Below are 57,671 nucleotides of genomic sequence, written 5' to 3' on the forward strand. Positions count from 1 at the left end.
GAAGCAAGGTCTTTGCAAAAACACTTATGAGAAAACACGGCATCCCTACCGCAGATTTTAAGGTCTTTGAAGATGTAAAACAGGCAAAAAAACATCTGTCGACGTGCGAATTCCCTTTGGTTATTAAAGCCGATGGTTTGGCTAAGGGAAAAGGTGTGTTTATCTGTAAGACATTGGAAGAGGCCAGCAAACACATAGATGATATCATGAAGGAAAAAATCTTTGGACGCGCGGGTGACAAGGTCGTCATCGAAGAGTTTCTTTCAGGAGAAGAGGTCTCCATGCTTGCAATTACCGATGGAAATACCATTTTACCCCTTCCATCTGTGCAAGATCACAAAGCCATTTATGATGGCGACAAGGGACCCAATACCGGCGGTATGGGAGCATACACACCTGTGCCATCGATTACAGAAGATATGCAGCTTTCCATAGAGGAAAATATCTTGGTGCCCATCATTCATGCCATGAAGAGAGAAAACCGACCTTATAGTGGCGTCATTTATGCAGGATTGATAATCACAAGCACCGGCCCAAAAGTGCTTGAATTTAATGCCCGATTTGGTGATCCGGAGACTCAGGTACTTCTCATGAGAATGAAGAGTGATTTGGTTCCACTCCTTTTATCAACAGGAAAGAATACTTTAGAGGATACTGAAATTGAATGGGATAACGGCGCCTCCCTATGCGTAGTTATGGCCTCCAAGGGCTATCCCGATAAATATGAAAAGGGGTTTCCCATTTCAGGACTGGAAACCATAAGAGGACTGGATAATATCCAGGTCTTTCATGCCGGGACCTCCATGAAAGATGGCAAAGTTGTAACTAATGGCGGGCGGGTGCTGGCGGTCACCGCATTGGGGAAAAATGCACCAGAGGCGCAGAAGGCCGTTTACGGTGCAATTCAAAAATTATCTTTCGAGGGAGCGCATTATCGGAGAGATATTGGTGCAAAGGCTATTTATCGAAAGACTTCGTAAAATGAAAATAATTATGAAAAAATCTATTCCTTCTTCCCCTGTTTTTTTGTATATAATAACAGTTTTCTGCATTCTTATCAGTAGCATTTTACCATCGTTGTTTGCAAATAATCAGGATAAACAGTTTTGGGATAAGAAATACGAAACGGAGGCCTATATCTTTGGTAAAGAACCGGTTGAATTCCTGAAGGAACATATTGATATACTGCCCAGGGGAAAGGCTCTGGATATTGCCATGGGTGAGGGACGTAATGCCGTGTTCCTGGCAGAAAACGGGTTTGCGGTGGATGGTTGTGATATCTCAGAAATAGCTGTTAAAAAAGCAAAAGAACTGGCAAAGGAACATAATGTTGCGATCCATGCCTTCGTTGCTGATTTAGAGACTTCCAAACTGCCCAAAGATACCTACGATGTGATAGCATGTTTTTATTATCTGCAACGCGACCTTATTCCTCAGATGAAAGAGGCGTTAAAACCGGGAGGGATGATTATTTACGAGACCTATACCATAGAAAACCGTGAACGCGGGTTCGAAGGACCTAAAAACAAGGATTATTTATTAAAACCGAATGAACTTTTAGACCTTTTCAAAGATCTGAAAATTATTTATTACCGGGAACTGGTTTTAAACAACAAAAAGGCCATTGCGAGCCTGATTGCAAAGAAATGAGGAAATAGTTCACCACGGATTTCACGGAATTCTCCGAGAGAATAAATAGACCGCTCCTAAGGAGCTAATTATCCGTGCGAGATATAATCTATTTACTACAAACAGTATACTCCTGACGGAGCTGAAAGGATAATTCTTTTGTAAAAGTTCCGTAGGAACGACCTGTTTGTAGAAATGGAATGTAATGAATCAAATAAAGCTCCCTAGGAGCGACATGCTGGTAGTAGAATTAGTTTTTAACAAAGGAATGTCAATAATATTATGTCGTTATTACAGGACGTTACAGACAAGCAACGCGAAGCTATTACCCACATCGAAGGCCCTCTTTTAGTGGTAGCAGGCGCCGGCAGCGGAAAAACACGTGTAATTACACGCCGCATCGGTTATCTGATGTCGCAGGGCGTAAAGCCTTACAACATTCTCGCCATTACCTTTACCAACAAGGCTTCGGACGAAATGTGTGAACGGGTAAAACAATTTTCAACACACAAAGGACTCTGGGTCTCCACATTTCATAAAATGTGTTCACGGATCCTGAGAAGCAACATCGACCGGCTTGGATATTCAAGGGACTTTAGCATTTATGACACAACCGATCAACTGAGCCGGGTGAAGTCCATTATGGCCGAGCTTCAGCTAGATACCGCACAGTGGAAACCTCGCACTATTGTAAGCTCCATTAGCAATGCCAAAAATAAACTCATTGACCCCGAAACCTTTGCCACAACTACTTCAGGCTATTATAATCGCAACGTTGCCCAGATTTATAAAAAATACCAGGCCCTTCTGAAAGCCAACAATGCCCTGGATTTTGATGATCTCCTGATAAAAACCATAGAACTATTTAAGACACATCCCGATATTTTAGAGATGTATCAGGACAAATTCAGGTTTATCCTCATCGATGAATATCAGGACACCAATTACTCCCAGTATACCATTACACGACTCCTGGCAAACAGATACAGAAACATCTGTGTGACGGGGGATCCGGATCAGTCTATCTATGGCTGGCGAGGGGCGGATATCCGAAACATTATGGATTTTGAGAAGGATTATCCTGATGCCAGGGTAGTGCTGTTGGAACAAAACTACCGTTCTACAAAACATATCCTCCATGCAGCTTCCAGCATAATTCAACAAAACAAATACCGAAAACAGAAGAGCCTGTGGACGGAAAATGTCCTGGGAGAAAAGATCAGGGTTGTTTCCTGTGAAAATGAGCACGGTGAAGCAGATGAAATCGCAAGGTTAATCAAAGGACTGAACGTCCAGGGTACTCAATATTCTGATATTGCATTATTTTACCGTACCAATGCTCAATCTCGTGTGCTGGAAATCTCTTTAAGAAATGCCGGAATTCCTTACACCATTGTTGGGGGTGTTGAATTTTATCAAAGGAAGGAAATAAAAGATATCCTCTCCTATTTGAGATTGTGTGTCAATCCGCATGACGAAGTTGCGCTGGAACGTGCCATCAATACCCCCACACGGGGTATAGGAAATACCACCGTTAAAAAACTGGAAGGCTGGGCAACTGCACATGGCACAACTCTTTTTGATGCCATACAACAGGTTGACTTAATATCCGAAATTACCGGCAAATCAGCCTTGTCAATAAAAAGGTTTTCTGAACTCATCTTGAATTTACAGCAATTGCCAAGATCGCCTGTAGAAAACACTATCAAACAAGTAATTGAAAAAACAAACTATTTCGCATTTCTCCGGGAATCCGGAGAAATGGAATCGAATGATCGCGTTGCCAACGTGGAAGAATTGGTCAATGCTGCTCATGAATATGACATAAACTATGGAGAGGGTACCTTACAGGGATTTTTAGAGGAAGTGGCGCTTGTCTCTGCCGTGGATGAATTGGAAGATACTGCTGAAGCTGTAACCCTCATGACACTCCACACGGCCAAGGGATTGGAATTCCCCGTTGTCTTTCTTACTGGCATGGAAGATGGGTTATTGCCCCACTCAGAATCAAACGACTCGGACGAAGAGATCGAAGAGGAAAGAAGGCTTTGTTACGTGGGCATCACACGGGCAATGAAGGAACTCTTCCTTACCCATGCCAAACGCAGGATGCGGTACGGGCAGATGGACCTCTGCAGACCATCCAGGTTTTTGGATGAGATACCAGATGAAATTTTAGATAAAATCGACAGAACAAATCGTGATTATTCTTATAACACGTATCGCGCAAAAAACCTGCCACAATCAATGAACAACAGGGCGCAGACATCTTTTCAAACACCTTCCAATTTTGATTTCTATAGTGATGCCACTGATTCTGCAAGTATTGCCGCCGGAGAAAATCCCTTTTCGTTTTCAAGTGGAGAAGTGGTCAGACACCCCCTTTTTGGCATTGGAAGGATACTGGAAGTCTCTGGCAGCAATGAAAAGGCAAGCGTCAAGGTGAGTTTTAATGTTGGTGGGACAAAGCATCTCATGCTGGCATATGCAAAATTAGAGCGGGTAAAATAAAAACCAATGATAAAATTTCGTCAAGTGGGCATTGCTATATATAAGGCCTGATGCTGAAATAAATTCAGTAGTTACCTGCAATCACCGGCAGCTTTTCAGTTCTTCATAGCACCACCAAAAACTCCCTACACTCCTAATTTAAATCTTAATCTGATTCCGACGATCCTTTCTTCCTTTGAAGTTCTTCCCAGTGTTGTAAGGGGGATATGCAAATATAAGATTGATAGAGCCGTCAGGAACGTACTGCGAAGAGACTCTAACGCATCGTCCCATATCACTATATGACCTTCTTTTTCAAAAACTTTCATAGGTGTATGATCATGAAATTACGAAAAAATTCTCCATCACACAATAATTTATAACCTGAATCTTACACAAATACACGATAGAAAAGGATGAAATCATGAGGATTACCTCATTATAACAGGGAAGTGATCGATAACCATGCCTACTTTCAAATCGTAATGCTTTCCTACAATATCTGGAAGTCGTTTAAGATGCTTGCGGGACATAGCCAGTTGGAGCCGGAGCGACAAGAAGGAAGTAAAGCGAAGCCAAAATGTGCAGCAAGAGAAGTGTTTGACAATACCATACGGATTGCCTGTTTAAAGCTTTTGTTCATAGCAGCCAAGATTGCCGGGCAGCGAATACCCAAGAAGTGAAATATTCACAGTATGATAGCAGGGCGCGGGTCTCTTTTAGTTCATGAGGTATCTTGATGAACATATCCAGCAGATAAGACCCCTGGCTTGACGGTAGGAGATGGCTTTCAAGACACCTTTCAATGCGGGGAATACAGCAAATTGTTTTCCATTAAGGGACAGTAAGGCGTTTGCCTTGAAAGCTGCCACGAAACTCTTTGATAACTGGCGCATCGCCTGGATCTGCCACGTTCACATCAGGGACGTAACACTTGCCGGATACCGTTAAATTGATTTCTTGAAAATTGTTAGAAAATGTTATTAGATGATCGGCGATACAGTTACTCACCACTTCTCCGGGGGATGATTCCGTTGGAGGTAAAACTGATATAGAGAATGTTTTCGCTAAAATCTCATTTTTACCAGTTTTTTTCCATGTGCCTACATCGTTAGTAAATACAACTCCGGCTAACGTAGTATTCTGTATTCCAGACACCGTAGTATACGTACCATCTTTCCCGATTTGAACAATCACTGGGGTAGGTATTCCGTCTTCATCACCTATCGTAAAGTATGTACCAACAAATCTGTCTTTCCCTGCTTCCGACTGGCCCGACATACCCGTCAGAATTATTGCCATGCTAAAAAACATAAATAACAATGATAACCTTCTCCCCGTCATAACAAATCTCCTTTTTTTATTTTTCTGCTTTCAGATTGGGAGGAGCTTCACGATTCTCTTCCTCTAAAATTACCGTACATAAAGAGGGCTTATTGGGCGGCCATTACCCCTTCTTCTTAAAACGTATTGCAGTTGCTTTGGGAAAACGCCTGAAAGTTAGCATTGCTTAATGAAATCCAATGGCTGTTTGTTCGATCACCCCTTTATTATAAAACAGCAAATAGCAAGATTTGATCCCGATCGATTTTTCAACGTTTGGTTAAGCGACGTCATTCTACACGGCCGAATAGGTATAAGCGTGGATCGTTAATGTTTAGATCAGGATCAATAACGCTAAAAAGGAAGAATTTTTCAATTATTTCAATCTGTTTTTGACTAAATGTATCAAATACGCTTGATGCCATGACAAAGTTTTCACATTTCTTGAGGATTAACTTTGACAGGGAATTTGGTAACATTTTTAAATCAAAAAAATTGTTTTTCTTTAAGTATTTTACAATTTCATTTCTGTGGGTTTTTAAGCACGAAAAAATAACTCGAGTTTTTTGATTAAGAGGGAAGACATTTAAGATTATATACGCCAATCCATTAGTTTTTGTTGAAAACATGTCAGTTGAAAATACTGAGCTAACTGCCAAGGTGGGGCTCTCAATATTAATTTCAAAAAGATAATGAACTATATTGCCCCATGACTTCATTAAAAATATTTGGTCGAATTTAATTTTATATAAATGAAATTGATATGCTGCAATTATTTAATTTCACTGTCGTCGATTGGCTTGAAAAGTTGATTGTCGTGCTCCCCGCATAAGCCAGTAAAAGTAGTAGCCTTATTTCTCCCTACATCTTTAAATTCTGCCTTTGGGCCTTCATCAAAATTGATTTTAGGCTGTAGCATTACCACATGGCCATTTTGTTCAATAGCCTGTAATACCCTGCTATTTTGAATCGAATGTGCACGGATTGCTTCTTTTTTGCACTCTTCAAAGGGCCAAAAGCACCGACAAAATTTTTTGTTGATTTGCTTTGCAATAAACCCTTTAAATTCACTGTCGATAGTCATTTTTTAATTCTTTGTCGCTTGACGCAAAGCTGAGTGGCGAGTGCCACTGAATGATAACAACATGCTTGAAACTAATTTGCTCGCCTTAAACCAATACAACCTAAAAAAGCTCATTGTGGCACTCGTTCAACTCCAGCGACTCGTTAAATGGCATTTCCCGTTAATTGATAATTCATAAAATCTACTGTGTTTTTGTACTTGCCTTGTATGTTAACTGGTAATTTCTCGAAAGAACCGAAAAGTCTTTCAAATGGAGCGTAAAAATCTTCTTTAGATACAGGAAGAGCTACAGTAGGTTTAACTGAAGCTGGCCAGTTCAAAACAGACTTGATTTCTTTTTTTGTAACACTTTAGTTCTTTGAAAAATTAACAAGCGATTTTATAGGCCAACCCAGAAGGCGTTTTTACCGTAAGAGCGTTAAAACGCAAAAAAACGCTGGCGTCAGTTTGCCATTTGTGGTATAAAGGGCTTCAGAGAAAAGGAATCTGATTATGAAGCCTATCCTATTCCACTACCGTTCACGAGAACTGCATGCAGACGATATAGCCTTTATCAAGGCTCTCACTGAGCGTCATTTTCTCAGAGGGCGAAGTTATATTTCCCGTGAACTCTGCAAGAGCTGGAACTGGATGCAGCCCAATGGCAAGTTGAAAGAATACGCAGCACGAGACCTCCTTCTGAGATTGGAAGAGCAGGGATTGGTTTCGCTTCCGCCACGCATACGGCCAAAAAACAATCTCAAACCTAAGGTCTTTGATCAGATACCCCTTTTCGTCAAAAGAACACTGGAAGGTGCCATCACCGAGTATGAAACCCCGACGATCCAGGTGGTAAGAGATCATCAAGAGAGGTACCTCTGGGGTTATCTCCTTTATCACTACCACTACCTCGGATGTCCCCGGCTTGTTGGCGAACACATCAGGCACATCGTACATATCGGCAACCAGGTCGTTGCCTGTCTTGGATGGGCAAGTGCCGCATGGAAGGTCAAAGACCGTGATCGTTTCATCGGATGGGATGAGTCTACCAAACGGACACACTTGCATTTGATTGCAAGTAACGTGCGATTTCTCATTCCACCCTGGGTTATGATCAAACACCTTGCATCCAAGGTATTATCCCTCGCCCTGAGGCGTTTGTCACATGACTGGAAATCCGTCTATGGCCATCCCGTGTATTTGGCTGAAACCTTTGTTGATACCGCACGGTTTCAAGGCACCTGCTACCAGGCAGCCAATTGGATTCGTGTTGGGAAAACCCAAGGGAATGCAAAACGGGGCAATCGCTATCAGTATCATGGACAGCCTAAGGAACTCTACCTCTATCCTCTTGAGAGAAACTTCCGGAGGTTTCTTGCTCATGACCAGGGATGAAGCCATAGCCATTTTAGAGATGGACAGAGAGGATGCGATTCAGGCCATCCTGATACTGGCCGAGAAAGCAGAGAACTATGACAGACTCTGCGATAAACCGAGTCCAACCACCCCGTCCGGCATGACACCCCCTTATCTCAAGCCCGCAGGCAAAAGGAAAAGACGGCCTTGTGGCAGGAAACACGGACATAAGGGGATTTCCCGGAAACGGCCGGAAAAAATAACTGCCTATCAGACACATACCCTCAAGAGTTGTCCTGATTGCCACCAGCCACTGCAAAATCCGGTAAGAACGTATAAGCGATACATCGAAGATATCCCACAGATTGATCCGGTCGTGACTGAACATACGGTTCATGGTTCCTGGTGTTCTTGTTGTAGAAAGATTGTCCAGCCTACGGTCACAGACGCGTTGCCAAATGCCCGACTCGGATTGCGCCTCGTTGTCTTTACCGCCTGGCTTCATTACTTAGTCGGCATAAGTATAAACAATATCGTAAAGATGGTTTCCGTATTTTTCAACTTTCACATAAGCGCCGGTGGTTTAACCCAGGCTTGGAAGTCCCTTGCAACACTCCTGGAATCACGGTATAACGATATTGGACAAAAAGTCTCCGCAAGTGCCGTTTTACACGCAGATGAAACAGGGTGGCGGTTGAACGGGAAAACCCATTGGTTGTGGTGTTTTACCACCAAAACCCTCTGCTACTACCTCATAACACGCAATCGGGGATCGCCTGTCATAAAAAAGTTCTTAGGCAGACTATTCAAGGGCATCCTGATTTGTGACTTCTGGGGCGCTTATAACAAGATAAACGCACTGGCAAAGCAGCGGTGTTTCTATCATCTGTTCACGGAACTGGTAAAAGTCGACACATACAATCGGTCAATTCCATGGAAAGCTTTCCGGAAAAAACTCTCTCGTGTGCTCAAAGACGCATTGCGGTTATCGGAGGAAAAGAACCATTTGAGTCCAGAATGCTTTCTTCGGTTGAAAAAGAGATTACATTATCGGCTTGAACAGTTTTTGATAACACCCTATCAGGATAAAGACGCACAAAGACTGATCAAACGTCTGAATCGCCATAAAGAGGAACTCTTTACGTTCCTGGAACATGAGGGCGTGAGTCCCTATAATAACCATGCTGAGCAACAGATGCGAAAGCCGGTATTGACTCGAAAGATCTCACAACAAAATCGTTCTGCTCAAGGTGCGAATACCCAGGCTATCCTTATGACATTGCTTCGCTCTGCGGAATTACAAGGTGCTAATCCCGTTGAAAACCTTCTGGCAATTGCCAAAAACGCCCTGACGGTAAAAACGCCTTCTGGGTTGGCCTATAAAATCGCTTGTTAATTTTTCAAAGAACTAAAGTGTTACCTTTTTTTATTTCTTTATCGCTCTTTATTGGTAAATCCCATTTGACCACGAAGGGTTGATTTTGATGGTCAGGAATTAGATTACGTTTCTGATATATTGCATCATCAATTACAACACCTAACCATTGTGCTGTTTCCCCTAAATCGTGAGCATCTATCAAAGCTTTCCCGAGGAACATATCTAAATCAAAATTTATAAAGAACTCTCCATATGCAATACCACCTCTCAATGGAACACATTTTTTTAGTGACTCGCAAAACAACAAAGCTGATTTGAACAGAATCGCGTATAAATCTTCAATTTGGTCATCAAGGGTGAAAAGAATTATAGTGTCAGAAAATCTCTTATAGTATGCACGATTGTCTACAAATGTATCTGAATTAGGCAACTTTATTCTGTATCTGTTGACTACATTCTTTTCAGATTGGCGCAAGTCACTTAGTGCACCCCAAGCCTCATCTGTATTTCTTTGGATAGCAGAGGTCATTCCAAGCATATCAAAATGTGCAACATACCTATTGCTCTTTTTCATTGACGCCATTAACATTAAGTATACAGAAACAATTCCTCAATAATTGTGGAATTACGAAAAAATTCTATATCTCACAATAATTTATTCCTGCACTTTACTGAAATTTTTTGCATTGTATCAAATGCAATCTTGGAAGCAATGGTAAAAGATGAATTAAAAACCTTCGGAAACTTTTCGGTCTAATAAATCGCTTGACACTTTTATTCCAGATTCGTTATGATAATGTTATATGAATTTCATTGAATTTTATAGTTAAGGAAGAAGGTTTTGAGTTCTAACGTTAAAGTTCGTTTTGCGCCGAGCCCTACGGGTTATCTCCATATCGGCGGGGCACGGACGGCGCTTTTTAACTGGCTTTTTGCACGGCATAATAAGGGTGTTTTTTTATTACGCATAGAAGATACCGATCAGCAGCGTTCTACCGAAGAGGCCACACAGGCCATCCTCGATAGCATGAAATGGCTGGGGTTAGATTGGGATGAGGGTCCATACTTCCAAAGCCAACGATTACCCGTTTATAAGCAACATGCAGAGAAACTGGTAGAACAAGGGAAGGCATTTTACGATACTGATGCCGAGGGACGTAAGGCGATACGTTTTACGATGCAGGATGGGGTGACAGAAATCAACGACCTTATCCACGGCACCATCACCTTTGATACATCCCTTATTGAGGATTTCGTCATACTGAAGGCCGACGGCTTCCCCACCTATAATTTTGCCTGTGTTGTTGATGATGCTGAAATGGGGATTACCCATATTATCCGTGGAGATGACCACATATCGAACACCCCAAAACAGATCGCCCTTTACAAGGCCTTTGGATTTAAAATGCCTGAATTTGCCCATATCCCGATGATCCTTGGGGAAGATGGGTCGAGGTTGAGCAAGCGTCATGGGGCAACCTCTGTCACTGAATATCGGGACAAGGGCTATTTGCCTCACGCCCTGGTAAATTTTCTCGCCCTGCTGGGATGGTCGCCTGGGAACGACCAGGAGATCATATCGATCCCGGAAATGATTGAGAAGTTTACCTTAAAACGCGCAAACAAAACGAGCGCCCAATTCAACAACGTAAAACTGGACTGGATGAACGGTCAATATATCAAAAATACCCCCGTTGAACAATTAATCCCAGAAGTGAAGGAATTTTTTGAGAAATCGGGCGTTGATATGACAAAGATCGCTGAAAGGTGGTTGTTCAATTTGGTGGAATTGCATCACGAACGGTTCAGGACCTTTCAGGATTTGCTTAACCAGACGCGGTTCTTCTTTGCCGATACGATTGAGTACGATCAAACAGCTGTAGGCAAATTCCTCAAAAAGGAAGGGGTTGGTGAATTGTTGAAAGAGGTGCACTCGGCTATTTCACAGGTAGACAATTTTGACAAGAAAAATCTGGAAGACTCCCTGCGGGCCTTGACCGAAAAGCTGGGCATTGGATTTTCCAAGCTTGCACAGCCGATGCGTGTGGCCATTACGGGCAGGAGTGTAAGCGCCGGTATTTTTGAAACGATGGAGCTATTGGGAAAGGAAAAAACCATAAAAAGGCTCAACTACGCCATAAAAAATCAGTGTGAAACACCAGAAGCAATGAGGTTTTGATTTTAAAAGCAACCACAGATTATGCAGATCCACAGATTTTTTATATACTATTCTCTGTGTTGTCTGTGCAATCTGTGGTTTTATTTTTTTAAGTTACCAGGGTTGTTTATCGTATGAACGTAAGGCTTTTTGTTGCAATTGAAATTACCGGGGAAATCAGAAAAAAATTAGCGGAATTTCAGGATGAGCTGAAAAGGGTGGATGCGGACGTCGGTTGGGTAGCCCCGGAAAATATCCATATTACGTTGAAGTTTATTGGCGCTATGGACGAAGAAAAAATTGAGGCAGTTGTTACGATAATAAAAGATTCTGTGATCCATATAAAGCCATTTGATCTTGATTATAGAGGAGTAGGTGCTCTTCCAACGGAGAAGAATCCACGGGTTGTTTTTGCCCATGTGATAGATACGGGCGGAGTCTTAACAAGGATCCATGAAAGACTGGATAATCAATTGGTAGCGCTGGGTGTGGAACATGAGGATCGTAAATTCGCAGCCCACCTGACGGTGGGACGTATAAAAACGCGCAGGAATGTAAGAAAGCTTATCGAGAATCTGAATTCGTACAATGGGTTTGATTTTGGTTCAGAACATGTGGCGCAGGTGGTTTTAATGAAGAGCGACCTTTCGCCGGAGGGACCCATATATACGAAGTTACATAGTGTTGATTTAATTTAATAGGTGTGACTTTTCGTATGGGTGAATTATGATATCGAAACCAGAGGATGCAGAAAAGGAAAAACGACAGCAAGCTTTAGAAAGAGCGATTTCACAGATCGAGAAACAGTACGGGAGAGGAACGATCATGAAGCTGGGGGGCGAGACGAGGGTGGACGTCCCTACCATCTCAACCGGGGCACTATCTCTCGACATTGCGCTCGGTGTGGGAGGAATCCCGCGCGGAAGGATCGTTGAAATATTTGGTCCGGAATCTTCGGGGAAAACCACCCTGACCCTTCACATTATCGCTAACGCCCAGAAGGGGGGTGGCGCTGCAGCCTTTATTGACGCCGAACATGCGCTTGACCCCGACTATGCCAGGAAATTGGGGGTAGATTTAAACAATCTCATGGTTAATCAGCCAGATACCGGGGAGCAGGCACTGGAGATTGCGGAATTGCTGGTGAGGAGCAATGCGGTAGATATCGTCGCGATTGATTCTGTGGCGGCCCTTGTTCCCCGCGCAGAGATTGAAGGGGAAATGGGTGATGCACACGTGGGGTTGCAAGCCAGGTTGATGTCGCAGGCATTGCGCAAGTTGACGGGTTGTATTTCAAAATCTCAGACCTGTGTTATTTTCATTAACCAGATTCGGGAGAAGATCGGCGTTATGTACGGGGGAAACCCGGAGACAACCCCGGGCGGCAGGGCGTTGAAGTTTTACTCCTCCGTGCGTATCGATATCCGGAGAATCGGGAGCATAAAAGACGGTGAAGTGACCATCGGGAATAGGGTTCGTGCCACTATCGCTAAAAATAAGGTCGCGGCACCATTTAAGAAGGCGGAGTTTGATATCCTGTATAATACGGGCATATCACGTGCTGGTGATATTATTGACCTTGGGGTCGAACATCAAATCATTGACAAGTCTGGCACCTGGTTTTCCTATGGTGAAATTCGGTTGGGACAGGGCAGGGAAAATTCCAGGCAGTTTGTCGAAGGAAAGCCCGAATTGATGAAGGAAATAGAACAATCTATCCTGAAAAAGATAAAACCGGAATTGGTTACAGAAAAAGCCCCTGAGAAAGCTTCCGAAAAGACAAAGGCAGAATCGGCCTCAAAAAAGGGTGAAAAATAATTGTTTTATGAAGACAAATGATATCCGCAGTAAATTTCTGAAATTTTTTGAAAAAAAGTCTCACGTAATCTGGCCCAGCGACTCATTGGTTCCGCAGAATGACCCCACCCTTCTCTTTACCGGTGCGGGAATGAATCAGTTTAAAGACATGTTTCTGGGCAAAGGGAATTTAGCCTTTAAAAAGGCAACCACCTGCCAGAAATGCCTCCGTACGGGTGATATTGATAATGTGGGCAAGACGGCCTCCCATCATACATTTTTCGAAATGCTGGGGAATTTTTCCTTCGGGGATTATTTTAAGAAAGAGACGATTGGATGGGCATGGGAATTCCTGGTTCAGGAGTTGAAAATCCCGGAGGGTCGTTTGAGTGTAAGTGTTTATAGAGACGATCACGAGTCATACGAAATCTGGGAAAAACACGTTGGTGTTCCCAGGTCAAAGATTTATCGGTATGGTGAAAAGGACAACTTTTGGCCCGCGGACGCGCCGCTATTGGGTCCTAATGGCCCCTGCGGACCTTGTTCTGAGATATTTTTCGATCAGGGAGAAAAAGTTGGCTGCGGGCGAAAGGAATGTGAGCCTGCTTGTGATTGCGACCGGTTTGTAGAAATATGGAATCTCGTATTCACACAATACAACCGCACAGAAGGAGGCAAGCTGGTACCGTTACCAAATAGAAACGTAGATACGGGGATGGGGCTGGAAAGAATGGCACGTGTCATGCAAGGGGTGCAAACTAACTTTGACATTGATATCTTCAGTCCTATTATTAAATCCCTGGAAGAAATTGCGCAGTTGAAATATAGCGGACAAGGAGAGCATGCCGTACTCATGCGCCGGATTGCAGATCATGTGAAGGCGTGTGTGTTTTGTATTTCTGACGGCGTCTTACCCAGCAACGAAGGGCGTGGATATGTCGAAAGGCGGTTGTTGCGGCGCGCTATACGGGATGGTACACAACTGGGTATAAAAGATTGCTTTTTATACAAACTGGTACCAGTTGTAAGCAATGTGATGCAGGAATATTATCCCGATATTAAGCAGCGCAGAGAGAATATTGCCCGGATTGTGAAAAGTGAAGAGGAGAAATTTCACGAGACCCTGGAACTGGGAACGACCAAACTGAAAGAACTCATGGACACTTTGCAAAGGAACAACCAAAAAATTCTTTCTGGTCAGGAAGCCTTTAAATTGTACGACACGTATGGTTTCCCTTTAGATATGACTGAATCGATTCTCAGTGAGAAAGGATTCACAGTGGATAAGGATGGCTTTGAGAACGAACTCAAAAGGCAGCGGTTGCAGGCAAGGACATCGTCTCAAATGACCGGCCAGGTCTTCGATACAGGCCCTCTGAGTAAAATTAAAGACATTTCGAAAGGTACAGAATTTCTTGGCTATGAGAAGTATGAATGTGAAGGAAGGGTAGTTGCCATTATCCGGGGCGACCAGCTTGTTGGTGTGGCTACGGCGGGAAATGAAGTTACAGTGATATTAGACCGAACACCTTTTTACGGTGAATCGGGTGGACAAATTGGTGATACGGGTGTTTTGGAAGGAGAAGGGAATCATGTCCGTATTGCCGATACGAAAAAGAATAATGATTTTATTTTGCACATAGGAAAGGTGGCAAAGGGGGAGCTGAGGACGGGTAGTTTGGTTCATGCCAGAATTGACGTCCAGCGAAGGAACTCCATTCGGAGGAACCACTCGGCAACGCATATACTCCATTATGTCTTGCGAAAAGTGATCGGCCAGCATGCAGAACAGTCTGGTTCCCTGGTAACCCCTGACCGCTTGCGCTTTGATTTTCATCATTTTTCCGGGTTGACAAAAGAAGAAATAGCGCGGATTGAAGATATGGTTAATGAGAAAATTTTAGAAAATGTACTTGTATCGGTAAAAGAATTACCTATCCAGGAGGCAAGGAATGCTGGTGCTATGGCCCTGTTTGGGGAAAAATATGGAGAACTTGTCAGGATGGCTTCTGTTGGCGATTTCAGCAAAGAGTTGTGTGGTGGAACACATGTTGATTACTCGGGGGAAATCGGATTGTTTCGAATTGTTGGTGAATCCTCCGTTGCGGCAGGAATCAGGCGTATTGAAGCAATGACAGGCATGGCGGCATTACACAGGGGTAGAGAAAAAGAAAGAGTTATCCTGGAAATGTGTAACGTCCTGAATGCCAACGAAGATAAGTTGATTACAAAAACTCAGGAATTATTACACGAATTAAAGAATCTCCAAAAAGAGGCACACAAGGTCAAACAAAAAGAAATACATGGTAAGGTTGATTCTTTTTTCGAAAACGCCAAAGAAGTTTCTGGGGTAAAGATTATTACAAGGAAAATAGAGGATGCGGCTGCAGACGATTTGAGAAAAACGGTAGATGTATTAATGAAATCTGCCAAAGAGATGGCTATCGTATTGGGTACCGCACAAAATGGACGTGTTACGATAGTTGCCGCTGTGAGTCCTCATTTGGTCAGGTGCGGTTTACATGCAGGGAACATCTCGAAGGAGGTGGCAAAGATAGTTGGCGGTGGAGGCGGAGGCAGGCCCGATATGGCTCAGGCAGGAGGGCAATATGTGGAAAAATTAGATGAAGCGCTGAGCTTCGCTGCAGAGTTGTTAAGCAAAAAAATACTCGAAGACGTTGACGCGTAGGTGTGTAAGAGCACAAAAGGTATTGACGGGATAAGTATGAATGCTTATACGCTTCACCTCTAAGTTTTCGCTTGACAATAAAAGTGTCTGTGTATAAAATTTTCGGTTTGAAAGTGATGTGTATATAACATATTATAGAGTATTTAAGGAAGCAAAATGCTATATTCACATCAGAGAGAAGAAGAAGCTTATGCATAGAATACCGAGATGCCAGTCTTGAAAAATGCCTCTGATGTTTTGTATTTTCGGTACGCCTTTTTGTGAAATTTATATGGAATTTTTATAGAGGTGATAAATGCCTAATCCAAAGAGAAGGTTTTCGAATTCAAGAACTCGCAAAAGACGAACGCACGACAAATTAACCCCCCCTGTTATTCCACTTGCTGAAAACATGGGGAAAGGTACAGGTGCGCGCTCAAAGCGTTATATTTGCTCACATTGTAAACAGGTAAATCAACCGCACACGGTTTGTCACAACTGCGGGTATTACCGGGGTAAACAGGTTATTTCTGTTGGAAAGTAGGTCTATGAGAGTTGTGGTTGATGCAATGGGTGGGGATAAAGCTCCACGCGAAGTTGTTATGGGATCTGTCAGGGCGGCGCAGCAATTTCCGGATGACGGGATTTTGCTGGTTGGTGATGAAAAAGTAATAGAACGTGAACTGGCCGCTTGCGGAACAACCCCGAGAAATATTACCATTTATCATGCATCTCAGGTAGTCGGTATGGACGACCCTGCGACGTTTTCCATACGTCAGAAAACTAATTCATCAATCACACGAAGTGTCGAGCTTGTGGCAAGTGGTGAGGCTGTCGCCGTAGTGAGCGCAGGACATACAGGTGCAACGGTCGCTGCATCAACATTGCATTTGCGAACCCTTAAGGGGGTACGTCGTCCAGGTATTGCGGCTCCCATTCCGACCCGGCTCGGTACCTGTCTGGTTATTGACGTAGGAGCAAACATCGCCTGCAAACCGCTACATCTTCTCCAATATGGTGTGATGGCAACAATATACAGCAAATATATCTTCGGTATCAAAAATCCGCGGGTAGGACTTCTGAATATTGGTGAAGAGGATGCTAAGGGAAATGATCTTGCGAAAGAAACGTTTTCTCTTCTCTCCAATTCATCTTTAAATTTTGTGGGAAATGTAGAAGGTCGTGAAATATTTGATAGTAAAGCCGACATTGTTGTTTGCGAAGGTTTTGTGGGAAATGTCCTGTTGAAATTCGGGGAAGGGCTTTCCATGAGCCTTCTATCAACGATTAAAGCAGAAGCAATGAAGAGCTTCTGGACGAAGCTGGGTCTGTTTTTGTGCAAATCAGCCTTTGGTCCACTAAGGGCTAAAATGGACTTTACTGAATACGGCGGTGTTCCTTTGTTAGGTGTTAATGGCGTTTGTATTATATGTCATGGCAGGTCTGATTCCAAGGCTATACAAAATGCCGTAAGAGTTGCATTGCAGTTATCAAAAAACAAAGTCAACGAGCATATTGTTTCCGAACTGGAAAAGGCCAATGTACCTGCGGCAAATGTTACGTAACCAATTGGCCTCCAATTAATCTCCTCTGGGTAATTAAGAATTCACATGCAACAGAATCAAAGGGCATCTATTACAGGTATAGGATCCTATGTGCCGGGTAAGGTGTTGACAAATTATGATTTAGAAAAGATGGTTGATACCAGCGATGACTGGATTATCCAACGAACAGGTATTAGAGAACGCCGTATCGTTGAAAATGGTCAAATAACGTCTGACCTTGCTACCCAGGCATCCCTGCGGGCAATGGAAGATGCCGGAGTTTCCCCCAAAGATTTAGACATGATTATTACATCGACAATTACCCCCGACCATATCTTTCCTTCGACATCGTGTTATATACAGCAGAAAATAGGGGCAAGCAGGGCGAGCGCTTTTGATATATTGGCGGCATGCGCTGGATTTATTTATGCAATGTCTATTGGACAAAGCTTTGTAAATTCAGGGGCAATGGAAACCGTCCTCGTGGTAGGAGCGGAGTGCTTGTCAAAGATTACAGACTATACTGATCGTTCAACGTGCGTGTTGTTTGGAGATGGCGCTGGTGCCGTTATTATACAAAAAAGCAGCACAAAACACGAAATTCTTTCTACGAGCTTAGCTGCAGACGGATCGCAGGCAGACATACTGATCATGCCCGGAGGAGGGGCAAAAAATCCTGCATCTTTAGCATCGGTTCAACAAAGGAACCATTATATTCAATTTAAAGGTAAAGAAGTATTCAAACTGGCAATTAATAATATAACGAACCTGATTATAGAAACGGTAACCAAGAATGGGCTCGGCCTTGAGGATATCGACTTAATTATTCCCCATCAGAGCAATCTGAGAATCATTGAAGCGACTATGGAAAAACTCGGGTTGCCCATGGAAAAGGCGTTTGTAAACATTGATAAATACGGAAACACATCCTCGGCCTCCATTCCCATTGCAATTGATGAGGCCAGAAAGGAAGGCCGCCTCTCCAAAGGCGATATTGTTATGCTGGTGGCTTTTGGGGGAGGGTTAACGTGGGGATCTTCGGTCATTCGGTGGTAGAAAGCATGCGAAAGATAGTATTACTTTTCCCTGGCCAGGGCACTCAATATGTGGGAATGGGTAAGGATTTTTATACACAGTTCAAAGAGGCGCAAGAGATATTCAATCAGGCGAATGAGATTCTGGGTTTCGATATAGCAGAACTTTGTTTCCACGGAAAACAAGAGGAGTTAAACAAGACCTCTGCTTGTCAGCCGGCCATACTGGTGAATAGCCTGGCAATACTGGAAGTCTTGAAAAGAAATTCAGCAATTCAGGGAAACACCTATCTTGCAGCGGCTGGGCTGAGCCTGGGAGAATATACAGCCCATGTGTCCGCTGGTTCTATGGCCTTCAGGGATGCTGTGAGACTGGTGTATAAACGGGGTATGTTTATGCAAGAAGCGTGTAATGCAAATCCTGGTGGAATGGTTTCTATAATTGGACTGGAGGATGAAAAAGTCGAGCAGATATGTGCGGAGGTGAGGCCGTTGGGAGTTATCTGTGCTGCAAATTATAATAGTCCTGGACAGGTTGTTATTTCGGGTGAAAAGCCTTTGTTAGAAAAGGCATCTGTTCTTGCCAGGGAACGAGGTGCAAGGATGGTTGTGCCTTTGAAGGTCGATGGGGCGTTTCACTCGGATTTAATGAGTCCGGCAAGTGATAAACTTGCAAAGGAGCTGGAAGCAACTCCAATCTCGAAGCCAAACGTCCCTGTTGTGGCAAATATCCATGCACAGTATGTAAGGGAGCCTGACGAGATAAAAGCATCTCTGGCGAAACAGTTAAATAGCCCGGTTCGGTGGCATCAGTCGATCTCTATGCTGATACAAAACGGATGTAATCAGTTTTATGAGATTGGTCCTGGGAAAACTTTATCGGGACTTATGAAGAGGATTGACTCTACTCAGGAAATCAAAAACATTGACACCGTAGAGGCCTTTGAAAATATGATAAAATTGAACTAATTTTAGGACAAGGAGGTAAAACCGTGTCAGCAGTTGAAGATAAGGTGAAAGAAATTATTACAAAACAGATGGGTGTAAAAGCCGAACAGATCACAAAAGAGACGTCATTTATCAATGATCTGGGAGCTGATTCTTTGGATACCGTAGAATTGATCATGGAATTTGAAGACGCATTTGATATGAATATCCCTGATGAAGATGCAGAGAAGATACGGACGGTGGGAGATGCTATTAAATACATCGAGGAACACAAATAAATGCAGAAACGACGAAGGGTCGTTATTACCGGTGTTGGAGCAATTACATCCCTGGGGCAGGAAAAAGACCAAATCTGGTCGGCATTGTGCAATGGGAAAAGTGGGATAAAGCCTATCACCTCTTTTGATACCTCTGCTTTTGATGTCCATTTCGGGGGAGAAGTCAGCGATTTTGATCCTGTTCAGTGGTTTGATGTCAAAGAGGCACGGCGGCTCGACCGGTTCTCTCAGTTTGCTATAGTTGCTTCTATCCAGGCTGTGAAAGATGCCGAACTAAATACGGAAAGCTTCGACAAAACAAGGGTGGGAGTTGTAGTTGGTTCAGGTATGGGTGGTTTGATAGAACTTGAATCGCAGCATGAAATTCTTTTAAAAAAGGGACCTTCAAGGATATCCCCTTTTCTGATTCCTAAACTAATGGTCAACGCTGCCTCCGCACAGGTTGCAATACGATTTGGACTCAAGGGCCCCAATTATGCCCTGGTAACAGCATGCACTACGGGCGTTAATGCCATAGGAGAGGCTGTCGGTATCATCCAAAGAGGGGATGCGGATGTTATGCTTGCAGGAAGCTCAGAGGCTGTAATTACCCCTTTGGCCCTTGGTGGTTTTAGCTCCATGAAAGCGCTCTCTACCCGCAATAAGGAACCACAAAAGGCCAGCCGTCCTTTTGATAAAGACCGGGACGGTTTCGTCCTTTCCGAAGGGGCGGGTGTCGTTGTGCTTGAAGAGTTTGAGACAGCAAGAAAACGAGGCGCCAATATCTATGCAGAAGTGCTCGGTTACGGCCTTAATTCAGATGCGTACCATATCGCAGCGCCTGAACCCAACGGCGAGGGAGCAATGCGATGTATGACAAGCGCCCTGAAAGACGCGCAGTGCAATCCCGAAGAGATTGGTTATATCAACGCTCACGCTACGTCAACCCCTATTGGCGACAACATCGAAATGAAGGCCGTAAAGAAGGTTTTTGGGCTCAATGCACCCAAAATCCCCATCAGTTCTACAAAGTCTATGCTGGGGCATCAACTCGGAGCTTCGGGAAGTGTCGAAGTTATCATCTGCGCCTTGGTAATTGAGAAAGGGGTTCTTCCCCCAACGATCAATTATGAGACGCCGGATCCTGAATGCTCCGGATTGGATTTCATCCCCAACGTGGCCAGAGAAAGGAAGGTCAGGAAGACCCTTTCCAATTCATTCGGTTTTGGCGGACACAATGCCAGCGTCATCCTTGGGCAGGTGTAAGTATAAAAAATTAAACTCAAGTATATTGCAACAACAACTGTTTTTCACCATTCTGCAACTCCTTTTTCTGTCTCTCCCCTTTAAATTGAAGATTTACAGAACATGAAATTTACGCTCAATGAAATTCAATCTATTATTGGTGGAAAAGTCGTTGGCAATGGAGATATCTGCATCACGGGTATTGCCAGCGTTGAAGTTGCGAAAGAGGGGGATATAACATTCATTAAGAATGATACGCTAGCTCCACAGGCCCTGGCATCTCAGGCTTCCGCAATAATTTTACATCGTGAAATGCAAACACTTAAAAAACCACAAATCGTCATTGAAAATCCTTATCTTGCTTTCACGAAATTTATGGAAGTCGTGGCAAAAGAACGATATATGCGCCCCACCGGTATTCACCCTACGGCTGTTATCGGTAAGGCTGCTGTCATTGGGAACGGTGTTTCCATTGGCGCACATGTTACCATTGAGGATAACGTAAGGATAGGAAATTCTGTTACGATTTATCCAAACACGTTTATTGGCAAGGAGAGTCGCCTTGGAGATAACACCATCATCTACGCCAATGTCTCCATAAGAGAAAATAGTATCATTGGTAAGCGGGTTATTATCCATTGCAACAGCGTTATCGGAGACGATGGATTCGGCTATCTTCAAATAGAGAAAAGGCACGTTAAGATACCGCAGATTGGAATCGTTGAAATAGGAGATGATGTAGAAATTGGTGCCATGGTAACGGTCTGCCGCGCTGCACTCGATAAAACAATTATTGGAAACGGAGTAAAGATAGACAACCATTCCCATATTGCCCACAACGTTACCATAGGGGACAACTCCATGCTCATTGCATATGCCAAGATTGCAGGAAGCACTAAAATTGGAAAGCATGTCCTGATTGCAGAAGATGTCGGAGTTACCGATCATGCAGCTATAGGTGATAACTGTATTATTGGGGGAGGTTCCAACGTTTACAAGAGCCTGGAGGCCGGTTCTGTTGTGTGGGGTTCACCAGCCAAGCCCATTACTGAAGAAAAACGTATCCAGATATTGATCAAAAAATTACCGGAAATATATAATACAATGAAAAGACTTGCGAAAATATCACAATAATTTTGAGAGATAAACGTATGTGTGGAATTGTAGGATATATTGGACATAACAAGGCTGTCGGGGTGCTATTAGACGGTATCAAAAGACTTGAATACCGTGGGTATGATTCCTCCGGGATTGCATTCATTGAGAACGATATTCTGAAGTGCGAAAAGGCCGTAGGCAAGATCGCCGAACTAGAGAAGAAACTTGATGGGAACAATTTCAATACACATGCAGGGATCGTCCATACACGATGGGCAACGCATGGAGCCCCAACCATGGAGAATGCCCATCCTCATGTTGATTGTCATAATGAGATTGCCGTGGTACATAATGGAATTATCGAAAATTATGATTATTTAAAATCAAGGTTAGAACGGGAAGGACACATCTTCCGGAGTGAGACAGATACGGAAGTCCTTGCACATCTCATCGAGAAATATTTTCAGAATAACCTCGAAATAGCCGTTATGGAGGCACTAAAAGAGGTAGAGGGGACCTATGGCATTGCAGTAATCTCCACGAAAGACCCACAAAAGATTGTAGCGGCGAGGAAGGGATCTCCTCTCGTAATAGGGATTGGGACTCAGGAGTATTTTATTACCTCTGATGTTTCCGCCTCACTGGAGCATACGAGGGACGTGGTGTATCTGGATGATAATGAGGTGGCCATTCTTACCTTGAACCATTACGAAACCAAGACTATGCAAAACATCCCCACCTACAAAAAGGTAGAGGAGGTACTGTGGAATATCGATATGATCGAGAAGGGTGGCTATGAGCATTTTATGCTCAAAGAAATCCACGAACAACCCCAGGCGTTGCGAAACGTCATGCGCGGAAGAATTGAAAGTAATAGCAGTTTAATAAAACTGGGTGGATTAATGAGCTCTGAAAAGGAACTCCGGGAGGCGAAACGCATCGTTATCGTTGCTTGTGGTACTTCCTGGCATGCGGGGCTTGTGGGAGAATACATGCTGGAAGAACTGGCGCGTATACCTGTTGAGGTGGAATACGCCTCAGAATTTCGATACCGAAATCCCGTGATTGAAGAAGGCACGGTAGTGATTGCCATAAGCCAGTCCGGTGAAACGGCAGACACCCTGGCGGCAATGCGAGAAGCCAGGCACAAAGGAGCCAAGTTGCTTTCTATCTGTAATGTTGTAGGTAGCACCATAGCCAGGGAGGCTGATTGCGGGATTTATTTGCACATCGGCCCTGAGATAGGAGTTGCATCCACCAAGGCGTTTACCGCACAGATTACTGTTTTATATCTGTTTACTCTTTATATGATGAATCTGAAATATCCCCATACACCAACACATTCTGACATGATTAAGGTCATCCAATCAATACCCGATAAGGTACAGATCATTCTCAACATGGAAGAGAAGATTGTGGAACTTGCAAGGATATATAAAGACAGTGAAAACGCCCTCTATTTGGGGAGAGGATACAACTATCCGGTAGCGCTTGAAGGTGCATTAAAACTCAAGGAAATATCCTATATTCATGCCGAAGGCTATCCAGCGGCCGAGATGAAGCATGGCCCCATTGCCCTCATTAATAAGGATATGCCAGTGGTCTTTATTGCCACAAGAGATAGTGTCTACGGAAAGATCTTAAGTAATATTGCAGAGGTCAGATCCAGGGGTGGGAGGTTGATTGCAATTGCAACTGAGGGAGATGAACAGATCATAGAAAAGGTCGATCATGTCTTTTACATACCCAAGACCTCCGATTGCCTGACACCAATCCTTTCCGTGATACCACTTCAATTAATGGCCTATCATATGGCAGTCATGAGAGGATGCGATGTAGACAAACCCAGGAACCTTGCAAAGAGTGTAACGGTTGAATGAAATCATATTTCAATGATTAGAAATTCAATATAAAAGGGTGGCACGGACAAACTTTGTTTGTCCGTGTTTAATATAAATTGTGCCAAAGCTTAAAAATCGTGTTTTCCCCTAATTGCGTATAATTTGTTTTTAAAAGATGGATTCCTATGGAAATTCATTGGTTAATTATTGCAATGGTAACCGGGGTTTTTGTGGGAACCGCTGTCACCTGGCTGCTCTGCAGGGTACGCATCACAACGCTCAACGAACAATATATCGCAACTCAGCAGGATCTGGCAAATACACGGGCTGATCTTGACCTGAAGAGCGAAACAGTTTCCCAACTTAATCAGGTAATCGTGCGGCTGGAGACTACACTCGAACACGAACGTAAGACGACTTATGAAAAACTGAACATTCTTAACGATGCTACTCTGAAGCTGGGCGATGCCTTTAAGGCACTTTCATCAGAAGCACTGAAAAGTAACAACCAATCCTTCCTGGAGTTGGCAAAAATTACCCTGGAAAAATACCAAACCGAGGCGAAGGGAGACCTTGAACAGAGGCAGAAGGCTGTAGAGCATCTCGTCACACCCATCAAACAGTCCCTGGAAAAAGTAGACACCCAGATCCAGGAATTAGAAAAAGCACGACAGCAGGCATATGGGAGCCTGACCGAGCAGGTCAAGTCCCTCATATACACACAGGAGAAGCTACAGTCTGAAACTGGCAATCTGGTCAAGGCCCTCCGGACACCGACGGTACGAGGCCACTGGGGAGAGATACAGCTTAAGCGGGTGGTCGAGATTGCCGGCATGCTGGAATACTGCGATTTTGACCGGCAGCAAACGGTAACAACAGAAGACGGCCGATTGCGGCCCGATATGCTCGTGAGGCTACCGGGAGGGAAGAATATTGTTGTTGACGCGAAGACGCCTCTCTTGGCGTATCTTGATGCCTTAGAATCCACAAACGACGACCAGCGCTTATCAAAGCTCAGGAGCCATGCGCAACAGATTCGGTCTCACATGACAAAACTGAGCGCAAAATCTTACTGGGAACAGTTTCAACCCACACCGGAATTTGTAGTTCTTTTTCTGCCCGGTGAAATGTTTTTCAGTGCCGCCCTCGAGTTGGATCCCGCACTGATTGAAGAGGGCGCAAAACAGCATGTCATCCTGGCCACACCGACAACCCTGATCGCACTCCTGCGTGCCGTGTACTATGGCTGGCGGCAGGAACAGGTATCAGAGAACACCAGAAAAATTAGTGAACTCGGACAGGAGCTTCACGAACGTATTGCAACGATGGTTGAACATCTCACGAAACTCGGCGGATCCCTTGGAAAGGCTGTGGAAGCGTTTAATGCCGCAGTTGCATCCTTTGAAGGTCGTGTGCTCCCGTCCGTACGAAAGTTCGAGGCACTTGGCGCAGGAAGCAAAAAGGAGATCGAGGAACTTACTCCAATTGACAAAAACCCCAGGGTGCTTATGGAAATCCAAGGTGAACATGACACAAGAATTTGCTAAAAACACCAATTCTCGGACAACCTGGAACGATTTGACCCCGTTCGTTCCCCGGAAAATACGAAAAAAGCTTGACATTGAAAAACGACAAATGATAATCTCTGATCGTCTTCGCCAAAGACGTCAGCACAACGATGATCTACACCCATGTCTTGAGCAAAGGAGGCCACGGCGTCCGAAGCCATTTTACTGGGTTGTGGGCCGGATTATACAGAAAGTTAATCATTCTTAGAATTTGTCGAATCAAAACATCAGAGATTCGTTGGAAGACCTTGTCGGGAAACATTATTCAACAAGAAGACAGGAACTAAGAGACGGGAAAGAAATGTAAAAATAGTAGAAAGGTGCTTATAAAAGGAAAGGAAGGAGCTATGAATACAGCAAAGGACGACGTTAAATCATTACTTAAAAAGCTTCCGGATAAACTGCACGATAGAGGATATTCAGTATCATCTATATGTCATTGAAAAGATCCAGAAGGGCATTGAAAGGGCAGAAGAAGAGGGAACTGTTTCACAAGAAGACGTGGAAAAGCGGTTTAGCAGATGGACTACAAAATAATCTGGTCTCCTGTTTGTTTATCAAATAAAAAAGCAGCAGATTCTTATTGTGGCAGTGATTCATGGAAGGCGATTGTTTGAGACTATAACAGAACGATTTGAAGAATAAGCACATAACTATCGCATACCTCAGACCGTCGCTCTTTGCAGGTTCAAATATCGTAATAAAGGTTGGGTTGAGGAACGAAACCCAACAACCTAATATACCGAGAAAATAATGCAATATCGCAGACCTGCCTGTGCGATGCACGCAGACAGGTCACAAGCGCAAGGTGCAACGGTCTTCTTTACCGTAATAACATACAATAGAAAGAGGATATTATGTCAAAAGGCAAATGTGTCGCTGATAAAAGAGGCCTTCCAGTATATTGTCAGGCAACGCCTCTTTAGAATTCGGGCTTTTGTCTTACTTCCTGATCATATCCATTGTATGTGGACATTACCAGAAAATGGCAATGCTTTCTCAATGCGATGGCGATTGATCAAGAGTTATTTCAGCAGACGATGCAAGAGTGAGTACAAAAAATTTTTTGATGAAAATATGGGACATGAATAATCTCCGTTGTTGGGTTTCGCTTTGCCCAACCCAACCCTAACACAACCGACAGAATAGACCGGTTACAGGCTGGATCGCGTATGTGGGGCATAGACCTCAGAAAGGAGAAGTGATTATGAAGAACCTTGCTACTGTGTTGTGCCTGGTAGTAGCAGTGCTCCTTGGCGCAAGCTTGCCATCGCTTGCGGAACCGCCAGGATTAGAGAAAAAGGCTGACACGCCACCCGACTTCACTCATGGAGAAAAAACAGGATGGAAGGACAACTATCCTCCCGTCTGGGATCATAAAAGCGAAAAAGAAAAAGAGAAATGGAAAAAGGACATTCAAAAAGGCAGGGAAGCAGTCTCAAAAACTCTAGAAGGAAAAGGCTTGAGCAAAGAAGAAATAGCCCAGATTGCCCGTCAAATTTCTAGAGGGTATTTTTCAATCCTGTGGGTTGAAAAATACCCTCTGAGTGATCGTTTGGCAACAAGTTGACAATGCAAGTGCCATGAAAAGCGAAATGACTGAAAAACACGATCGACTCTTCTTCATCCTATTGGGTGACTGGACGTGGTGGGCCTGGACACTGACTGCCATTCTTTTGGCGATTGGTCTGCGTGGGCATCCCGTGACTTTCGTGGCGGCAATGGGGATCACTGGGTTTCAGGTAATTGTGATGCTGATCCGCGAGAAAAGTGTGTCCGCCTTTCCGGTGCAACTCCGTATCGCTTACCTGATGCTCCTGGGAATTTGCTTCGTTCCTCAAATGCGATGGCTTTACTGGCTTCCGACGGTTGGAACCTTTGCGCTGGTGATCTTTGGCTATTGTCTGATGGCTCGAATGCTTTCCCTCCTTCCATGGAACCGCCAGGAGGCCCTTTCGGCGGACCTCCTCCTCCGCACTTTCGTATCACGCCCTGACCTGTCCAGGCTTGCCGGAAATCGACAGACTGCGGGGTGCGCTGGGGGGCTCTGCACTATCGACGTTCAGGTGGGCCGAAGAAAGCACAATGCCAAATCAGGCGCTGCACCGAATAGTGGTCCCGCGACGCCTGTTAACCCTTCGGGAGTCAAGGAATGGCCTCCATCGGTGAACTGATCGTTATACTGGAAATATCTACTTATCTCGAAACCTTCTCATGCATACGTGCGTTATTGATAAAATAACACTGTTTCTTGTAACAGTGTTGTAGACATTCTATGTCTACACAACTAGCCATGAAAAATAATTAACAAAACCACAGGTATGATATAAGTAATACTGGAGTTGTTTATGGGCAAAATAAAGATTGCGATCACATTGGATGAACAATACATTGATCAGTTGGATAGATTCGTTCATGAACATATTTTTCAGAATCGCAGCCAGGCTATTCAGGAAGCTGTAAAGGAAAAGCTTGCGCGAATGAAACGCACCCGTTTGGCAAAAGAATGCGCGAAACTTGACCAGGCCTTTGAAAAGGCAATGGCAGAAGAAGGATAACAAATCACTTGCTATGGACAGACTATTGCCAGCAGCGCCGTTCAGACGTTATATTGAGAAAATTACAAACCTATTTCAATAAAAAACAAAGTACATAATACAATAACGGCTTTCCCATCAACTTCTTTCTGTCAAAAATACTATTATACTATTTTACTGAACCTTTACCGTTACCGATTTCTTGAGGCATCCTGCCTTAAATTTGACCTTTGCATCCTCGCCTTCCACCGGGTAATCGTATTCGCCTGTTACGGTAACTGTTACTTCACTACTTTCCTCTCGATTCAGGGACAGTTTATCAGGAGTCGCCGTCATCTCCCCCCAGGCATTTTCGAATCCCGGAACTGTGAGACGGTCAATTTGACCTTTGTTATTGAGCGCGCGTTATCGGCACCATCCGTACCGGTAACAAGTCCCAAATAATGAAAGCGACGGCAAAAGAAAAACTGGTGCAACGCCAAAAGGCAACCGATGGCTTCGCAGAACCCTGAATCAATCTGCCTGGGCTGCCAGCCATACCAAAAAGACTTATCTCTCTGCCCAGTACCGAAGGCTTGCATCCCGACGTGGGAAGAAACGAGCAATTGTTGCCGTTGGTCACACGATCCTTAAGATAGTTTACCATATGCTGAAACACAGAATCTCATACCATGATTTAGGAAACGATTACTTCGATCGTCTTAATTCTGAAAGTTTGAAGCGACATCTTGTTAAACGCCTCGAAAAGCTTGGACATAAGGTTACTTTAGAGCCATTAAAGGAGGTTGCTTAACAAGAGTTCCATCTTGCTTTCATATGAATAGTTATACAAATATTAATAATTAAATTTTCGAGTCAGGAAGTACGAGAATGATATTCTTACCCCCCTACATCGTATCTCACACCTCATCTTTGCACCTCTGCGGCTATTCTGACAAACTTGGCTCATTTGTGAAGATAAACTGTCAATAATGATTTTCAATTAAGTGCTTCAGACTTGACAACTTATTTTCGTTGTGTTAGTATGCTATCGTATGTTACTGGCTTAAAAAGGGAGAGTTTGTATATCTGTGAACCTGAACAATTTACTCATATCAATTCCAGCGATACTGTATGCATTAACCATTCACGAATATTTCCATGGCTGGACGGCTAATAAGTTTGGCGACCCAACGGCAAGGCTGCAGGGCCGACTGACATTAAACCCACTGGCACACATCGATATCCTTGGGGCGTTATGTTTTGTCTTTGCCCATTTTGGGTGGGGCAAACCCGTCCCGGTAAATCCTTACAATTTTCGAAACCCTCGCCGGGATAATATGATTGTATCCTTTGCGGGACCTGCCTCTAATTTTGTTTCCGCATTTCTCTTCGGCGTAATCTTTCAACTATTGCGGAACACGCCATTCATCCCAATGAATGTATCCGCCATTTTCTATAACCTTTTGATATCGGGGATTATAATTAATCTCTCGCTGGCATTCTTTAATATGATACCTTTATTCCCTTTGGACGGCTCTCACATCCTGGAAGGATTGCTACCCTATCCAATGGCGCAAAAATACAAAGAGATCGAGCGTTACAGCCCGTTTATCCTGTTGGGGCTAATCATTCTGGGAAATTATGCAGGCATCCCGATTTTAGGGATAATACTCGGCCCACCCATACAATATTTTCTCAGGTTATTTACGGGCTTATAATGTATCAGGAAATCAGTTTTTCATCTTTTCTGGCATTGCAAAAGGAATGACAAGCGAATATAAAGTAGATCTGGATATTTATAACGGCCCCCTTGATTTGCTTCTCTATTTGATCCGAAGGGAAGAGGTTAATGTCTACGATATTCCCATTGCACGAATCACAGATCAGTACCTGCAGTATATAGAAGCAATACAAGCCCTGGACATGAACATTGTGGGAGACTTTCTGGTAATGGCGGCTACCCTTATGTATATTAAGTCATACATGCTCCTTCCTCGCACGGAAATAAAAGATGATGAAGAAGAGATAGAAGATCCGAGGTCATCGCTGGTAAAGCAATTACTGGAATATAAACGGTATAAGGAAAGCACCTTTATTTTAGCCGCAAGGGCTGCTGAGTGGGAAAAAAAATGTATGAGAATACACACGGAGTTTCCAACAGAAACAATAGACAAGAAAGATGAAGAATTACCGGTAGTGGATGTAAGCGTGTGGGATCTTTTACAAAGGTTTTCCCAAATCATGAAACAGACATTGTTTGATGTATCCACTAAAGTAATCTACGATGACACGCCGATCCAGGAATACATGAACGAGGTCTTGGAAAGGGTACATCTCAACGACTCTCTGTCTTTTACAAATCTTTTCATGGGAATACACGAAAGGAGACGGGTTATTGGATTTTTCCTGGCGCTATTGGAACTGGTACGTCTCCACAGGATAAAGATAGAGCAACCAGCAAACTATGCAGACATCCAGATATCCTTATATTCTCAAACGATGCCATGTTAAACACAATTTACAATGAATCGTACTTTTAATTTGAAATTATTGGACTGGTTTGTTAGCATTCTGAGTTTATAGTAATTTCCCGTGAACGTTCAACACGGATGTCATATAATGCGGGTCTTTGATCACCAATTGTAATCAACAGGGCTGTCAGACAATCAAAGGCTATCAAATGGTCTGTAAATTCTATGAAATATCCATTTTCTGACAAAGGGTGATTCTCTAATGATTACCAAGGAATTGCTGGACATTCTTGCCTGCCCGCTCTGTAAGGCAGATGTCAGGCTGGAAGGCGAAAGAATTATATGCGCAAAGTGCGGACGACGGTATCCGATAAGAGACGATATTCCAATTATGCTTATTGACGAGGCAGAATTACCGGAGGAACAAAAAAAGATTAATGGATAAAAAGGCGCTTATTGCTATGATTATTTGCGGGATAATTATGTTGTTGTATTATCCCTTTATACTACCCCTGTTCTCTCCAAAAAAGGCCAAGGTTACCGAGGAAACAAAAGAAGAGGCTGTTTTGGGAAAACCACGTGAGATAAAGACTGTCGAAGCCCCCAAGCCTTTGCCAGCACTACCTGCCAAATCTCAAACGGACATTCCAGCCAAGGAAGTCGTTATTGAAAACGCATTTGTGAGAATGATATGGACGAATGAAGGGGCAGCGCTCAAATCCGTTAAGCTGAAACAATTTAAAGATGCCGAGGCAAAAAATATCCTGGATTTATTAAAAGATGTTAACACAGAATATCATCCGCTTGCGATAGAGAGTACCCTTCAAAAAACAAACCTTCAGAGGCAGCGATATACCATCTCCGAACAAAGCGGGAATAAGGTTGTATTTACTACCACACTGGAGGAGGGAATAAACCTTATCAAAGCAATCACTTTACCTCCGGACAAATACCATGTAGACGTGGACATTACCTTAGAAAACAACACGGATACTGAGGTTTCAACATCATACAGTATTATTGCATCTTCTATGATTACCCACGAAGGTGAACCTTCAACTGATATGGCAGCGGTAGCAGGCGTAGATTTGGGAAATAAAAGGACCAAACTCGTACGTATGGCGCCAAAGGAATTGCCTTCCAAGAATGAATCGGTAGGCATTGTCTGGGCCGGGTCAACGAATAAATATTTCTCCACGATCCTGAAACCTGCGCCAAGTGATTTGGTGGCATCTATTCATGCACAGGCATTTGACGCCCAAGGAATGATCTCACAGGAAAAGGCAGAGCATGGCGACTTTATGGTCACTTTACAAACAAACAAGTTTCGTATACTACCACATGAAGCAGTTAAACATGGTTACATCTATTTTGTTGGGCCGAAAAAAGAGCAAGTCCTGGAACAATACGAGACACTAGCTGTCCTTCTCAGCTATGGCTGGCTTACCGTAATAAGCAAAGTGCTTTTGACTTTTTTGAACGCCGTCCATCGTGTAATTCCCAACTATGGTATCTCAATCATAGTATTAACCATCATCATCAAGGCAATTCTTTTCCCGCTCACAAGAAAAAGCCAGGTCTCCATGTTCAGAATGCAACAACTACAACCCATGATAAACCAGCTCAAGGAAAAGTATAAACACGATAAACAAAAGATGGGAAGAGAACAGATGATGTTGTTTAAAAAATACGGAGTCAATCCCATGAGTGGCTGCTTGCCTATGGTATTGCAACTCCCTGTTTTTTTTGCACTCTTCCGCACCTTGCAGCTTTCTTTTGAAATGAGGCAGGCACCCTTCATGTTTTGGATCAGCGACCTTTCAAGACCGGATACCTTGTTGCTGCTTCCCTTCAGCATACCTTTTCTCGGAAATGCCCTCAATATACTGCCGTTAATTATGACAGGCGCTTCCTTTGCCCAGATGAAGGTCACACCCAAAGCACCGGCAGCAGATCCACAGGCACAGGCACAACAAAAGATGATGTCATTTATGCCTATCATGTTTGCATTCATATTATATCACATGCCTTCGGGGCTTACAGTCTACTGGACAACGAGTACTATATTTAGCATTATTGAGGGCATAGTAATCCGGAAAACTATCAAGAAGATAAAATAAACAATCCCTTATTTATGTGCCCCGAAATCCAGGATACGATTGTTGCTGTTTCCACGCCGTCGGGGAGGTCGCTGCACGCAATTATCAAGATCAGCGGCCAAGAAGCCATTCATTGTATCAAAGATTTTTTCGTTTCGGCCTCTCATCTTGATTTAGAGACTGCTCCTTCCTATTCCTCTGTACAGGGACACCTTTATATCCCTGAGGAATATATTAATATTCCTGTCGTTTTATATATCATGAAAAAACCCTATTCGTATACAAAGGAAGACGTGGTGGAAATCCATACCATCGGTTCCCCACCCCTCCTGGATATGCTTTTGAATGCTTTTTTATCAAAGGGAATTCAAACAAAAAGGGGTATCCGGCTTTCACAACCGGGCGAATTTACAAAACGAGCCTTCTTGCATGGTCGGATAGACCTTGCACAGGCCGAGGCTACCATGCGTATCATCCGCGCACAAACAGACCTCGAATTGAAGGCAGCAATTGCGCACCTGACCGGAGACGTTTCACAGGAGATCAGGCGTATACAAGATGATTCGATTTCCCTTTGCTCACATATAGAGGCATCTATTGATTTCTCAGACCAGGATATTGACCTGATATCAGCAACGGAAATCATGAAGCGGTTGGAGGCAATCAAAACAACAATTTCCCACTTTTTAAACCAACCGGAAACTAGCAGAGTTCCTCCGGAAGGGATTGATACCGTTTTGTACGGTAAGCCCAATGTGGGAAAGTCGAGTCTGATCAATGCCCTCTTGGGAAAGAGAAGGGCTATTGTTAGCGAGATACCAGGAACGACACGGGACGTGGTTACCGATATTTTAGAAATAGATGGAATTCGTTTTAAATTGACGGATACGGCGGGAGCAGATGATACAAAAGGCGCTGTTATCTCCAGAGCGATGGAAAAGACGCAATCCATGTTAACAAGGGCACAGGTATTGTTGCTTGTTTTTGATGGCAGCGCCAATTTGGGCGAACAATTCCTGGAAATAAATTTAGACGATTTGACGAATAATGTGATTGTTATAATGAACAAATGTGATCTCCTCCAAGAAATTCCTCATTACGAATTGCCGGAGAAGTTGAAAGAATATCCCATAATACTTACTTCCACACTGACCGGTGTTGGTTTGGAAAGATTGAGAGAGATGCTGGCAGAGACAGTCCTGGAAGGCAGGATAAACACATCAATAGCGCCACCGCTATTGAATATGCGCCAAAGAGAGGCACTCCAGCGGTCCCTTCAATCAATTCAACAAGCCATTGAATCGGCAAGAAATAATGAAAGCTACGAATTCATAGCATTGGACCTGCATACGGCAATAGATACCCTTGGTGAGATTATGGGAAAGGTTACCACAGAAGATATTTTAGATCACATATTTTCTGAATTTTGCATTGGGAAATAAGATGTCCAGGAGACCCTCGTGGGATGAATATTTTTTGCGAATTACCCGGGAGGTAGCACAACGCTCCACCTGCTTGAGAAGACAGGTGGGGGCGCTGCTGGTGATGGATAAACATATCCTGACGACGGGTTATAACGGCGCGCCGAGTGGACTCCAACATTGTTTAGAGATTGGCTGTTTACGGGAACAGCTCAAGGTGCCACCTGGAGAACGACACGAACTCTGCCGTGGCCTCCATGCCGAGATGAATGCCCTGCTCCAGGCGGCGCATTATGGCATAAAAATTTCTGGTGCGACATTATACAGCACCACGTACCCTTGTTCCCTATGTGCCAAGATGCTGGTGAATGCAGGCATCAAACGCATTGTCACCCTCACAGATTATCCCGACGCCCTTGCCAAAGAGATGCTTTCCATGGCAAATATTACCGTGGAATTTGTTAAACTGGACAACAACACAAAGGAATAGCCTTTGGAAAAAAGATTAAAAAGCAAAGTCAAAACCCGATAATGTCTAATTCCAAGAATCCTCTTGACATCATATATATTGTATGTTATATATTCTGACTATATCATATATAGGTATTCCTGATTGGCCATGCAACCTTATAAATATTTCGTCCGAGAGGCACTTCCCAGTAAAATTTTATGCAGTGTTTGTTTTGCAAAGTAGACAATGACAAAGTTATTAATTCCCGCACATCGGTTGACGGTTTGAGCATCAAACGCAGGCGGGAGTGTCTGAGTTGCGGCCGTCGATATACGACGTATGAGCGGATAGAAGAAAGTCCTCTCCGTGTGGTAAAGAAAGACGGGACGCGCGAGGCGTTTGATCGCAGGAAAATATTAAGTGGGTTGTTGAAGGCGTGCGAAAAAAGGCCAGTTTCGACTGATACGTTGGAAAATATTGTAAATGAAATTGAACGGGAAATTTACAACCAATTTGATCGGGAAGTAACCACAAATTTCATAGGGTCACTGGTGATGCAAAAATTGAAGATTCTTGACGCAGTGGCCTATGTTCGATTCGCATCAGTGTATAGAGAATTCAAGGATATCTCCGAATTTATTGATGAACTGAAGCCGTTGATGACGGGTGAAAAGAAGAAAAAAAAGGATGGGAGTAATGACTCCCGCAGTATATCTCTTCAACATTAGACCATAGGGGAAGGGAAATGAACACAGCAACAGCATTGGAGTATGTAGTAAAACGGGATGGAAGATTAGTGCCTTTTAACGAGAAAAAGATCGCAGATGCCATCTTCAAGGCTGCGCAGTCGGTAGGGGGTGAGGATCGCGCCCTGGCAGATGAACTGGCGGTTGTTGTTACCATGTTTCTGGAAAAAAAATATGCCGGGCAGATGCCGGGTATAGAGGACATACAAGATATCGTAGAGAAGGTGCTTATTGAGACAGGACATGCCAAAACGGCAAAGGCTTACATACTCTATCGTGACAAGAGGGCGAGGATTCGGGAATCACTTCGTGTCCGAAAGCACACAAAGAAACGGGCAGACACAACCGATGTCTCCCTTTTGGTCAATACAGAGACAAAAGACGAAACATTTCCCTGGGATAAAAGAAAGATTGCAGATGCCTTGATAAAGGAAGCTGATTTTTCAGAAGAGGTTGCGTCTGAAATCGCCGGCGCTGTAGAACAAAGGGTTTTTTCATCCGGATTAAACCGTATTTCTACAACATTGATCCGTGAACTGGTAGACAACGAACTCTTTGAGGGAGGCTACAATAAGAAGCTCGAAAAACAGGTCGTGATTGGTATGCCTAAGTATGACCTCGAAGAGTTGATCATGTCAAAGAACAAGGAGAACAGCAATATTGCCACGAATAACCCGGAGGCAATTAATCTTGCGATCGCCGAGAACACGTTAAAGCAGTTTGCCCTTCAGGAGGTATTTTCAAAGGATGTTGCAAACGCCCACCTGAGTGGTATGGTACACATCCATGACCTGGGTTATCCGACAAGGGTGTATTGTTCTTCTCACTCCCTTGAATATTTGAAAAAGTATGGATTGTCGCTTCAAAATCTGGATACAGAATCAGCGCCTGCAAAACATGCACGCACCCTGACAGGACATTTAAATACGTTCCTGGCCTCAATGCAGGCCTATTATGCGGGAGCCCTCGGCGTGGGATATGTCAATATCATGTATGCCCCTTATCTGGAAGGGATGAGCTACAAAGAAATGAAGCAAGAGGCGCAACACCTTATCTTCAGTTGTTCCCAGAGTGCTTTTTCCCGCGGGGGGCAGACCTTGTTTCTGGATTTTAACGTCCACACCGGTATTCCACGATATTTAAGAAATATCCCTGCTATCGGGCCCGGTGGAAAACCAACGGGGAAGACCTATGGGGATTATGAGGAGACGGCCCGTCAATTTACCTTAGCCATGCTGGACGTATGGCGTGAAGGGGATTGCTACGGACACGTCTTTGCCTTTCCGAAGTGTGATTTTCATATTAACGAAGATACCCTCAATGATCCTAAACAATACGAAATCCTGGAATATGCTTGTCAGATTGCCAGCGAAAATGGCGTTCCTTATTTCATCTTTGACAGGGATGAAATTACTCTGTCGGCCTGCTGCCGTTTGCGTACCACGATAGACGATAATTATATGATCAAACATCCTGAAAGTATGCGTTTCTGCGGATTTCAGAACATCACGATCAACCTTCCGCAGGCATCATACCGGGCAGGGAGAGGCGATTGGGATGCTCTGTATAAAGAGATTGATAGAGGCATAGAAATTGCGGTAAAGGCACATATCCAGAAAAAGGCGTTTGTAGGAAAATTAATGTCAAGTCCGGAGATGCCCCTCTGGGAGATTGGAAAGAAGGCAAAGGACGGTCGTCCGTATGTAGATCTGGAGACCTCAACATATATTGTGGGTATCTTAGGGTTGAATGAATGCCTGCAATTTATGACCGGAAGGGAATTACATGAAGGTGAGGATATGATTAAGCTGGGGCTGCGGGTCATTTCTCACATGTATATGCGTGTGAAGGAGGCAGGCAAGAAATATAAGTTAAAATTCTCTCTGGAGGAATCCCCGGCAGAAAGCGCCAGCAGACGACTTGCCAAGGTCGATGTAAGAAATTATCCGGAGGCAGCTGAAATGGTCAAGGGAAGCATTGAAAGGGATGAATTCTACTATACCAATAGCGTGCATCTGCGTCCTGATGCCCCGGTAGACATGATTACCAGAATCTTCCTCCAGAGTAAGTTCCATACGATGATTGAATCGGGTGCCATTATCCATGCGTTTGTGGGCGAAGAAAGGCCGTCGGCATCCAGCATCATGAATCTGGTCAAAAAGACCTTTAAAAATACCCAGGCCGCGCAGGTCACCATCTCTCCGGAATTTACTATTTGCAATGACTGCAAGAAGGTTACGCAAAAACTTACCGATATCTGCGGACACTGCGGTTCCAGGAATGTGTACGGTGTTTCACGGATAGTGGGATACTTCAGCCGCATCAATAACTGGAACAAGTCCAAGATCGGTGAACTGGCAGACAGGCACAAGGGCAATTATAGTGTAAGTGATCTTCTGCCTAAGAAGGAGCCCGGTATCTGCGGAGTCGTGTATAACGAAGTGCTAAGGTGAAGCGGAGCGCATCAACAAACGGTTTAAACAGTTTAGGAGGGGTTCGCTTCACTTAACCCAGTCTTTAATTCTACCTTAATTATGATATAGCATGATCGTACCAATCAAGGGATTTATAGAAAATAGTCTTATCGAATGGGAAGGGAAGATTGTCTCTATAATCTTCCTGCCAACATGCAACCTCCGTTGTCCTTATTGCCATGCCCCCCATTTGGTTCTAACCCCGAATGAGTTAGAATCCATTCCTGTCGATGCCGTTATTGGCAAGATACGGCAAAATCTTGGCTGGGTGGATGGTGTTGTAGTCACGGGTGGCGAGCCAACCTCACAGAAACATCTCGGCGTATTCCTTAAGTCATTAAAAGACACCGGAATTCTGGTTCGTCTGGATACAAACGGCACGAATCCTGATGTGCTGAAAGATTTAATTGACAGAGGACTTCTGGATTGTGTGGCTATGGACATCAAGGCGCCTCTTCAGAGGAAGAAGTATGAATTGGTTTCAGGCGTGTCTTGCAACATCGAAGACATTAGAAAGAGCATTTGCATTATCATGGAAAGCGGTATTGAGCATGAATTCCGCACGACCGTTTGCCCGTCACAGTTGGATGGAGACGATATTGAAAATATAGCCAAAACCATCCGAGGCGCCGGGCGATATATACTACAGTCTTTTAGACCGAATCATTGCCTGGATACAGAGATGTTGAACATTGAGCCGTATCCTGCCGAAATACTCAGGGGTTTTGCAACAAGCGCCGGTAAACATGTTGGCTACTGCTGTGTGCGCGGCGAAGCGGGGAAAGTTTTGCAAAGAAATTGGTAAATTCATTATACCGTTTGGTCTCGGTTATAGCCAGGGAAAGGGGGTGATTGTATATGGCGATGAAGAAGTGTGGAAGTTCTGGAAAGACAGTAAAAGGAACTACAAAGAAAGCAACAACAAAGAAGTCAACAAAGAAATAATAACGGGTATGTATCAGCCGAAAAGCATCTTAAAAGACTTTTAAGATAATTTTACGGGCGAAAGGTTTACTTAACTGATATTTTAGTTATAATTGGATTTTGTATGCTGAGTGTAGGTATCGAGGATATTATGATTACTGTATAAAGCGATCCGTATATTTCATGTAAGAGACCAAATGTAGTATGTATAATGAAAAGGGGGTGTTTCGCTCTAACGAAATACCCCCTTTCGTGATTTAGCACGTCGTCGGTAATTTTGAAATTAGAGCCATGAAACTGAAAAAACTAGAATTATTCGGATTCAAATCTTTTGCTGAAAAAACTGAAATTGTCTTTGAGGATGGAATAACCGTCATTGTGGGTCCTAATGGATGCGGAAAGAGTAATGTCATTGATGCCATTAAATGGGTACTTGGCGAACAAAGCGTGAAATCATTACGGGGTAACGAAATGGCTGATGTGATCTTTAACGGAACGGATAAGCGCCCATCATTAGGTTATGCCGAGGTATCCCTGACTGTCCAGAACAATAAAGGACTTCTGCCACTTGAATACACCGAGGTCTGCATAACCCGCCGTTTATATACTTCAGGTGAATCGGAATATCTTATCAATAAACAGGCAAGCAGATTAAAGGACATCCGGGAGCTTTTTCTCGACACGGGTTTTGGTGCAAATGCCTATTCCGTGATTGAACAGGGCAATGTGGAAGCCATGCTTCAGGCGGATTCTCGCGAGAGGCGACTCTTATTTGAAGAGGCCGCCGGGATCAGCAAGTTTAAATCACGCAAGAAGGCGGCATTGAGCAAACTTGAACATGTGGAGCAAAACCTGCTCCGGGTTGGAGACATTGTCGAGGAGTTACAAAAGCAGCTTCGTTCGGTAAAACTCCAGGCATCCAAGGCTCGAAAATATCAAGAATATGTGGAACAACTGAAAAAATTAAAGGTCGGACTTTCGCTCAAAAACTATCGTGATCTGAAAAGGAAAAAGGCAGCTGTTTCAGAACAGGTTAATCAGACCAACGAGCAAAGCAACAAGGCAGTTACCGAAATGAACGAACTTGGTGTACAGATAAATGCAATCGATGGCATGATAGGACAATTAGAGAAACAATTGGCACAGATGCAGACCGAGCGGGTTAACCTGGAGGCGCAAATATCCAAAAATCAGGATAAAGCGAAATATGATCGGGAACGTATTAAAGAATTAGAAACTCTTCGGGAAAAATATACTGAACAACAAAAGGGCATGGAAAATAAGATACAGGAAACGAACAACAAGGTTACAGAGACGAAGGAACTGTTGAATACCGTAGAGCAAGAAATTATAAAGTTTGTAGATATCCAGAAGATAAAAGAGACTGCCCAGAAGCAGATCAATCTCGAGTGCGATCTGTTGTACCAGGGTATTGATGAAAAGAAGTCAGAGGTCATCTCTATCCTTCAACAAGAATCCAGCCTCCAGAACGAGATTGGTAGCCTGACAACAGAGAAAGACACCTTGAAAGGCAGAAAAATCAGGCTTTCGAAGAGACAAGAGGAAATCACTTCTTTCGTTGATGCCCTGATGTCTAAATATCAGGAAACTACAAAGGAAAAGGATGTCCTGGTTGAAGAATCTAACACCCTGGATCAGAAAATATCCACTTCAAAGGGGCGCATACAAGAACTGGTAAATATGATACGGTCTCTCGACGAGCAAATCAATCAGCAAAAGCAATTACAGAGCAGCAAAACCTCCCGGCACGAAGTGCTTATGGACTACGAGATGCGGGCGGAAGGTGTGGAGTCTGGTGCAAAAGCCATCCTGGAGGAATCCAGGAAGGACCCTGCAGCTGTAAAGGGCATGCGGGGCATGATTGCCGACCTGCTAAAAGTCGATCTCCAGTATGCATTGGCCATCGAAACTGCCCTGGGTGAAAGGGTACAGGGTATTGTTACTGATACCACCAATGATGCCGTCCAGGCTATTGCATTCCTGCAAAAGAGCCAAAAGGGACACGCTATCTTTTTCCCGTTGGATAGAACGGACGGCCAATCTTCCATCCCAGAGGAAATCCTGCAAAAGCCAGATGTTGTCGGTATTGCAAGGAAACTCGTCAACAGTACAGAAGAGGTTTGCAAGGTTGTTGATGATTTCCTGAATAATACCCTTGTTGTAAAGGATCTTGCTACTGCACTTGCCATGAGCAACGATAACCGTACTATCCGGTATGTTACGCTCGATGGCGAGTTATTAGAACCAGAAGGGGCGCTCAGTGGTGGTAAGAAGCAGGGGCAGGTAGGGATCATATCACGTAAAAGTGAACTGAAGAAGATTGAAGAAGAACTGGTTCAAATCCGGCAAACCCTCGAGAGTTTGGAACTGAATAAACAATACCACATCGAGGAACTCACTGGGCTTGAAGCGGAAACAGCCCAATTGGCGAAGAGAATAGAGCAGGTAAATATCCTGAAAATTTCCAAAGACAATGAGATTGCGCAGAATGAACAGAAACGGGAAGAACTTACTGCAGAGAAAAAGATCAACGAGAATGAGATGGAAGAGATTGTCGTGGAGGTGGAAAATGCTTCTGAACGCGAGAAGGGTTTGCAGACAGAATTAATGCAGCTCAACCAGCAACGCAAGCAATTAGAACAAGAGGTCGAGGAGTCCTCCATGCTTGTGGAAGAAAAAGAACATTTAAAAAAGAGTGTTCAGGATGAAATAACAGCGGTAAAAATCGGCCTTGCGCAAAGACAGGAAAAGAAAGATGGGCTGAGTAAGGCCTTGAATAAACTCGATGCAGAGTTGCGGGAAACACAGGAACAGATTAAGCATATTGTACACGAGCAGCAAAGCTGCCAGCAGAAAAAGCTGGAAGCAGAAGAAGAGATTAAACACCTGGAACTCCTCGTAAGTGAACTTGCTACCAGGAAGACTGAATTGGAAGAGTCAATGTCGTCTCTCAAAGCCGAGCAGGACGGCTACAATCTTAAAGCGAAAGAATTAAGGGCATATCTTGAAGAAAAACGAACAGAACACAAACATTTCGAACAACAGCTTCAGGAATTAAAACTCAAAGAAAACGAGTACCAAATTCGTTTGTCAAATCTGGAAGAGCGTGTCCGTGAAGAATATCAGCTTGATCTGTCAAACTTGGATGCTACCACCGAAGAAATCAAATTGGAACTAACTACGTCACAGCCTGAATCTACCGATCCCGCTCAGCCCCAGGTTGATTTCTGGGAGGCGGTTTCCAGGGAAATAGAAGAGCTGCAGGAAAAGATCGGAAGGCTGGGAAATGTGAACCTGGAGGCCATCAAAGAACAGGACGAACTGGAGATCCGCGAAACATTCCTGGTAAATCAGAAGGAAGACCTCGAAAAATCCCAGGAGGCCTTGCAGAACCTGATAACAAAGATCAACCACACCAGCCGGGAATTATTTGAAAAGGTCTTTAGTGATATTCGCCAGAATTTTCAGGTAATGTTCCGGAAATTGTTTGGCGGGGGCAAGGCAGATATACTTTTAGAGGAAAATGTGGACATCCTGGAGGCGGGCATTGAGATCATGGCACAGCCACCCAATAAAGAACTCCGTTCAATTACCCTCCTCTCCGGTGGTGAAAAGGTAATGATCGTCGTGGCGTTGCTTTTTGCTGTATTCCAATCTAAACCCAGCCCATTCTGCATCCTGGATGAGGCAGATGCCGCCCTGGATGAAAGCAACATCAATCGATTTACCCATATTCTGAAGGAATTTACCAAAGATACACAATTCCTCGTTATTACCCACAACAAGGTCACCATGAGCGTTGCCGATGTGATGTATGGCATTACCATGCAGGAACCGGGTGTATCCATGAAGGTGGCCGTTAAATTTGAGGAGATCGAAAGGAAGGTTGCTTAAAAACCTTTATCGACTATTTATTTCTATAAATCTGCTTGACAAAAAATTGAATACGTAGTATATTTTCGCATATAATTAAAATTCAGGCGATGGAGTTCGCCAATTGCTATATGATAGCTGATAACTCCTATTGAAGCCAGATACTTCGATAGGAGTTTTTTATTTATAAGAACCCCTGTCGAAGACAAGGTCTCGACAGGGGTTTTTTTATTACACCGTTATACTGCGTAAAATAAATCCCTGTCCTAAAATTCCTAGGAGGGATTTATGGAAAAGATTATCGGTATTAAGGATCTTCAGGATGCGGGTTTGTTGGGCGTTAAATATACGGAGTCAGATTTGTGTGATGCCTTTTTGATGTACTGGATTTCAAATAATAAGTTAAATAAAGACCAGGTTGTTTTGCGTGACGGTGAATTTATGCTTGATATCCGTAGTTATTTTGAGTCGTGTAATTGGATGGTTTAAGCAGAAAAGTGTAAAAATGATACAGGAAGAAAGGCAGACGGTGGACAATAAATTTTCCAGATTTTAAGGATATTACACCCGATGCTTTTGTTTTTATGGAGGTGTTATTCCATGTTAGAAGAATTTATAAGGCATAAAACAGAAATACTGGGCACCATTGAAAATATTGTTGGTTTGATAAAGGATGATACGGGGGCCGTGGACAACAGGCTGCACATGATCAAGGAACAGTTGATATCAAATTGTTTTAATCTGGTGATTTTAGGACAATTTAAAAGGGGTAAGACAACCCTCATTAATAGCCTGATCGGTAAGGAAATACTCCCTTCTTCCGTAGTACCACTGACGTCTGTTGTGACAATCCTGAAGTATAGTGAAGAGGTTAGCTGCGTAGTCTCTATGGAAGACGGCAACGAGAAGAAAATTCGCATAGAGGAACTTCCTGATTATGTAACGGAGAAAGGTAATCCAAAAAATATACGGGGCGTACGATGTGCACGCATCGGGTATCCATCCCCTTTCCTTGAAAAAGGGATACTGCTGGTAGACACGCCGGGAGTGGGTTCCACTTTCCTACACAATACAGAAACGACCTATGAATTTTTAGATCATCTGGATGCGGCATTGTTTCTCATGAGCGCAGACGTCCCCATTTCGCAGGTAGAGAAAGAACTCCTCGACACGATTAAAGATTCTACCCAGAAGATATTCTTTGTTTTGAACAAGATTGATAATCTGACCCCGAAAGAGATTGAAGAAATCGCCGCCTTCAATAAACAGGTATTGGAGGAGATGGGATTTACCGTTCAGGAGATCTGGCCTATCTCTGCCAGAGAAGCACTAAAGGCAAAAACGGCGAACAATGACGTTCAACTTTCCCAGAGTGGCCTTTTGAACCTGGAAGATGCCTTAGGGAGTTTTCTCTCTTTAGAGAAAGGCAAAATCGTCCTCAATACCACCATATCAAAGACAAAGCGGGTCATCTCTCAGAAACTATCTCAGATAGCAATTGAAAGAAAGACCATGGAAGCCTCCGGGGAGGAGTTGGAAAATAAGATTAACACCTTTCATCAGCTTGTAGCGAACCTGAAGCAGGATAGAGAAGATATGAAATATCTGCTCAAAGGAGAATCGGACAAGCTGTGTTTCAGGGTGGAGGAGATGTTAAAGATTTTAGAAGAAAAGGAGACCCCGAGAGTAAAGCAGTGTCTTACGGATTTCTACGAAAAAAATCCCGATCTCAATCCCACAGCCTTAAGGGATGAAATGCAGAAGGTTATCAAGGAAGAGATCGTCAGGGGATTCGATGCATTTAGAAAAGATACCGAGAAGGTGATCTCGAATAATATCCAGGAAACCTTCAGCCGTTTCACAAAACGTTCCAATAATATCATCAACGAGTTTAAGACGGCTGCCGAAATACTCTTTGAGGTATCCATGGAACAATATGAATTTTCCGTTGAACTAGCCAGGGATACTGGTTTTTATTACATGGTCCAGGAATATACCGCCCCCACGGAAGAAGAGGTCAAGTCCATCCTGCGCGCCTTCCTGCCGAAATCCCTGAGCAGAAAAATGGTCTTGAACGAGATGATGGAGCGGGTATCCTCCGATGTGGGTAGGAATTGTGGCAGGACACGTTCTGACCTCACAACAAGGATCTGCAAAACCATCGACCATTACTCCAAACAACTAAAAGATCTTGGGAGCGATCTTATTGCCCAGATAGAACAAGCCATACAAAAGGGACAGGAGAGGCGAAGAGCAGGCAGCGAGTCTGTACGATTTGAACTAGAGTTATTAGCAAGCAAGGCTAAAGCCCTGGAAGGGTACAAAGAAAATCTGGAGAAGGTATGGAACATGATAAATCCGGTGGAGATAAGCCGTGAACAAAAAGCTGTGGCGATGGCCTAGCGCGACAGAATTGCAACTGAAAAGATGCAGGAGGTGCTTGGCAATAATATATTGGGTCTTCGGCGTCTTTTATTCGCGCAACCGGGGCGGTTGCGCTACCCGTTTGAAATTCTAAACGTTTACTTAATATTTAGAGCGATGGAGTTCGCTTAACTGCTACATTGTAGCTGATAACTCCTGTTGAAGTTATTCTTCGATAGGAGTTTTTTTATTGAAATTAAGGGAGAGAGTTTTTTTTTAATCAGGCATTTGACAACTTTTTGTTACGCAACCGAGACGGTTGTACTCCCAGTTTGAAATTCCTTACCTCAACATCAGGATAAAACCCGAAGGGCTGACAGAATATAGCCCAGGGAGACAGCCCTGGGATAAGGATTTCATAATATTTTAGCACTGAAAGGGAGACACATTGTCGTAATTCCACGACATTTCATTAGAGGAGTTTTTATGAAAAAGATAGAGGCAATAATCAGGCCGGAAAATTTGATATTGTCAAGGATGCTTTGTTGGAGTTGGGTTATCCGGGAATGACCGTTACAAAAGTAATTGGACAGGGCAAACAAAAAGGTATCAGCGAAGTATGGCGTGGGAGAAGATTTCGGGTTGACCTCTTATCGAAGATGAAAATCGAAATTACTGTCAGGGACACCGACGTTGAAAGAATCGTAAATACTATCATCAACGAATCCCAGACGGGGAGTATTGGCGATGGAAAGATATTCGTTTTTGATGTAGAAAACGCGTATCATATTCGCACAAAAGAGTCGGGCGAAGCTGCAATCTGAATTATGTAGATGGTAAAAGTAAATTGTCATTCCCACGCAAGTGGGAATCCAGGAAAATCACAAAAGACTGGATTCCTGCTTTCGCAGGAATGATATAGAGTAACATAATATAAACTTTTTTAAGACATTTACAGTAAGTGATATAAGTAAACTGTTATTTAGTTTTGTTATCCAGTTTTAACGAAAAAATATCAGCGATTATAAGGAGGTTATACATGTTAACTGACACATTCTTTGTATGTCCAAATTGTGGCAACTCTAAAAAATTTAAAGTATTTACCAGTAGCTTTCAGGTAATTGAACAATCACAAGAAACAGGGATGCGTATCCATGAAAGTAGCATTTTACCCAACTTAAGGCAGACCGATAACTACATTGAATGCCAGCGATGTTTTCAAAGATATGAATATGATAATGCATCGGTTATTGGTAAAAAATATATTCAAGTGACTAAAGGACTTCAATGTAAAATTCACAACATACTGGATGTATTATGTTGAATAAAGATCAAAAAAGGAGGTAATTTATGTCTGCCGAAGGGAATGAAGGTGCAAACAATCAGGAACCTACTGCACCAGTTATTGAGCTTGATACCTATGAACCGTCTGAAATGGCCGATCAAGTGGGACAGGTGGGTATCTCAAAGACGAATCTTGGTGCTTTGACCATGCTCGGCCTCAGTATCCTCGCAGGTGTCTTTATTGCCCTTGGTGCACAGCTCTCCATATTAGTAACACATACCGCAACCTCAAATTATAGTTTAAATCAACTCATCGGCGGGGTCGCATTTACCCTGGCAATGGTTTTGATCGTAATCACCGGCGCCGAACTCTTTACCGGGAACCCCCTTGTTGCAATGTCTTTTATGGCCCGAAAAATTACCGGCAAGGATTTTGTTAGAAATCTGATTATTGTATTTATTGGTAATTTTATTGGCGCATTAACCCTCGTTTTGTGGATATACAACTCTGAGCAATGGATGATGAACAATTATCTCCTTGGCGCCAAAATCGTCCTTGCCGCCAATAATAAAGTAAACGTCCCGTTTGGTGTCGTCTTTGTGCGGGGAATGATTGGTAATGCCTTGATTTGTCTGGGTGTTTGGTTATGTTATCGTGGTAAAAGTAATATCGACAAAATACTTGGACTACTCTTGCCCACATCTTGCCTTATCGCCTGCAACTTCGAGCATTCTGTTGTCAACATGTGGCTTATCCCTATGGGATTAATCCTGAAGGGCAACCATGCCGTAATGGCCGTCGCTGAAGATGTACACGGTGGTAGGCTCGATATTGCAAACCTCACCTTTTTTAAGGGATTTTTAATTGATAATTTGTGTCCTGTTGTCCTGGGAAACCTTTTCGGCGGTATTCTCTTGATTGCAGCCGCATACTGGTTTGCCTATGTACGCCCTTTAAAGAAATACTAAAGGAAAACGAAAATGGCAGAAAATGATATTCAAAATCCGAATCGGGCGGTGAATATGGATACAGCATATTCACCGGTACAAACAGCTTCCACAATTGAAAACAAGGCCGTTGTAAGGGCGCGATTCCGCGTCTCACAAACATTCGTATTAAGTATTTTAGCAGGTATTTATATTGCTCTGGGCGCCCAGTTTGCCTCGTTTGTCACCAGCGATTCCACCCTTCACTTTGGCGCTACTTGCCTTATTACCGGCATCGTATTTTCTCTCGGTCTTATCCTGGTTGAGGTTGCCGGCGCGGAACTCTTTACAGGCAACAATCTCAATATCATGGGCTATCTGAGCAAAAAGATTACGACACGTGAATTGCTCAGGGTCTGGACTCTTGTGTATATTGGTAATTTTATTGGAAGTATGCTCATGGTTTTCCTGATGAATATGGCGCATCAATGGGAGTATTTTCAATGCATGGCGGGTGCAAAGGCGTTGATAATTGCTTATAAAAAAGTGAATCTTACTTTTAGTGCAGCCCTGACACGGGGCGTGCTGTGTAATGCCCTAGTATGCCTTAACTCCTGGTTGTGCTATAGCAGTAAAAGAGTAGCAGACAAGGTCCTTTCAAATATATTTGTCATCGGCGGTTTCGTTGCCAGCGGGTTTGAGCACTGCGTTGCAAATATGTATTTTATTCCCATGGGTTTGGTGTTACGAAAAAATCCAGACGTCGTTGCTGCCGCTGAAAAAATGGCAGGCAAATCGTTAGACCTTTCTTTACTTACATGGAAGGGATTTTTGGTAAACAACCTCTTCCCCGTTACTATGGGAAATCTTGTAGGAGGGGTTATTCTGATTGGCGTCGTGTTCTGGTTTATTTATCTGCGACCACATATTAGTTATTTATCCCTTGAAGTAAAACCAGATTTTCCTCAAAACAAAAAGTAAACCTCGTAGTTTTAAACCTGTAAATGTATTGGCAATTGTCAAAGGTAACCAAAAAACCTTTCAAGGTATTCCGTTTAAGTCCCCCTTAATAAAGGGGGATTTTCTATGCCATACAATGTATAACCCGCTTAAATAAAATGAAAATTCCTATACAATCAAGGTAAAGTTCTATGACATTCTTCTGTCCGACATGTTGGAAAGAAATAAAGGGGATTGATACGATATGCCCTTTCTGTGGTGCTGACATATCAGAGTATGCGAACAAGGATTTTGAGGAAAAATTGATAAATGCACTCAGGCATCGAGAGCGAGAAACGGTTCAGCGGGCTGTGTACATCCTCGGTAGACGCAAAAGTATTAAAGCCGTACATCCACTTTTAAAGCTCTTTAAGCAAACAGACAACACCCTTTTAAAAATAGGAATTCTCAATGCCCTCAATGAGATAGGGGTACCGGAGGCTAAGGAATTTATATTTAAAGTGATTGATTCAGATACGGGCATAGTAAAAAGAATGGCACGGGAAATAATAGACAGGGAATCTATAAATCATGCTGAATGAATATCAAAAACGAGGTCTTTCAATAACCCTCCGTATTGTGGAAGAGACTATGCAGGATATTGAACACATCTTACATAACGGAATCTATACAGGTATCCTCTACGACATGAAATGTAGTATTTCCCCGGAGGCTAAAGAGGAATTTTTTAAAAGAGCATCTCTTATTAAAGACAGAATAAAGATCATTTCAAGAATATTTGACCTTCAAAAGGAACATAGAGAAGCAATACACGAGATTTTCGGTAAATTACCCCATTGCCTGGAAATTATTGAGGATGCAAAGGCAAAGAAGCTGAAAAGATATGGCGATGTCCAAAATGGACTTGATAAAGCCCACGATCCTCAACTCAATATAATTACGGATTTAATTTTGGAGATACAGCAGCTTTTACGATGAACAAAGCGTTAGTCAGTTTTTTGAGTTATCAAATCTTTATCAAATTCAAGTGTGTAAGATAATATGGTTTTTAAATCTATCTTTTTAGAGGCATTCAGGATTTCTATACCCACTATCTTGTCTTTAGAAGTTGTGTCTATATTAACTCCTTCAGAGATTTCTATAGCCCCTTCCGGTATCTCATCTCCCAACTTTAAATACAAGGCATCTACTTCGTCATCGTAATACACCTTCATCCTTTTCTTCCTTTCTTCAGAGGATAGTTTGTTATTATTGTCATTGTATCCTCTTTAACGGCAACAACAATTTTTAATGGATACTTAAATCCTTCGACATTTTCTATAATCTCACGAGTCCCCTGAGTCAACTCTTTTTCTTCCAGAATTTTTAAGATTTTTGACTCTGGAATTTTATATAGTTTTGCTCTTCTTTTTGCATGCCGAGAGAACTTTATTACCACAAAGCAAACCTACCTTTTTTTTATTTTCTACCTAAAGACAAGTTCTGTTGCTGCTGCCTGAATTGATAGCAAACATGTCTACACCAGAAACAAACAACTGTTGCTGAAGTGCCGTCGGCCAACTGCAACACTTGGTTAGACGACAACAAGTGGAAACCGATAACGTGCTATTAGTCTATGTAATGCCTTACTGAACTCCCCAATGTTTCTTAAATGCTGCTTGAACTTCCCCACGGGTCGCACCCGGTTGGATGTGATTGTAGAAAAAGACGATCAGTTGTTTGTCCAAATTGCTGAACTGTTGGACATCCCCGCCATTGTTCCCTTTTGCGTAAAAGATACTCTCGGGAAAAACCGGCGAGTCGTTCGAAAGCCCTAACGACTGAGTGATTTCCTCCAGAGCGAAATGCTGCAAGGCTTTGCCTTGGAGTTTGTCAGACGCAAGCAGAACGAACGCGCTTTCAATCTCGTGCCTTCCATTCCAAAATGTCCAGAAGTACCCCCAGTTGTCTTGCACGTACTGAAACTTATGTTGTTTCGCAAGACTTGGGAAATCCTGTAAAGGGGCGAAATAGACCTGAATATCGGCTCCCACGTCAGTTGCTTTGAGAAGTTCAATCTTCTTGATAGGGGTTTTGGTGAGAGTTTCATTCAAATGGGTAATTACATCGGTCACCACTTTCTGCTGTTGCTCCGACGCACCAAAGATGGAAAGCCTCGGGGTCTTTACCCATCGAGAACAAATCTTGCCCACCCCACCAAACTCGGGGCCTAAGATGACTTGCTCGACCCAATGTGCGACCCGATCGTTTGGATGAGCAGAAGCAGAGGGAACAGAGCAGAAACCTGCGATAACCGCTAGAAACGATAAAAACTGATAACGTAGAATGGTTATCATGGGATTATCCTTTAGAAAGATTAGCCACTTTACCAACATAAAAAAGACATACTAAAATCCGTCTATTTTACCTCTTATTAGTATAGATAATGCTCTTTCTTGTAACCTAACCCTTTTGCTCATTCAATTTTTTTGCTACTCTTGAGGGGTTCTTTTGCGTAATGCGCTTACAAAAGACTTGCTCTCTTGTATGGATTTGTCAATTTCGACTCGATGGTCATGATAGTAAGCCAAGGCAGCATATACACCGGCTAATGTCAGGTCATACTCTGCTGCAATCTCATCAGCGCTGTGTCCTAACAACTCATGCCAAATCACAATGTTTTGTACGGTAATGCGATGTCCGGCTATTCTCGGCTTACCACCAGCAAAACCGGTAATTATTCAGCGTATTTTTAAGCACTACTGTTAAGAGCGAACAGAATCTGGCAATTCACCGCGAAATAGCATCTTTAATGCCTGTCTCAAATTTACCCCTTGTTTTCGACAAGTTGAGAGGTAGCTGCGAACGCGACAGAAAATCCTGGCCCCGTCCAAAGAACGAAAACAGCCCGATATTTTCTGCTGAACCTTTGTCATCCTGATGTCGTTTTCAGCCAAATTATTCGTGAAGGGGACGTTTTTATTGTCCATGAACATCAGGACATCATCTCATACTTTCATAATCGTTCCAGAAGATTCCTGGCTTTTGTCCTTTTCGCCCGACCTCTTTTCCCCTTACGGTTTGTTTCGTCAGGGGGAGGGCTTTCTGCTTCTGCGTTTTGCAATATCGCACGATACATTTGCCGGTATTTTTCTGACTCACCAACTCCCAACATTCCCCCGGCATCGTTTGTTACACGATTTATCTCTTTGCGCATTACAGAGCGCGTGCGTACAGGGATAGGTGTAATACGCCTTCAAATGGTCGTGACAAAGAATCCCACGAAATTGGGGCAATATTCCTATGCTATCTATTGCCTCTGTCCCTCTCCCTTCGTGAGGATAAAAACATGTCCACTGCCTATTGGATGCACTATGCAACCAATATCTACCCCCGTTCTTGTTAATACTCGTTTCATCCACATGTAACACCTCTGACTTAGTGAGTTCTGCTTTGCTTTTCTCCCCGAAGGTTTCCAAACATTCGTAGGCTTCCTGATTAAAATTGTACAAGGAACCTTCACTCACCGGTATCGACATCTGCTCTTTCTGTTACCTCCCGTGAAATCTTCATATCAAACACCTGGCGCGCTTCGTAACCCACCACCGTATATTCCCCACGCGGCAACTTCCTTCGGTCTACTTTTATCACTTCCACTTTATCAGGGTTCTCAACCCTTTCCAGTGTCACCCCCTCACGACCCTTTTGTCCACCCACCTTCCTCTCACCCTTCGCCTTGCTTTCTCTCTTGCGATTCGGATCACTTGAGGGAGACTTACTGCTGTTGCGACTGTTACGGTTTAAACGACCAACCAGCAGCGTGATCAGTAATACCAATAACTCTACCATGGACCTCATGGCTGGCGACAGCCCTTTCTCTTCAGAAAGAAGCTTCTCTACTTTTTGGAGCGTTACCTCTATGTCTATATTGTCTATCGTCAATGAATCCGCCTCCTGATGATGCAAAAATCAATTCTTATGGATGCAGCAATAATAAATTTAATTGCTTCAGCCATCGGATGTCAAGGAAATGTTCGTACGGCATTCACAAAGCTCGTTATAAACAAGGCAAAGGTTTTTCTCTATTTTTTATTCCTCAGTATTACCTTCTAAATCATACGTCCAGGAATAATCGTGAGTGGCGTCGAAGATCACCTTTTTGAATCCTAGATTTTTAAGGGCGGGGAGAAAGCCTGTGCCATTCACTACCTGATACACGAGAGGACGCGACCAGAACATGTACTCCATTCGTAAAATTGTCGCTTCTTCTCCCTCTAATTCCACATGTACGTACATATCTTTACCCACAAAATACCTCTCAAGTTTCCCCATCACCTCTTCACGCTGCTTTTTCAAATACTTTTGGGTTTGGATCACCGATGCTCTTTCCATTTCTGCCTCTCTCCGCATTACTTCGTCCATTAACCTTTGTGCTTCAGCATATTCCGGGGAATCCTGTTTGATGGCCTCTAGATGTATCCTTGCATCATACACCCTTCCCCAGGAAGTTTTGAACGGGTCTTCATCTGGTTTGTATCCATCCATTAATGCCTTCCTTGCTTCAATAAGGTGATCATAGGGAGTTAATTCTCCTGGCTTAATTTCGTTAACCGATGCAGGTTGTTTGGCGTTTTCTGTATTCCATATAACCATGACAAAAAGGATACTTATACCGATAACAAACAAGCCGATCGTCCACCAATTTTTGTTCCAGGGTTTTGATGGATACATATTTTAGCCTATTAAAATTAGGCTGCTTTGGCAGCGACTTTTCATCTCCCCTCTTTTTAGAGGGGAATCATATAAGATTGAAATTCCTTAACATTACATTATCCCTCCCTTGATGGAAGGGACTAAGGGAGGGTGATTGATCTTTTCCTTTAACCCCCCACCTGGCCTCCCCCATCAAAGGGGGAGGAACTAATTTTTTAAAATTTCTTGTCATTGAATCAGGTCTTCGCCAATTTTTTTCAACCACCAAGACCCCAAGACACAAAGTTTTTCTTTGTATTTTGTGACCCTGTGGCAATTGAAATTCCTAAGTATGCAGATAGCCGACCAAACAACCCTTCTCTTTCTCCCCTTGCGAAGGGGAGAATACAAGAGAGATAAAAACTTTCTAAAAAAAAGTTTTTAAACAGTAATACTATAGTATTCATTGCTTAGTCAATGCCGATCTTCCAGCGAGTTTGCAGAAATGGTAAAAGCAAAAATACTCCCACGCGAAAGGCCCGAATCCCAGAAATCCTGCCACTGGCATCTCAAAGATCTTTACATCCTTCATAAAAGGGGCGGTGTACACCCACTTTGATGCAGCCCAGTAATTCCAGAACTCCCACAGGAAACCGCAGATGTAACCTGCTACGAAGAGGCTCAATATCCGGGAAAGCCTGCCTTCTTCTAAATCCTTTAATAATGATTCCCCTTTGCTACAATATACGATGGGGTCGAATATCATGACATATCCCGTCCAGACCAGCCCAAAGAGATAACGGGCATAGTCTCTGCTGATGAGCAATGGAGCCATGATAAAAAAGAATCCCAGGACAATACTGGTATATATAATCCTGTTTGAAACGCGGAGATTGGCAATCCGAAATCGATCGAAAAATTTCAGGGTTTTGATGAGTTCTGTGGTTTGAAACATCCCCGGCATGATCAGAGCAAAGGCCAGTCCCATTCCAATACAGAGTTCTATCCTGTTTTTCGGCAAACCCTGATATTCCCAGTTTGCAAGATGGAGGTTGTAAAATTCAAATAGGAGCCAGAAGGCAATAGACAGGGGCATCTGAATGTAAAATTCCCGTCTGCGGTTACAGAGGAGTGAATTCCCTTTGAGCCTAAAAATAATCGCATCTAAAAGCATCACGTAGCCCAACCAACATAAAGGGGTTGCCCAGATGCTGATTTTATAAGCAAAGTAATTGTGATGCTGAATGAGCAAGCAGCACTCAACAAAACAGATTAATCCAATACCCAGCCAGCCATGATGCTTAAATGTGAAGGATGTGTTTTTCATGGAATAATGGTTATGAATGGTTGAAAAATCATACCTCGACGGAAATAGTGTTTCAAGATATTTTATATTTTTATTGATAACTATAATAATTATTGTTAACCATTACGACTGAAAACAATTTATCTCCATCAATTTATTTATACAATAAAAAAACCATCGCGATAAAGACAAACCCTGAGTGATCAGGTGGCGCAAAGTAAAGGGTCTTTTAAACAGACCAAGAGCGCAGTTTATAAAAGACCGCTTGTTGGGAAAAAAGATAGCCTTACTGCCGAAGATGTTTCCAGGAAATATCTTTGCAGTAAGGCTTTTTTATTTTGTAAATATCATCGATCAATGGCCTTCTGGGAGTTCTTGAAAGATGCAATAATAACCATTTTGCTACCATTCTACCAATCTAAGGGCATCGAAGAAAAAGTCCAGCCATAAAAGGAGGAAACTATGCAACCACATAGCTTTAAATTTCCAAAGCGTGCACAACGTACTTTCGTAAAATATCTGTTTGCTTTTGCCTTCTTCATTTTTTCTTCTGTCATATTTACCTTGGCCGGATATGCCCATACATGCGGCCCCTCTGTCTTAGAGATGAAAGTTGGAGAGACAACGACCTGGCAGATCACGGCTGATCTTACAGAGGAAGAAACCCTGTATACGCCTTTAAATACAGGTGATCCGAATGTTGCAACGATATCATCAGATACGCCATTCACTGCCCACCACGGTGTATTTACGATTACTACCGTAGTGGCTGGACAGACGAGTTTTGCAATTCAATGGTATTTTATGAGCAGACCGATGCAGGCGATGTTTGGTGAGGTCGTCGTTGCCGTAAAAGAGGCTGAACCAACGCCAGTCGCAATGGTTACACCAACACTCATATTATCGGGACTTATAATCAATGACGACTTCTTTGTTTGTCCTTTCAACAGCACGTCCACACACGGGAAAAAATTTGTTCAAGCAAGGGGTGGCATTTTTATTGACGCAACCTGCACAATATGCCCACCACCTGATACCGCTTCCATGATTGCAAGCGGTGGCTTGAAAAATGACACCCCCGACCCCATAACCCTTCACAATGGTGAATTTGTCTTACAGATAACAGACCTCAAGATCCCCGGACGTGGTTTCGACTGGACATTTACCCGCACCTATAAAAGCCGTGTTACCTTTGATAGCCCGCTGGGTCATAACTGGGATTTTAACTATAACTCCAGGCTCTTGGAAATTACCGAAGAGAATCAGGATGCCATTTCAACGGATACCTTTTCTCCTATCCTGAGTGATTCATTTATAAAAGTGGGAAGCGTTGTGGTTATGGACGGTCACGGCCACTCTGACCTTTACGGGCTGCAATCAGATGTCGCAGACAGCACCCCGCTCGGCGCCTATACCCGTCTGACAAAGAATGGAGATGGTTCCTTTACCTTAAGAGACCGACAGGGGAGCAAAAAGTCTTATGACAGAAATGGATTCCTTGTCCATTTAGAAGACAGGCATGTCAATACCATGACCTTTACAAGGGATGAGGATGGAAAACTTTTAGGGGCTATCGACACATTGGGCAGAAAGATCACTTACAGTTATAACACTAACGGAAGGCTTGTTGAGGTAAAGGACTTCATCAACAGGTCCATTACATTTGAATACGACAGTAACGGCGACCTCGTTTCCGTCACATCTCCATCTGTTACAGGTACACCTAATGGTAATAATTTTCCGGATGGTAAGACCAAGAGATATACCTATTCGTCCGGGTTTGATAATGAGAAGTTGAATCATGGCCTTCTGACCATAACTGCACCCAATGAAGTTGCGGCTGGCGGCTCTCCTCGTCTGATCAATGTTTATGAAACAGATGAAAATTCCTATGCATACGGTCACGTCGTTAAGCAGACGTACGGCGGGATCAATGCAAGTGGAATTGCTGCTGGCGGTGATATAACGTATAAATACGAAGAGATGACTTCAAATCCCCTGGATACAAATGACCCGGTCAACCGTGTGACGGTAACAGACCGCAACGGGAATAAGGCGGTATATGAACATAACAAACTGGGGAATGCCGTATCCACAAAGGAATATACGAAAGGTTTACGTGAGGGTGAGCCGGAATACTTTGAGGCGACCTTTTGAATATAACGAAGACGGCGAAAGGGTTAAATCCGCACTGCCTGAAGGGAATACTGTGGAAAATGCCTATGCAACTGAGAATTTGGGATCAGTAGATTATCGGAAAAGCAGGTTCAAACATGGGAATCTTTTAGAGAATAAACAGTTACCCGATAGCGACCGGGGAGGCGCCCAGCAACAGATAGAGCCAACATACACCTATGACCCGATATACAACCGGGTCAGAACACAAACTGACCCCAGGGGAAACGATTCCAGTCATACACCACCCAATGGAGGTACGAATTCTAAGGAAAGATACACCACCACGTATTTCTATGATTACCAGGAGGGTAATAATCTGAACGACTTGGCAGAGGTTATGGGAATTTCTGGCGCAGAAGTTCAGGAGATGCTGGATGAAGCTGGTGTAAAACTCGGTCTGGTCGATTTGAACGGAGACGGCATTACGGATAATGTTTACGGAGATGTGGTCAAGGTCGTTTATCCCACCGTAACCCCGTTGGGCGATTCTAACCAGGCAAAACTTGAAGGAGATACCTCGCAGGAGATTGTGGAATTGTTTGTTTATAATAAATATGGCAGATGACCTCAAAGACCAATCCTGAAGGGAATATCACCACGTATGACTATTACCCGGAGAATGATCCCGATGGTGATAGAAAGGATAAGATCAAGGATAAAGGTAAAGATTCATTTGGTTATCTGAAGGAGACGATAGTAGATACCGCCTCATCATCAACACGGAATTCTGGCACAAATCCAAAACCGGTAAAGATCAGGTGGGAAACGTAATAAAAGAAATTAATGGCCGTGGCATGGCGACAGAATTTGTGGTAAATGAACTCAATCAGCAGGTAAAAATCATCCATGCCGCCGCCGTGCCAAAGCAAAAAGGAAAAAAGAAACCGTCGTTAAAGGCGTTCCAATATGCAACCAATATTGAGTATGACTATAATGATACCGTTGTAAAGAAAGAGATCGAAAATAAGGATAGTAATAACGGTTCTCTTGCTGGAGAATTTGTGGAACATATCTACGCATATGACATCCTTGACCGCCTGGTCAAGGAAACCCAGGAAGTCAGCGAGGCAGAGACATTGACCACCGAATACCGCTATGATGCAAATGAAAACAGGGTCAAGATTATTTTTCCGGGGGGAAATTATCAGGAGACGATATACGACGAACGAGACCTGGTATATCGCACCACAAATATATGCGGTTGCAGCGGGGGTTCTCCCAATACAACGCACAACTATGACCAGAACGGAAATCTCATTGAGACAATAGACGGTGAAGACAACAATGGAGATGGGAAGAACGATAGTGCCCTGTATGCATATGATGGTTTTAAACAGGGTCATCAAAACCACGGATCCTATAGGAAATGTCACTGAACAGGCATACGACCCTGTCGGTAGCGTTACCAAGGTATCACGGTATGGTCTTATTGGTGGAGAAAGTCCACAGGATAATTCTGGAACAGGGAATGTGCTCCTGAGACAGACGGAATATTTCTTCGATGAAATGAACAGGCAATACCAGAAGGATGATGTGTTATTTATATCCGATGGCGTGAGTACGGTATGCACCCCGGTACTCAAGG

At 43.4% G+C, this 57,671-nt stretch carries 58 protein-coding genes, 2 pseudogenes and 3 riboswitches (2 of these 63 running past the window's edge); of the genes and pseudogenes, 47 read left to right on the plus strand and 13 right to left on the minus strand.

Annotation, left to right across the window (positions count from 1 at the left end):
• The 4 genes from purD to BROSI_RS04705 all read left to right on the plus strand — a co-directional run.
• Nucleotides 1–980 carry the 3' portion of a phosphoribosylamine--glycine ligase gene (purD, locus tag BROSI_RS04685; RefSeq protein WP_052562613.1) on the plus strand. The gene continues 301 nt to the left of window position 1, outside the view, so only the last 980 of its 1,281 coding nucleotides appear in the window; its start codon lies off the left edge, out of view; its stop codon occupies nucleotides 978–980.
• A gap of 13 nt (nucleotides 981–993) precedes the next feature.
• Nucleotides 994–1,650 carry a class I SAM-dependent methyltransferase gene (locus BROSI_RS04690; RefSeq protein ID WP_052565645.1) on the plus strand — a complete coding sequence of 219 codons (657 nt, stop codon included), beginning with the start codon at nucleotides 994–996 and terminating at the stop codon, nucleotides 1,648–1,650.
• 261 nt (nucleotides 1,651–1,911) lie between these two features.
• A complete protein-coding gene (locus BROSI_RS04695; protein ID WP_052562614.1) occupies nucleotides 1,912–4,140 on the plus strand; it encodes an ATP-dependent helicase in 2,229 nt (742 codons plus the stop codon).
• A gap of 431 nt (nucleotides 4,141–4,571) precedes the next feature.
• Nucleotides 4,572–4,802 carry a hypothetical protein gene (locus tag BROSI_RS04705; RefSeq protein WP_052562616.1) on the plus strand — a complete coding sequence of 77 codons (231 nt, stop codon included), beginning with the start codon at nucleotides 4,572–4,574 and terminating at the stop codon, nucleotides 4,800–4,802.
• A gap of 151 nt (nucleotides 4,803–4,953) precedes the next feature.
• Here BROSI_RS04705 and BROSI_RS04710 read toward each other — a convergent pair whose 3' ends face one another.
• The 3 genes from BROSI_RS04710 to BROSI_RS04720 all read right to left on the minus strand — a co-directional run bounded on the left by BROSI_RS04710 (nucleotide 4,954) and on the right by BROSI_RS04720 (nucleotide 6,526).
• Nucleotides 4,954–5,463 carry a hypothetical protein gene (locus tag BROSI_RS04710; protein WP_052562617.1) on the minus strand — a complete coding sequence of 170 codons (510 nt, stop codon included), beginning with the start codon at nucleotides 5,461–5,463 and terminating at the stop codon, nucleotides 4,954–4,956.
• A gap of 269 nt (nucleotides 5,464–5,732) precedes the next feature.
• On the minus strand, nucleotides 5,733–6,101 hold the full coding sequence (locus BROSI_RS04715; RefSeq protein ID WP_157842388.1) for a hypothetical protein: 369 nt from the start codon (nucleotides 6,099–6,101) through the stop codon (nucleotides 5,733–5,735).
• 113 nt (nucleotides 6,102–6,214) lie between these two features.
• On the minus strand, nucleotides 6,215–6,526 hold the full coding sequence (locus tag BROSI_RS04720) for a hypothetical protein (RefSeq protein ID WP_052562619.1): 312 nt from the start codon (nucleotides 6,524–6,526) through the stop codon (nucleotides 6,215–6,217).
• Nucleotides 6,527–7,018: 492 nt separating this feature from the next.
• On the opposite strand from BROSI_RS04720, the gene BROSI_RS04725 reads away from it, so the two are divergent.
• Both BROSI_RS04725 and tnpC read left to right on the plus strand, forming a co-directional pair.
• Nucleotides 7,019–7,900 carry a Druantia anti-phage system protein DruA gene (locus tag BROSI_RS04725; protein WP_052562620.1) on the plus strand — a complete coding sequence of 294 codons (882 nt, stop codon included), beginning with the start codon at nucleotides 7,019–7,021 and terminating at the stop codon, nucleotides 7,898–7,900.
• Nucleotides 7,887–9,257 carry an IS66 family transposase gene (gene tnpC, locus BROSI_RS04730; protein ID WP_052562621.1) on the plus strand — a complete coding sequence of 457 codons (1,371 nt, stop codon included), beginning with the start codon at nucleotides 7,887–7,889 and terminating at the stop codon, nucleotides 9,255–9,257. The genes BROSI_RS04725 and tnpC overlap by 14 nt, the downstream gene beginning before the upstream one ends.
• Nucleotides 9,258–9,261: 4 nt before the next feature.
• Here the strand turns inward: tnpC and BROSI_RS04735 are convergent, their stop codons facing one another.
• On the minus strand, nucleotides 9,262–9,813 hold the full coding sequence (locus BROSI_RS04735; RefSeq protein ID WP_157842389.1) for a hypothetical protein: 552 nt from the start codon (nucleotides 9,811–9,813) through the stop codon (nucleotides 9,262–9,264).
• 267 nt (nucleotides 9,814–10,080) lie between these two features.
• Between BROSI_RS04735 and gltX the strand changes: the two genes are divergently transcribed.
• The 17 genes from gltX to BROSI_RS04815 all read left to right on the plus strand — a co-directional run bounded on the left by gltX (nucleotide 10,081) and on the right by BROSI_RS04815 (nucleotide 27,955).
• Complete coding sequence (gene gltX / locus BROSI_RS04740) at nucleotides 10,081–11,418, plus strand: glutamate--tRNA ligase (RefSeq protein WP_052562623.1); 1,338 nt, start codon at nucleotides 10,081–10,083, stop codon at nucleotides 11,416–11,418.
• 113 nt (nucleotides 11,419–11,531) lie between these two features.
• Nucleotides 11,532–12,095, plus strand: a complete 564-nt coding sequence (gene thpR, locus BROSI_RS04745) for an RNA 2',3'-cyclic phosphodiesterase (RefSeq protein WP_052562624.1) — start codon at nucleotides 11,532–11,534, stop codon at nucleotides 12,093–12,095.
• 28 nt (nucleotides 12,096–12,123) lie between these two features.
• Complete coding sequence (gene recA / locus BROSI_RS04750; protein ID WP_052562625.1) at nucleotides 12,124–13,215, plus strand: recombinase RecA; 1,092 nt, start codon at nucleotides 12,124–12,126, stop codon at nucleotides 13,213–13,215.
• 7 nt (nucleotides 13,216–13,222) lie between these two features.
• On the plus strand, nucleotides 13,223–15,883 hold the full coding sequence (alaS, locus tag BROSI_RS04755) for an alanine--tRNA ligase (protein ID WP_052565647.1): 2,661 nt from the start codon (nucleotides 13,223–13,225) through the stop codon (nucleotides 15,881–15,883).
• A gap of 295 nt (nucleotides 15,884–16,178) precedes the next feature.
• Nucleotides 16,179–16,406 carry a 50S ribosomal protein L32 gene (gene rpmF, locus BROSI_RS21250; protein ID WP_082059038.1) on the plus strand — a complete coding sequence of 76 codons (228 nt, stop codon included), beginning with the start codon at nucleotides 16,179–16,181 and terminating at the stop codon, nucleotides 16,404–16,406.
• Between the two features lie 4 nt (nucleotides 16,407–16,410).
• Complete coding sequence (gene plsX / locus BROSI_RS04760) at nucleotides 16,411–17,427, plus strand: phosphate acyltransferase PlsX (protein ID WP_052562626.1); 1,017 nt, start codon at nucleotides 16,411–16,413, stop codon at nucleotides 17,425–17,427.
• 45 nt (nucleotides 17,428–17,472) lie between these two features.
• Nucleotides 17,473–18,462 (plus strand): beta-ketoacyl-ACP synthase III, encoded by a 990-nt coding sequence (locus tag BROSI_RS04765; RefSeq protein ID WP_052562627.1) that lies wholly within the window; start codon nucleotides 17,473–17,475, stop codon nucleotides 18,460–18,462.
• On the plus strand, nucleotides 18,435–19,409 hold the full coding sequence (fabD, locus tag BROSI_RS04770; RefSeq protein ID WP_200891684.1) for an ACP S-malonyltransferase: 975 nt from the start codon (nucleotides 18,435–18,437) through the stop codon (nucleotides 19,407–19,409). Before BROSI_RS04765 ends, fabD begins: the two co-directional genes overlap by 28 nt.
• A gap of 23 nt (nucleotides 19,410–19,432) precedes the next feature.
• The gene (locus tag BROSI_RS04775) at nucleotides 19,433–19,666 is read left to right on the plus strand and encodes an acyl carrier protein (protein WP_052562629.1); all 234 of its coding nucleotides are present in this window, start codon (nucleotides 19,433–19,435) and stop codon (nucleotides 19,664–19,666) included.
• Nucleotides 19,667–20,911, plus strand: a complete 1,245-nt coding sequence (gene fabF, locus BROSI_RS04780; protein WP_052562630.1) for a beta-ketoacyl-ACP synthase II — start codon at nucleotides 19,667–19,669, stop codon at nucleotides 20,909–20,911.
• A 102-nt stretch (nucleotides 20,912–21,013) separates the two neighbouring features.
• On the plus strand, nucleotides 21,014–22,024 hold the full coding sequence (lpxD, locus tag BROSI_RS04785; RefSeq protein ID WP_052562631.1) for a UDP-3-O-(3-hydroxymyristoyl)glucosamine N-acyltransferase: 1,011 nt from the start codon (nucleotides 21,014–21,016) through the stop codon (nucleotides 22,022–22,024).
• 17 nt (nucleotides 22,025–22,041) lie between these two features.
• Nucleotides 22,042–23,868, plus strand: coding sequence for a glutamine--fructose-6-phosphate transaminase (isomerizing) (gene glmS / locus BROSI_RS04790; RefSeq protein ID WP_052562632.1), 1,827 nt, complete (start codon nucleotides 22,042–22,044; stop codon nucleotides 23,866–23,868).
• 146 nt (nucleotides 23,869–24,014) lie between these two features.
• Nucleotides 24,015–25,376 carry a DNA recombination protein RmuC gene (locus BROSI_RS04795; protein ID WP_052562633.1) on the plus strand — a complete coding sequence of 454 codons (1,362 nt, stop codon included), beginning with the start codon at nucleotides 24,015–24,017 and terminating at the stop codon, nucleotides 25,374–25,376.
• A 774-nt stretch (nucleotides 25,377–26,150) separates the two neighbouring features.
• Nucleotides 26,151–26,489: an REP-associated tyrosine transposase gene (locus BROSI_RS04800; protein WP_052562634.1), complete on the plus strand. Its 339-nt coding sequence runs from the start codon at nucleotides 26,151–26,153 to the stop codon at nucleotides 26,487–26,489.
• Nucleotides 26,490–26,604: 115 nt separating this feature from the next.
• Nucleotides 26,605–26,967, plus strand: coding sequence for a hypothetical protein (locus BROSI_RS04805; RefSeq protein ID WP_052562635.1), 363 nt, complete (start codon nucleotides 26,605–26,607; stop codon nucleotides 26,965–26,967).
• Nucleotides 26,968–27,169: 202 nt separating this feature from the next.
• Nucleotides 27,170–27,571, plus strand: coding sequence for a hypothetical protein (locus BROSI_RS04810; RefSeq protein ID WP_157842390.1), 402 nt, complete (start codon nucleotides 27,170–27,172; stop codon nucleotides 27,569–27,571).
• Nucleotides 27,572–27,745: 174 nt separating this feature from the next.
• Nucleotides 27,746–27,955 (plus strand): ribbon-helix-helix domain-containing protein, encoded by a 210-nt coding sequence (locus tag BROSI_RS04815; protein WP_052562637.1) that lies wholly within the window; start codon nucleotides 27,746–27,748, stop codon nucleotides 27,953–27,955.
• Nucleotides 27,956–28,108: 153 nt separating this feature from the next.
• Here BROSI_RS04815 and BROSI_RS19710 read toward each other — a convergent pair whose 3' ends face one another.
• Nucleotides 28,109–28,270, minus strand: a complete 162-nt coding sequence (locus tag BROSI_RS19710) for a hypothetical protein (protein WP_157842391.1) — start codon at nucleotides 28,268–28,270, stop codon at nucleotides 28,109–28,111.
• Nucleotides 28,271–28,325: 55 nt separating this feature from the next.
• A complete protein-coding gene (locus tag BROSI_RS20720; RefSeq protein WP_230400644.1) occupies nucleotides 28,326–28,592 on the minus strand; it encodes a hypothetical protein in 267 nt (88 codons plus the stop codon).
• Nucleotides 28,593–29,004: 412 nt separating this feature from the next.
• On the opposite strand from BROSI_RS20720, the gene BROSI_RS04825 reads away from it, so the two are divergent.
• The 19 genes and pseudogenes from BROSI_RS04825 (at nucleotide 29,005) to BROSI_RS04910 (ending at nucleotide 48,909) form a co-directional block, all read left to right on the plus strand.
• Entirely contained in the window at nucleotides 29,005–29,634 is a 630-nt protein-coding gene (locus BROSI_RS04825) for a site-2 protease family protein (RefSeq protein ID WP_052562639.1), read from the plus strand.
• Nucleotides 29,635–29,680: 46 nt separating this feature from the next.
• Complete coding sequence (locus BROSI_RS04830) at nucleotides 29,681–30,427, plus strand: segregation and condensation protein A (RefSeq protein ID WP_052562640.1); 747 nt, start codon at nucleotides 29,681–29,683, stop codon at nucleotides 30,425–30,427.
• Between the two features lie 222 nt (nucleotides 30,428–30,649).
• Nucleotides 30,650–30,832, plus strand: coding sequence for a Trm112 family protein (locus tag BROSI_RS04835; protein WP_052562641.1), 183 nt, complete (start codon nucleotides 30,650–30,652; stop codon nucleotides 30,830–30,832).
• Nucleotides 30,825–32,507 carry a membrane protein insertase YidC gene (yidC, locus tag BROSI_RS04840; protein ID WP_052562642.1) on the plus strand — a complete coding sequence of 561 codons (1,683 nt, stop codon included), beginning with the start codon at nucleotides 30,825–30,827 and terminating at the stop codon, nucleotides 32,505–32,507. Before BROSI_RS04835 ends, yidC begins: the two co-directional genes overlap by 8 nt.
• Nucleotides 32,508–32,521: 14 nt before the next feature.
• Complete coding sequence (mnmE, locus tag BROSI_RS04845; protein ID WP_052562643.1) at nucleotides 32,522–33,928, plus strand: tRNA uridine-5-carboxymethylaminomethyl(34) synthesis GTPase MnmE; 1,407 nt, start codon at nucleotides 32,522–32,524, stop codon at nucleotides 33,926–33,928.
• Nucleotide 33,929: 1 nt separating this feature from the next.
• A complete protein-coding gene (locus BROSI_RS04850) occupies nucleotides 33,930–34,397 on the plus strand; it encodes a deoxycytidylate deaminase (RefSeq protein WP_052562644.1) in 468 nt (155 codons plus the stop codon).
• A 179-nt stretch (nucleotides 34,398–34,576) separates the two neighbouring features.
• The gene (gene nrdR / locus BROSI_RS04855; protein WP_052562645.1) at nucleotides 34,577–35,086 is read left to right on the plus strand and encodes a transcriptional regulator NrdR; all 510 of its coding nucleotides are present in this window, start codon (nucleotides 34,577–34,579) and stop codon (nucleotides 35,084–35,086) included.
• A gap of 17 nt (nucleotides 35,087–35,103) precedes the next feature.
• Entirely contained in the window at nucleotides 35,104–37,557 is a 2,454-nt protein-coding gene (gene nrdD / locus BROSI_RS04860; protein ID WP_052562646.1) for an anaerobic ribonucleoside-triphosphate reductase, read from the plus strand.
• 91 nt (nucleotides 37,558–37,648) lie between these two features.
• Entirely contained in the window at nucleotides 37,649–38,383 is a 735-nt protein-coding gene (locus BROSI_RS04865) for an anaerobic ribonucleoside-triphosphate reductase activating protein (protein WP_052562647.1), read from the plus strand.
• A gap of 43 nt (nucleotides 38,384–38,426) precedes the next feature.
• Nucleotides 38,427–38,567 carry a hypothetical protein gene (locus BROSI_RS19720; RefSeq protein ID WP_157842392.1) on the plus strand — a complete coding sequence of 47 codons (141 nt, stop codon included), beginning with the start codon at nucleotides 38,427–38,429 and terminating at the stop codon, nucleotides 38,565–38,567.
• 226 nt (nucleotides 38,568–38,793) lie between these two features.
• Nucleotides 38,794–42,417 carry a chromosome segregation protein SMC gene (smc, locus tag BROSI_RS04870; protein WP_052562648.1) on the plus strand — a complete coding sequence of 1,208 codons (3,624 nt, stop codon included), beginning with the start codon at nucleotides 38,794–38,796 and terminating at the stop codon, nucleotides 42,415–42,417.
• Between the two features lie 76 nt (nucleotides 42,418–42,493).
• Nucleotides 42,494–42,554, plus strand: a riboswitch (Fluoride riboswitch).
• A gap of 130 nt (nucleotides 42,555–42,684) precedes the next feature.
• Nucleotides 42,685–42,885: a hypothetical protein gene (locus BROSI_RS04875; protein ID WP_052562649.1), complete on the plus strand. Its 201-nt coding sequence runs from the start codon at nucleotides 42,685–42,687 to the stop codon at nucleotides 42,883–42,885.
• 111 nt (nucleotides 42,886–42,996) lie between these two features.
• Nucleotides 42,997–44,799, plus strand: coding sequence for a dynamin family protein (locus BROSI_RS04880; protein WP_052562650.1), 1,803 nt, complete (start codon nucleotides 42,997–42,999; stop codon nucleotides 44,797–44,799).
• A 125-nt stretch (nucleotides 44,800–44,924) separates the two neighbouring features.
• A riboswitch (Fluoride riboswitch) is annotated at nucleotides 44,925–44,986 on the plus strand.
• 260 nt (nucleotides 44,987–45,246) lie between these two features.
• Nucleotides 45,247–45,584 (plus strand): annotated as a pseudogene (locus BROSI_RS04885) (P-II family nitrogen regulator).
• A gap of 215 nt (nucleotides 45,585–45,799) precedes the next feature.
• A complete protein-coding gene (locus BROSI_RS04890) occupies nucleotides 45,800–46,084 on the plus strand; it encodes a hypothetical protein (protein WP_052562651.1) in 285 nt (94 codons plus the stop codon).
• Nucleotides 46,085–46,110: 26 nt separating this feature from the next.
• Nucleotides 46,111–47,013 carry a formate/nitrite transporter family protein gene (locus BROSI_RS04895; RefSeq protein WP_052562652.1) on the plus strand — a complete coding sequence of 301 codons (903 nt, stop codon included), beginning with the start codon at nucleotides 46,111–46,113 and terminating at the stop codon, nucleotides 47,011–47,013.
• Nucleotides 47,014–47,025: 12 nt separating this feature from the next.
• Nucleotides 47,026–47,952, plus strand: coding sequence for a formate/nitrite transporter family protein (locus BROSI_RS04900; RefSeq protein ID WP_052562653.1), 927 nt, complete (start codon nucleotides 47,026–47,028; stop codon nucleotides 47,950–47,952).
• Nucleotides 47,953–48,122: 170 nt separating this feature from the next.
• Nucleotides 48,123–48,512 (plus strand): HEAT repeat domain-containing protein, encoded by a 390-nt coding sequence (locus BROSI_RS04905; RefSeq protein ID WP_052562654.1) that lies wholly within the window; start codon nucleotides 48,123–48,125, stop codon nucleotides 48,510–48,512.
• The gene (locus BROSI_RS04910; RefSeq protein WP_052562655.1) at nucleotides 48,502–48,909 is read left to right on the plus strand and encodes a hypothetical protein; all 408 of its coding nucleotides are present in this window, start codon (nucleotides 48,502–48,504) and stop codon (nucleotides 48,907–48,909) included. Before BROSI_RS04905 ends, BROSI_RS04910 begins: the two co-directional genes overlap by 11 nt.
• A gap of 8 nt (nucleotides 48,910–48,917) precedes the next feature.
• On the opposite strand, the gene BROSI_RS04915 is transcribed toward BROSI_RS04910, so the two are convergent.
• From BROSI_RS04915 to BROSI_RS04950, 7 genes and pseudogenes are all read right to left on the minus strand, one after another.
• A complete protein-coding gene (locus BROSI_RS04915; protein ID WP_052562656.1) occupies nucleotides 48,918–49,145 on the minus strand; it encodes a DUF2283 domain-containing protein in 228 nt (75 codons plus the stop codon).
• Complete coding sequence (locus BROSI_RS04920) at nucleotides 49,142–49,369, minus strand: DUF4258 domain-containing protein (protein ID WP_052562657.1); 228 nt, start codon at nucleotides 49,367–49,369, stop codon at nucleotides 49,142–49,144. Before BROSI_RS04920 ends, BROSI_RS04915 begins: the two co-directional genes overlap by 4 nt.
• A 187-nt stretch (nucleotides 49,370–49,556) precedes the next feature.
• Nucleotides 49,557–50,267, minus strand: coding sequence for a DUF2927 domain-containing protein (locus tag BROSI_RS04925; protein ID WP_157842393.1), 711 nt, complete (start codon nucleotides 50,265–50,267; stop codon nucleotides 49,557–49,559).
• A 135-nt stretch (nucleotides 50,268–50,402) separates the two neighbouring features.
• The gene (locus BROSI_RS18925) at nucleotides 50,403–50,585 is read right to left on the minus strand and encodes a DUF433 domain-containing protein (RefSeq protein ID WP_230400645.1); all 183 of its coding nucleotides are present in this window, start codon (nucleotides 50,583–50,585) and stop codon (nucleotides 50,403–50,405) included.
• 90 nt (nucleotides 50,586–50,675) lie between these two features.
• Nucleotides 50,676–51,852 (minus strand): annotated as a pseudogene (locus BROSI_RS18930) (IS66 family transposase).
• Nucleotides 51,853–51,999: 147 nt separating this feature from the next.
• Complete coding sequence (locus tag BROSI_RS04940; protein ID WP_052562660.1) at nucleotides 52,000–52,641, minus strand: hypothetical protein; 642 nt, start codon at nucleotides 52,639–52,641, stop codon at nucleotides 52,000–52,002.
• Nucleotides 52,642–53,065: 424 nt separating this feature from the next.
• Nucleotides 53,066–53,929, minus strand: a complete 864-nt coding sequence (locus BROSI_RS04950) for a hypothetical protein (protein WP_052562662.1) — start codon at nucleotides 53,927–53,929, stop codon at nucleotides 53,066–53,068.
• 156 nt (nucleotides 53,930–54,085) lie between these two features.
• Nucleotides 54,086–54,205, plus strand: a riboswitch (cyclic di-GMP riboswitch).
• Nucleotides 54,206–54,370: 165 nt separating this feature from the next.
• Between BROSI_RS04950 and BROSI_RS04960 the strand changes: the two genes are divergently transcribed.
• The 5 genes in view from BROSI_RS04960 to BROSI_RS20725 are tightly spaced (each overlapping or abutting the next) and all read left to right on the plus strand, a layout consistent with a single transcriptional unit that may run on beyond the window.
• Nucleotides 54,371–56,065 carry a DUF6531 domain-containing protein gene (locus BROSI_RS04960; protein ID WP_052562664.1) on the plus strand — a complete coding sequence of 565 codons (1,695 nt, stop codon included), beginning with the start codon at nucleotides 54,371–54,373 and terminating at the stop codon, nucleotides 56,063–56,065.
• Complete coding sequence (locus tag BROSI_RS04965; RefSeq protein WP_052562665.1) at nucleotides 56,049–56,651, plus strand: hypothetical protein; 603 nt, start codon at nucleotides 56,049–56,051, stop codon at nucleotides 56,649–56,651. Before BROSI_RS04960 ends, BROSI_RS04965 begins: the two co-directional genes overlap by 17 nt.
• Complete coding sequence (locus BROSI_RS04970; RefSeq protein ID WP_052562666.1) at nucleotides 56,648–56,857, plus strand: hypothetical protein; 210 nt, start codon at nucleotides 56,648–56,650, stop codon at nucleotides 56,855–56,857. The genes BROSI_RS04965 and BROSI_RS04970 overlap by 4 nt, the downstream gene beginning before the upstream one ends.
• The gene (locus BROSI_RS04975; RefSeq protein ID WP_052562667.1) at nucleotides 56,845–57,462 is read left to right on the plus strand and encodes an RHS repeat domain-containing protein; all 618 of its coding nucleotides are present in this window, start codon (nucleotides 56,845–56,847) and stop codon (nucleotides 57,460–57,462) included. The genes BROSI_RS04970 and BROSI_RS04975 overlap by 13 nt, the downstream gene beginning before the upstream one ends.
• Nucleotides 57,401–57,671, plus strand: partial view of a hypothetical protein gene (locus BROSI_RS20725; RefSeq protein WP_230400646.1) — the 5' portion only. The gene runs 167 nt beyond the window's last position; the window shows 271 of its 438 coding nt (coding positions 1–271); the start codon lies at nucleotides 57,401–57,403; the stop codon falls past the right edge of the window. The genes BROSI_RS04975 and BROSI_RS20725 overlap by 62 nt, the downstream gene beginning before the upstream one ends.

Origin of the sequence: Candidatus Brocadia sinica JPN1 (assembly GCF_000949635.1) — a bacterium.
Taxonomy (GTDB): domain Bacteria; phylum Planctomycetota; class Brocadiia; order Brocadiales; family Brocadiaceae; genus Brocadia; species Brocadia sinica.

Coding starts and splice junctions, on each gene's coding strand:
- glmS (WP_052562632.1), top strand. CDS start 22,042: ATGTGTGGAATTGTAGGATATATTGGACATAACAAGGCTGTCGGGGTG.
- smc (WP_052562648.1), top strand. CDS start 38,794: ATGAAACTGAAAAAACTAGAATTATTCGGATTCAAATCTTTTGCTGAA.
- rpmF (WP_082059038.1), top strand. CDS start 16,179: ATGCCTAATCCAAAGAGAAGGTTTTCGAATTCAAGAACTCGCAAAAGA.
- BROSI_RS04850 (WP_052562644.1), top strand. CDS start 33,930: ATGTCCAGGAGACCCTCGTGGGATGAATATTTTTTGCGAATTACCCGG.
- BROSI_RS04690 (WP_052565645.1), top strand. CDS start 994: ATGAAAAAATCTATTCCTTCTTCCCCTGTTTTTTTGTATATAATAACA.
- BROSI_RS04795 (WP_052562633.1), top strand. CDS start 24,015: ATGGAAATTCATTGGTTAATTATTGCAATGGTAACCGGGGTTTTTGTG.
- BROSI_RS04875 (WP_052562649.1), top strand. CDS start 42,685: ATGGAAAAGATTATCGGTATTAAGGATCTTCAGGATGCGGGTTTGTTG.
- BROSI_RS04865 (WP_052562647.1), top strand. CDS start 37,649: ATGATCGTACCAATCAAGGGATTTATAGAAAATAGTCTTATCGAATGG.
- BROSI_RS04765 (WP_052562627.1), top strand. CDS start 17,473: ATGCAACAGAATCAAAGGGCATCTATTACAGGTATAGGATCCTATGTG.
- alaS (WP_052565647.1), top strand. CDS start 13,223: ATGAAGACAAATGATATCCGCAGTAAATTTCTGAAATTTTTTGAAAAA.
- BROSI_RS04815 (WP_052562637.1), top strand. CDS start 27,746: ATGGGCAAAATAAAGATTGCGATCACATTGGATGAACAATACATTGAT.
- fabF (WP_052562630.1), top strand. CDS start 19,667: ATGCAGAAACGACGAAGGGTCGTTATTACCGGTGTTGGAGCAATTACA.
- BROSI_RS04890 (WP_052562651.1), top strand. CDS start 45,800: ATGTTAACTGACACATTCTTTGTATGTCCAAATTGTGGCAACTCTAAA.
- BROSI_RS04710 (WP_052562617.1), bottom strand. CDS start 5,463: ATGACGGGGAGAAGGTTATCATTGTTATTTATGTTTTTTAGCATGGCA.
- BROSI_RS04835 (WP_052562641.1), top strand. CDS start 30,650: ATGATTACCAAGGAATTGCTGGACATTCTTGCCTGCCCGCTCTGTAAG.
- BROSI_RS04895 (WP_052562652.1), top strand. CDS start 46,111: ATGTCTGCCGAAGGGAATGAAGGTGCAAACAATCAGGAACCTACTGCA.
- BROSI_RS04735 (WP_157842389.1), bottom strand. CDS start 9,813: ATGAAAAAGAGCAATAGGTATGTTGCACATTTTGATATGCTTGGAATG.
- BROSI_RS04720 (WP_052562619.1), bottom strand. CDS start 6,526: ATGACTATCGACAGTGAATTTAAAGGGTTTATTGCAAAGCAAATCAAC.
- thpR (WP_052562624.1), top strand. CDS start 11,532: ATGAACGTAAGGCTTTTTGTTGCAATTGAAATTACCGGGGAAATCAGA.
- lpxD (WP_052562631.1), top strand. CDS start 21,014: ATGAAATTTACGCTCAATGAAATTCAATCTATTATTGGTGGAAAAGTC.
- BROSI_RS04725 (WP_052562620.1), top strand. CDS start 7,019: ATGAAGCCTATCCTATTCCACTACCGTTCACGAGAACTGCATGCAGAC.
- BROSI_RS04695 (WP_052562614.1), top strand. CDS start 1,912: ATGTCGTTATTACAGGACGTTACAGACAAGCAACGCGAAGCTATTACC.
- BROSI_RS04880 (WP_052562650.1), top strand. CDS start 42,997: ATGTTAGAAGAATTTATAAGGCATAAAACAGAAATACTGGGCACCATT.
- tnpC (WP_052562621.1), top strand. CDS start 7,887: ATGACCAGGGATGAAGCCATAGCCATTTTAGAGATGGACAGAGAGGAT.
- BROSI_RS04915 (WP_052562656.1), bottom strand. CDS start 49,145: ATGAAGGTGTATTACGATGACGAAGTAGATGCCTTGTATTTAAAGTTG.
- BROSI_RS04960 (WP_052562664.1), top strand. CDS start 54,371: ATGCAACCACATAGCTTTAAATTTCCAAAGCGTGCACAACGTACTTTC.
- plsX (WP_052562626.1), top strand. CDS start 16,411: ATGAGAGTTGTGGTTGATGCAATGGGTGGGGATAAAGCTCCACGCGAA.
- BROSI_RS04805 (WP_052562635.1), top strand. CDS start 26,605: ATGAAGAACCTTGCTACTGTGTTGTGCCTGGTAGTAGCAGTGCTCCTT.
- mnmE (WP_052562643.1), top strand. CDS start 32,522: ATGTGCCCCGAAATCCAGGATACGATTGTTGCTGTTTCCACGCCGTCG.
- BROSI_RS04950 (WP_052562662.1), bottom strand. CDS start 53,929: ATGAAAAACACATCCTTCACATTTAAGCATCATGGCTGGCTGGGTATT.
- yidC (WP_052562642.1), top strand. CDS start 30,825: ATGGATAAAAAGGCGCTTATTGCTATGATTATTTGCGGGATAATTATG.
- recA (WP_052562625.1), top strand. CDS start 12,124: ATGATATCGAAACCAGAGGATGCAGAAAAGGAAAAACGACAGCAAGCT.
- BROSI_RS04800 (WP_052562634.1), top strand. CDS start 26,151: ATGCAATATCGCAGACCTGCCTGTGCGATGCACGCAGACAGGTCACAA.
- nrdR (WP_052562645.1), top strand. CDS start 34,577: ATGCAGTGTTTGTTTTGCAAAGTAGACAATGACAAAGTTATTAATTCC.
- BROSI_RS04900 (WP_052562653.1), top strand. CDS start 47,026: ATGGCAGAAAATGATATTCAAAATCCGAATCGGGCGGTGAATATGGAT.
- BROSI_RS04910 (WP_052562655.1), top strand. CDS start 48,502: ATGCTGAATGAATATCAAAAACGAGGTCTTTCAATAACCCTCCGTATT.
- BROSI_RS04905 (WP_052562654.1), top strand. CDS start 48,123: ATGACATTCTTCTGTCCGACATGTTGGAAAGAAATAAAGGGGATTGAT.
- nrdD (WP_052562646.1), top strand. CDS start 35,104: ATGAACACAGCAACAGCATTGGAGTATGTAGTAAAACGGGATGGAAGA.
- BROSI_RS04970 (WP_052562666.1), top strand. CDS start 56,648: ATGACCTCAAAGACCAATCCTGAAGGGAATATCACCACGTATGACTAT.
- BROSI_RS04925 (WP_157842393.1), bottom strand. CDS start 50,267: ATGATAACCATTCTACGTTATCAGTTTTTATCGTTTCTAGCGGTTATC.
- BROSI_RS19710 (WP_157842391.1), bottom strand. CDS start 28,270: ATGACGGCGACTCCTGATAAACTGTCCCTGAATCGAGAGGAAAGTAGT.
- BROSI_RS04830 (WP_052562640.1), top strand. CDS start 29,681: ATGACAAGCGAATATAAAGTAGATCTGGATATTTATAACGGCCCCCTT.
- BROSI_RS04940 (WP_052562660.1), bottom strand. CDS start 52,641: ATGTATCCATCAAAACCCTGGAACAAAAATTGGTGGACGATCGGCTTG.